Annotated in this window: 36 protein-coding genes, 1 tRNA gene and 3 rRNA genes (2 of these 40 running past the window's edge); 8 read left to right on the forward strand and 32 right to left on the reverse strand. The window is 68.2% G+C overall.

Annotated features, from left to right (window positions below; translation table 11 throughout):
• The 5 genes from rimO to OG714_RS15270 all read right to left on the reverse strand — a co-directional run.
• Window positions 1–408, reverse strand: partial view of a 30S ribosomal protein S12 methylthiotransferase RimO gene (gene rimO, locus OG714_RS15250; protein WP_406121392.1) — the 5' portion only. The gene continues 1,065 nt to the left of window position 1, outside the view; the window shows 408 of its 1,473 coding nt (coding positions 1–408); its start codon is at window positions 406–408; the stop codon falls past the left edge of the window.
• Window positions 409–500: 92 nt separating this feature from the next.
• Entirely contained in the window at window positions 501–1,361 is an 861-nt protein-coding gene (locus tag OG714_RS15255; protein ID WP_406121393.1) for a helix-turn-helix domain-containing protein, read from the reverse strand.
• 252 nt (window positions 1,362–1,613) lie between these two features.
• Window positions 1,614–4,334, reverse strand: coding sequence for a DNA translocase FtsK (locus tag OG714_RS15260; RefSeq protein WP_406121395.1), 2,721 nt, complete (start codon window positions 4,332–4,334; stop codon window positions 1,614–1,616).
• A 123-nt stretch (window positions 4,335–4,457) separates the two neighbouring features.
• Entirely contained in the window at window positions 4,458–5,135 is a 678-nt protein-coding gene (locus tag OG714_RS15265) for a response regulator (RefSeq protein WP_363101542.1), read from the reverse strand.
• A 286-nt stretch (window positions 5,136–5,421) separates the two neighbouring features.
• Window positions 5,422–10,881 carry a HAMP domain-containing protein gene (locus OG714_RS15270; protein WP_406121397.1) on the reverse strand — a complete coding sequence of 1,820 codons (5,460 nt, stop codon included), beginning with the start codon at window positions 10,879–10,881 and terminating at the stop codon, window positions 5,422–5,424.
• A gap of 379 nt (window positions 10,882–11,260) precedes the next feature.
• On the opposite strand from OG714_RS15270, the gene OG714_RS15275 reads away from it, so the two are divergent.
• On the forward strand, window positions 11,261–14,011 hold the full coding sequence (locus tag OG714_RS15275; RefSeq protein WP_406121399.1) for a SpoIIE family protein phosphatase: 2,751 nt from the start codon (window positions 11,261–11,263) through the stop codon (window positions 14,009–14,011).
• Between the two features lie 53 nt (window positions 14,012–14,064).
• Here the strand turns inward: OG714_RS15275 and OG714_RS15280 are convergent.
• The 8 genes from OG714_RS15280 to thyX all read right to left on the reverse strand — a co-directional run bounded on the left by OG714_RS15280 (window position 14,065) and on the right by thyX (window position 24,380).
• Window positions 14,065–14,137: transfer RNA gene (locus OG714_RS15280), tRNA-Thr, on the reverse strand.
• 95 nt (window positions 14,138–14,232) lie between these two features.
• Complete coding sequence (locus tag OG714_RS15285) at window positions 14,233–14,895, reverse strand: DegT/DnrJ/EryC1/StrS family aminotransferase (protein WP_406131829.1); 663 nt, start codon at window positions 14,893–14,895, stop codon at window positions 14,233–14,235.
• A gap of 113 nt (window positions 14,896–15,008) precedes the next feature.
• Window positions 15,009–15,125, reverse strand: a 5S ribosomal RNA gene (rrf, locus tag OG714_RS15290).
• A 91-nt stretch (window positions 15,126–15,216) separates the two neighbouring features.
• Window positions 15,217–18,339 (reverse strand): 23S ribosomal RNA (locus tag OG714_RS15295).
• 315 nt (window positions 18,340–18,654) lie between these two features.
• A 16S ribosomal RNA gene (locus OG714_RS15300) occupies window positions 18,655–20,180 on the reverse strand.
• Together the 16S, 23S and 5S rRNA genes form the textbook arrangement of a ribosomal RNA operon.
• A gap of 513 nt (window positions 20,181–20,693) precedes the next feature.
• Window positions 20,694–22,379, reverse strand: a complete 1,686-nt coding sequence (locus tag OG714_RS15305) for a ribonuclease J (protein ID WP_033284980.1) — start codon at window positions 22,377–22,379, stop codon at window positions 20,694–20,696.
• Between the two features lie 128 nt (window positions 22,380–22,507).
• On the reverse strand, window positions 22,508–23,407 hold the full coding sequence (gene dapA, locus OG714_RS15310) for a 4-hydroxy-tetrahydrodipicolinate synthase (RefSeq protein ID WP_406121401.1): 900 nt from the start codon (window positions 23,405–23,407) through the stop codon (window positions 22,508–22,510).
• Window positions 23,408–23,618: 211 nt separating this feature from the next.
• On the reverse strand, window positions 23,619–24,380 hold the full coding sequence (gene thyX, locus OG714_RS15315; protein WP_406121403.1) for an FAD-dependent thymidylate synthase: 762 nt from the start codon (window positions 24,378–24,380) through the stop codon (window positions 23,619–23,621).
• 156 nt (window positions 24,381–24,536) lie between these two features.
• Between thyX and OG714_RS15320 the strand changes: the two genes are divergently transcribed.
• A complete protein-coding gene (locus OG714_RS15320) occupies window positions 24,537–24,776 on the forward strand; it encodes a hypothetical protein (protein WP_406121404.1) in 240 nt (79 codons plus the stop codon).
• A 122-nt stretch (window positions 24,777–24,898) separates the two neighbouring features.
• The gene (locus tag OG714_RS15325) at window positions 24,899–25,453 is read left to right on the forward strand and encodes a hypothetical protein (protein ID WP_406121405.1); all 555 of its coding nucleotides are present in this window, start codon (window positions 24,899–24,901) and stop codon (window positions 25,451–25,453) included.
• A 107-nt stretch (window positions 25,454–25,560) separates the two neighbouring features.
• On the opposite strand, the gene OG714_RS15330 is transcribed toward OG714_RS15325, so the two are convergent.
• From OG714_RS15330 to rpsO, 5 genes are all read right to left on the reverse strand, one after another.
• Window positions 25,561–26,013, reverse strand: a complete 453-nt coding sequence (locus OG714_RS15330; protein ID WP_406121407.1) for a hypothetical protein — start codon at window positions 26,011–26,013, stop codon at window positions 25,561–25,563.
• Window positions 26,014–26,023: 10 nt separating this feature from the next.
• Entirely contained in the window at window positions 26,024–26,776 is a 753-nt protein-coding gene (gene dapB, locus OG714_RS15335) for a 4-hydroxy-tetrahydrodipicolinate reductase (protein WP_406121409.1), read from the reverse strand.
• A 42-nt stretch (window positions 26,777–26,818) separates the two neighbouring features.
• Complete coding sequence (locus OG714_RS15340) at window positions 26,819–28,198, reverse strand: M16 family metallopeptidase (RefSeq protein WP_406121411.1); 1,380 nt, start codon at window positions 28,196–28,198, stop codon at window positions 26,819–26,821.
• A complete protein-coding gene (locus OG714_RS15345; RefSeq protein ID WP_406121413.1) occupies window positions 28,195–30,417 on the reverse strand; it encodes a polyribonucleotide nucleotidyltransferase in 2,223 nt (740 codons plus the stop codon). Before OG714_RS15345 ends, OG714_RS15340 begins: the two co-directional genes overlap by 4 nt.
• A gap of 359 nt (window positions 30,418–30,776) precedes the next feature.
• On the reverse strand, window positions 30,777–31,064 hold the full coding sequence (rpsO, locus tag OG714_RS15350; RefSeq protein WP_019064787.1) for a 30S ribosomal protein S15: 288 nt from the start codon (window positions 31,062–31,064) through the stop codon (window positions 30,777–30,779).
• 282 nt (window positions 31,065–31,346) lie between these two features.
• On the opposite strand from rpsO, the gene OG714_RS15355 reads away from it, so the two are divergent.
• Window positions 31,347–31,628, forward strand: a complete 282-nt coding sequence (locus OG714_RS15355; protein ID WP_019075417.1) for a DUF397 domain-containing protein — start codon at window positions 31,347–31,349, stop codon at window positions 31,626–31,628.
• Between the two features lie 68 nt (window positions 31,629–31,696).
• Here OG714_RS15355 and OG714_RS15360 read toward each other — a convergent pair whose 3' ends face one another.
• Together OG714_RS15360 and eccD are read right to left on the reverse strand one after the other, a co-directional pair.
• A complete protein-coding gene (locus tag OG714_RS15360) occupies window positions 31,697–33,226 on the reverse strand; it encodes a PQQ-binding-like beta-propeller repeat protein (RefSeq protein WP_406121415.1) in 1,530 nt (509 codons plus the stop codon).
• Window positions 33,227–33,334: 108 nt separating this feature from the next.
• Window positions 33,335–34,840 (reverse strand): type VII secretion integral membrane protein EccD, encoded by a 1,506-nt coding sequence (gene eccD, locus OG714_RS15365; RefSeq protein WP_406121417.1) that lies wholly within the window; start codon window positions 34,838–34,840, stop codon window positions 33,335–33,337.
• A gap of 250 nt (window positions 34,841–35,090) precedes the next feature.
• Between eccD and eccCa the strand changes: the two genes are divergently transcribed.
• Window positions 35,091–39,056 carry a type VII secretion protein EccCa gene (gene eccCa / locus OG714_RS15370; protein WP_406121419.1) on the forward strand — a complete coding sequence of 1,322 codons (3,966 nt, stop codon included), beginning with the start codon at window positions 35,091–35,093 and terminating at the stop codon, window positions 39,054–39,056.
• Between the two features lie 452 nt (window positions 39,057–39,508).
• Here eccCa and OG714_RS15375 read toward each other — a convergent pair whose 3' ends face one another.
• The 12 genes from OG714_RS15375 to eccB form a co-directional block, all read right to left on the reverse strand.
• Window positions 39,509–40,807 (reverse strand): YrhB domain-containing protein, encoded by a 1,299-nt coding sequence (locus tag OG714_RS15375; RefSeq protein WP_406121421.1) that lies wholly within the window; start codon window positions 40,805–40,807, stop codon window positions 39,509–39,511.
• A gap of 1 nt (window position 40,808) precedes the next feature.
• Entirely contained in the window at window positions 40,809–41,123 is a 315-nt protein-coding gene (locus OG714_RS15380) for a serine protease (protein WP_406121423.1), read from the reverse strand.
• Window positions 41,124–42,872 (reverse strand): putative T7SS-secreted protein, encoded by a 1,749-nt coding sequence (locus tag OG714_RS15385; RefSeq protein ID WP_406121425.1) that lies wholly within the window; start codon window positions 42,870–42,872, stop codon window positions 41,124–41,126. It abuts the gene before it with no gap.
• Entirely contained in the window at window positions 42,872–43,534 is a 663-nt protein-coding gene (locus OG714_RS15390) for a hypothetical protein (protein ID WP_406121426.1), read from the reverse strand. The genes OG714_RS15385 and OG714_RS15390 overlap by 1 nt, the downstream gene beginning before the upstream one ends.
• Entirely contained in the window at window positions 43,531–44,088 is a 558-nt protein-coding gene (locus OG714_RS15395) for a hypothetical protein (RefSeq protein ID WP_406121427.1), read from the reverse strand. Before OG714_RS15395 ends, OG714_RS15390 begins: the two co-directional genes overlap by 4 nt.
• 131 nt (window positions 44,089–44,219) lie before the next feature.
• A complete protein-coding gene (locus tag OG714_RS15400) occupies window positions 44,220–44,525 on the reverse strand; it encodes a WXG100 family type VII secretion target (RefSeq protein ID WP_406121429.1) in 306 nt (101 codons plus the stop codon).
• Between the two features lie 64 nt (window positions 44,526–44,589).
• Window positions 44,590–44,928 carry a WXG100 family type VII secretion target gene (locus tag OG714_RS15405; RefSeq protein ID WP_266773112.1) on the reverse strand — a complete coding sequence of 113 codons (339 nt, stop codon included), beginning with the start codon at window positions 44,926–44,928 and terminating at the stop codon, window positions 44,590–44,592.
• A 96-nt stretch (window positions 44,929–45,024) separates the two neighbouring features.
• On the reverse strand, window positions 45,025–46,239 hold the full coding sequence (locus OG714_RS15410) for a S8 family serine peptidase (RefSeq protein WP_406121430.1): 1,215 nt from the start codon (window positions 46,237–46,239) through the stop codon (window positions 45,025–45,027).
• A gap of 93 nt (window positions 46,240–46,332) precedes the next feature.
• Complete coding sequence (locus tag OG714_RS15415; RefSeq protein ID WP_406121432.1) at window positions 46,333–47,868, reverse strand: hypothetical protein; 1,536 nt, start codon at window positions 47,866–47,868, stop codon at window positions 46,333–46,335.
• 182 nt (window positions 47,869–48,050) lie between these two features.
• Entirely contained in the window at window positions 48,051–48,521 is a 471-nt protein-coding gene (locus tag OG714_RS15420) for a hypothetical protein (RefSeq protein WP_406121434.1), read from the reverse strand.
• 422 nt (window positions 48,522–48,943) lie between these two features.
• Window positions 48,944–50,209 carry a type VII secretion-associated serine protease mycosin gene (gene mycP / locus OG714_RS15425; protein WP_406121436.1) on the reverse strand — a complete coding sequence of 422 codons (1,266 nt, stop codon included), beginning with the start codon at window positions 50,207–50,209 and terminating at the stop codon, window positions 48,944–48,946.
• 12 nt (window positions 50,210–50,221) lie between these two features.
• Window positions 50,222–51,742, reverse strand: coding sequence for a type VII secretion protein EccB (eccB, locus tag OG714_RS15430; protein WP_406121438.1), 1,521 nt, complete (start codon window positions 51,740–51,742; stop codon window positions 50,222–50,224).
• Between the two features lie 198 nt (window positions 51,743–51,940).
• Here eccB and eccE point away from each other — a divergent pair, with 198 nt between their 5' ends.
• From eccE to OG714_RS15445, 3 genes are all read left to right on the forward strand, one after another.
• Window positions 51,941–53,275: a type VII secretion protein EccE gene (gene eccE / locus OG714_RS15435; RefSeq protein ID WP_406121440.1), complete on the forward strand. Its 1,335-nt coding sequence runs from the start codon at window positions 51,941–51,943 to the stop codon at window positions 53,273–53,275.
• Window positions 53,272–53,988 (forward strand): hypothetical protein, encoded by a 717-nt coding sequence (locus tag OG714_RS15440; RefSeq protein WP_406121442.1) that lies wholly within the window; start codon window positions 53,272–53,274, stop codon window positions 53,986–53,988. The genes eccE and OG714_RS15440 overlap by 4 nt, the downstream gene beginning before the upstream one ends.
• A 380-nt stretch (window positions 53,989–54,368) precedes the next feature.
• Window positions 54,369–57,671, forward strand: the 5' portion of a protein-coding gene (locus tag OG714_RS15445; protein ID WP_406121443.1) for an SCO5717 family growth-regulating ATPase. 195 nt of this gene lie beyond the right edge of the window; 3,303 of the gene's 3,498 nt are visible here — the first part of the coding sequence; the start codon lies at window positions 54,369–54,371; the stop codon falls past the right edge of the window.

Here is a 57,671-nt window from a genome sequence, read left to right on the forward strand (position 1 = left end):
CAGCTTGCGGCGGTCGCGCGGGGTGTGCGAGGCGTGGATGCCGCCGTTCAGGATGGTCTGGAGGCGGTCGGAGATGTCGGCGTAGTCGTCGAAGCCGAGCACTCCGTCGGCCTCGGGCAGCGCCTCGGCGAGCTCCTTGCCGTACCGCTCGGCCATGCAGCCCACCGCCACGACGGCCTGTGTTCTGCCGTGACCCTTGAGGTCGTTGGCTTCGAGCAGGGCGTCTACGGAGTCCTTCTTGGCGGCTTCGACGAAGCCACAGGTGTTGACGACGGCCACGTCCGCGTCCTCGGCGTCCTGCACGAGTTGCCAGCCGTCCGCCTCCAAGCGGCCTGCGAGCTCCTCCGAGTCCACCTCGTTACGGGCGCAGCCAAGAGTGACGAGTGCGACGGTACGGCGTTCAGGCATGGGCTCAAGACTACTTCGTCCCACTGACACCCCACGTCGAAGGGGTTGGCCGATCTTGGCCAACCCCTTGAACAACCACCCCGTCGGACCGATCAGCCGACCTCGGGGTCGCCCTTCGTGTACGTGAGGCGCTCCACCGCTCCGGGCTGGAAGTCGTCCTCGATCTTCTTGCCGTTGACGTAGAGCTGGATCGCACCGGCGTCGCCGAGGATCAGGTTGACCTTCGAGCTGTCCTGGAAGGTCTTGGACTCGCCCTTCTTGAGGAGTCCGTCGAAGAGCATCCGGCCGTTGTGGTCCTTGGCGGAGATCCAGCTGCGGCCGTCGACCGCACTCACCTGGACCGTCACCTTGTCCTGCGGCGCGGCGGCGATGGCGCTGTCGGAGGGGTCGGACTTGGGCGTGGCCGAGTCCGGGTTCGAGGGCTTGGGCGCGGCGGACTTGCTGGTGCTGGGCGTGGCTCCCTGGGTGACCTGCGACGCGGCGTCGGTGTCGCCGTCGCCGCCCTTGAAGGCCGTGAACCCGACGAAGCCGACCACGGCGACGATCGCGGCGACCATGGCCGCGGTCCAGTTGGGTCCCCGCCGCTCGGGACGGATACGTTCCGCCTCGAAGAGGGGCGCCGCCGGCGTCGGGGCCGGGCGTCCGCCGTGATCGTCGTCGTAGCGCGCGAGGAGCGGTGCGGGATCGATGTGGACGGCCCTGGCGAGGGTCCTGATGTGCCCGCGGGCGTAGACGTCCCCGCCGCAGGGCGTGAAGTCGTCGGCCTCGATGGCGTGCACGATGGCGATGCGGACCCGGGTGGCACTGCTGACGTCGTCGACGGTCAGCCCGGCGGCGATACGTGCCTGCTGCAGGGCTCGGCCGACGGAAGGGCGGGCTTCTTCCTCATGACCGTCTGAGGAACGACCGTCTTCGAACGGACGCTCGTCTTCAGGGGAGTTGCCGATGGACACGGGGGCGCCTTTCGAGCGTGTAGCCGCCTGTGCTGGAAATTCAGTCTAGGGGGGGTACCGAAGGGTGGGGCAACCGGGCGGTGGGACTTTGTACGCCATCGGTATGGCCGGACAGCCCGATGGCGAGCCAGACACGGACCCCATGGTGGGAGCCCCATCTGTCTTCTCGCTCAACTTGACGTACGGCAAAGGGAAACGGTTGCCCGACGATCTCTAACGGGTGGATCACGGTCGCATCCTTTCGGCGGACGCCTACCCTTCAGACTCCCCGCGGATCACCGCGAGCACGCCGTCCAGCTCGTCAGCCTTCACAAGAACGTCACGGGCCTTGGATCCCTCGCTGGGTCCGACGATGCCCCGGGACTCCATGAGGTCCATGAGCCGCCCGGCCTTGGCGAAGCCGACGCGCAGTTTGCGCTGGAGCATCGAGGTGGACCCGAACTGCGTGGACACGACCAGCTCGGCCGCCTGGCACAGCAGGTCGAGGTCGTCGCCGATCTCCTCGTCGATCTCCTTCTTCTGCTTGCTGCCCACGGTGACGTCGTCCCGGAAGACGGGTGCCATCTGGTCCTTGCAGTGCTGGACGATCAGCGCGACCTCGCCCTCGGTGACGAAGGCGCCCTGCATACGGGTCGGCTTGTTCGCCCCCATCGGCAGGAACAGCCCGTCGCCCTTGCCGATCAGTTTCTCGGCGCCGGGCTGGTCGAGGATGACCCGGGAGTCGGCGAGCGAGGAGGTGGCGAACGCGAGCCTGGAGGGCACATTCGCCTTGATCAGACCGGTGACGACGTCCACGGACGGCCGCTGCGTCGCGAGGACGAGGTGGATGCCGGCCGCGCGCGCGAGCTGCGTGATGCGCACGATCGAGTCCTCGACGTCCCGCGGCGCGACCATCATCAGGTCGGCGAGCTCGTCGACGATCACCAGGAGATACGGATAGGTCTTCAGCTCCCGCTCGCTGCCCTCGGGCGTCTTCAGCTTGCCGTCGCGGATGGCCTGGTTGAAGTCGTCGATGTGCCGGTACCCGAAGGCCGCGAGGTCGTCATACCTGAGGTCCATCTCGCGTACGACCCACTGGAGCGCCTCGGCGGCCCTCTTCGGGTTGGTGATGATCGGCGTGATCAGGTGCGGGATGCCTTCGTAGGCGGTCAGTTCGACGCGCTTGGGGTCGACGAGGACCATGCGCACGTCCTCGGGGGTCGCGCGCACCATGACGGAGGTGATCAGGCAGTTGATGCACGACGATTTACCGGAACCGGTGGCTCCGGCGACCAGTACGTGCGGCATCTTCGCCAGGTTGGCCATCACATAGCCGCCCTCGACGTCCTTGCCGAGCGCCACCAGCATCGGGTGGTCGTCCTCGGCCGCGTCCGCGAGACGCAGTACGTCACCGAGGTTGACCATCTCGCGGTCGGTGTTCGGGATCTCGATGCCGACCGCGGACTTGCCGGGGATCGGGCTGATGATCCGCACATCGGGGCTGGCGACGGCGTAGGCGATGTTCTTGGTGAGGGCGGTGATCCGCTCGACCTTGACGGCGGGGCCCAGCTCGACCTCGTAGCGCGTGACCGTCGGCCCGCGCGTGAAGCCGGTGACCGAGGCGTCGACCTTGAACTCCATGAAGACGTTCTGGAGCGAGGCGACGACGATGTCGTTGGCGGCGCTGCGCGTCTTGCCGGGGCCGCCGCGCTCCAGGAGGTCGAGCGACGGCAGCGAGTACGTGATGTCGCCGGCCAGCTGAAGCTGCTCGGCCCGCGGCGGCAGGTCCCGCATCTCCTCCGGGGGCGCCTTGGTCAGATCCGCTACGACGCGCTCGACCGGCTCGGGCTTGAGCTTCTCCTGCCTGGGGCGCGCGGCGGGGGCCGGGACGGGCGTCGGGGTGGTGTCCTCGCGGTCTCCCCCGACCCGTACGCCCTGCGTGAGGTCGGCGACGATCGGCGAGGGCGGCATGCCGTGCAGGACGGCCCCGTCGAGCGCCGCTGCGGCGGCCGCCGCGACGTCCACGGCGTCCATGGGGCGGCGCATGTCGGGCTGGGGCACGGCGGAGCGCCGGGGGCGGCTCCGGCGCTTGGAGAGGGCGTCCTGCTCGGCGCTGTCCGGGTCGTAGGCCTCGGGGGCGCTCCCGCGCGGGCGGGAGCGCGCGGGCAGCGCCTCGCGCCACTGCTCGTCGTAGCGCTCGTCGTCCTCGCCGAACTCGTCCGCGTCGTCGTAGTCGTGGACGATGCCCAGCTTCACCCCGAGCAGCCGCAGGCGCTGCGGGATGGCGTTGACGGGCGTGGCGGTGACGACCAGCAGCCCGAAGACGGTGAGCAGCACGAGCAGGGGTACGGCGAGGACCTCACCCATGGTGTACGTCAGCGGGGTCGCCACACCCCAGCCGATGAGCCCGCCGGCGTCCCTTATGGCCTGCATTCCGTCGCTGCGCGCGGGCGCGCCGCAGGCGATGTGGACCTGGCCGAGCACGCCGATGACGAGCGCGGACAGGCCGATCACGATGCGGCCGTTGGCCTCGGGCTTCTCGGGGTGCCGGATGAAGCGCACGGCGATCACCGCGAGCAGTATCGGCACGAGCAGGTCGAGGCGGCCGAACGCGCCGGTCACCAGGATCTCGACGAGGTCGCCGACCGGGCCGCGCAGATCGGCCCAGGTACCGGCCGCGACGATCAGCGCGAGGCCGAACAGCAGCAGCGCGACACCGTCCTTGCGGTGGGCCGGGTCCAGGTTCTTCGCACCCTGCCCTATGCCGCGGAACACCGCGCCGACGGCGTGCGCCGTGCCGAGCCAGACGGCGCGCACGAGCTTGACGATGCCCCCGGTGGGGCTGGGCGCCGGCTTGGGCGCGGGGCGTGCGGTCTTCTTGGCGACCGCCTTCTTCGCGGGGGCCCTTTTCGCAGCGGCCTTCTTCGCCGGAGCCTTCGCCGGAGCAGCCCTCTTGGCGGGCTGCTTCTTGGCTGCGGAGGGACGTGAGGCCATAGGTGTGAGGTTACCTGTGGAGACGGCGGCGGACACGTGTGCCCACTGCTTCACCCGTTCGTGTCGCCCGTACGAGACCGGGAACTGACGTCCGTTCACGCACAACTGCGCCCGTGGCGGACGTCAGTTCTGCGACGGGACCGAAGGTGCTCCACTGCCCGTACCCGGCTCCAGGGCGTCGAGTGCCCTGCGCAGCCCGGTGAGTTTGCGTTCGAGATGAGCAGCGGTCGCTACGGCCGCCGCGTCCGCCGACTCGTCGTCGAGCTGCTTGGACAGCGCCTCCGCCTGCTCCTCGACGGCCGCGAGCCGCGCCGACAGCTCGGCGAGCAGTCCGGCCGGTTCCTTGGCCGCCCCGACCGCGGGCTTGCCGTCCAACTGGAGCCGCAGCAGGGCCGCCTGCTCCCGAAGCTGGCAGTTCTTCATGTAGAGCTCGACGAAGACCGAGACCTTCGCGCGCAGCACCCATGGGTCGAACGGCTTGGAGATGTAGTCGACCGCGCCCGCCGCGTAACCCCGGAAGGTGTGGTGCGGGCCGTGGTTGATCGCGGTGAGGAAGATGATCGGGATGTCCCGGGTCCGCTCCCGTCGCTTGATGTGCGCGGCGGTTTCGAAACCGTCCATGCCCGGCATCTGGACGTCCAGCAGAATGACCGCGAAGTCGTCCGTCAGCAGTGCTTTGAGCGCTTCCTCCCCGGACGATGCCCGAACCAGTGTCTGATCGAGCGCAGAGAGGATGGCCTCCAGCGCCAGCAGATTCTCCGGCCGGTCATCGACCAGGAGGATCTTGGCCTTCTGCACCATGGCCCGCCCTCCTCGCCCCGGATGTGCACCGGGCGCCGCCCCAGGGGACGACTCTCTTGCGCCGTCCGTCCTTGTGCCGGTCATGGTAGCCGCACCCCGCCCGTCGCCACACCCTGTCACCGTGATGTCACTGTGCACGTAGCAGAAACGCGGCGGGAGACCAGAAGGTTCCCCGAATCCCGCACTTCTACACGGCTCCGGCCACCCTGAGTCAGCAACTCCGTGTGGCCATCGAACGTTCCCCGCACCGTTCCCACGGCTTTTTCGTCAAGTCCGCTCGTTTCCTTCACTCCGCGCGCATCCACTGCTCCATCACCGACAGCAGATGATCGGGATCGACCGGCTTGGTGACGTAGTCCGAGGCACCGGACTCGATCGCCTTCTCCCGGTCGCCCTTCATCGCCTTCGCGGTCAGCGCGATGATCGGGAGCCCGGCGAACTGCGGCATCCTGCGGATCGCCGACGTCGTCGCGTATCCGTCCATCTCGGGCATCATGATGTCCATCAGAACGACCGTCACATCGTCGTGCTGCTCCAGGACCTCGATGCCCTCGCGGCCGTTCTCCGCGTACAGCACGGACAGCCCGTGCTGCTCCAGGACGCTGGTCAGCGCGAAGACGTTGCGGATGTCGTCGTCGACGATCAGCACCTTCTCCCCGCCGAACCGGATGCCCTTGCGTGACGGCGGCGCCACCTCCGGGGCCGCCCACTGGTCCCGTACGGTCGGCCCCAGTTGGGCGGACTCGACGGCCCGGCGACGACGCCTGAAGAGCGCGGCGGCACCGTTCTGCGTCTCGTGGTACGACTTCACCTCGGCCGGCGTCTCGATGCCCACCTCGCTCCGCTCCGTCAGCTCGGCGAGCTCCGCCGCGGACACCACCAGGTCGCCCGCCTCCAGCGCGGGCAGCTGCTGGTAGCCCTGCGGGGGCAGTTCGCTCGGGTGCAGCGGCAAATACAGCGTGAACGTCGAACCGCGCCCCGGTTCGCTCTGCGCGTGGATCTCACCGCCGAGCAGCTGCGCGATCTCCCGGGAGATCGACAACCCGAGGCCCGTACCGCCGTACTTGCGACTGGTCGTACCGTCCGCCTGCTTGAACGCCTCGAAGATCACCCGCATCTTGCTGCCCGCGATCCCGATCCCGGTGTCGGTCACCGAGAACGCGATCAGACCGGCGTCCGCGTCCCGCAGCGAACCGGCCTCCAGGAGCTGCTCCCGGATCGCCACCGGCACATCCGCGCCAGCCGGCCGGATGACCAGCTCGACCGCCCCGGAGTCGGTGAACTTCACAGCGTTGGACAGCAGGTTGCGCAGCACCTGGAGCAGCCGCTGCTCGTCGGTGTGCAGTGTGGCGGGCAGTTCCGGCGACACCCGTACGGAGAGGTCGAGGCCCTTCTCCGCGGTCAGCGGGCGGAAAGTGGCCTCTACGTAGTCGACGAGTTGGACGAGCGCGATCCGCGTCGGGGAGACGTCCATCTTGCCCGCCTCGACCTTCGACAGGTCCAGGATGTCGTTGATCAGCTGGAGCAGGTCGGACCCCGCGCCGTGGATCGTCTCGGCGAACTCGACCTGCTTCGGGGAGAGGTTCCCCTCCGCGTTGTCGGCGAGCAACTTGGCCAGGATCAGCAGCGAGTTGAGCGGTGTGCGCAGCTCGTGCGACATGTTGGCGAGGAACTCGCTCTTGTAGCGCATCGACACCGCGAGCTGCTCGGCGCGCTCCTCCAGGACCTGCCGCGCCTCCTCGATCTCGGTGTTCTTGACCTCGATGTCGCGGTTCTGCTGGGCCAACAGCTCGGCCTTCTCCTCCAGTTCGGCGTTGGACGACTGGAGTGCCTTCTGTCGGTTCTCCAACTCGGCCGACCGCTCCCGGAGTTGCTCGGTCAGCTCCTGCGACTGCTTCAGCAGCACCTCCGTCTTGGTGTTGACGGAGATGGTGTTGACGCTGGTCGCGATCATCTCGGCGATCTGGTTGAGGAAGTCCTTCTGGATGTGCGTGAAGGGCGTGAAGGAGGCCAGCTCGATGATGCCGAGCACCTTCCCCTCGAACAGCACCGGCAGCACGATCACCTGCGCGGGCGGCGCCTCCCCGAGCCCCGAGGAGATCTTCAGGTAGCCGCTGGGCGCGTTCTCCACGAGGATCGTGCGCCGCTCCTGGGCGGCCGTCCCGATCAGCGCCTCACCGGGCCTGAACGAGGTCGGCATGGACCCCATGGAGTAGCCGTACGACCCGAGCATGCGCAGTTCGTACGCCTCCTCGCCCTCGACGTCCGCAAGCGGCAGTGCGAGGAAGAACGCGCCGTGCTGCGCGGAGACCACCGGCGTCAGCTCGCTCATGATCAGCGAGGCGACGTCGTCCAGGTCGCGGCGGCCCTGCATGAGCGCGGAGATGCGGGCGAGGTTGCCCTTGAGCCAGTCCTGCTCCTTGTTGGCGATCGTGGTGTCACGCAGGTTGGCGATCATCTTGTTGATGTAGTCCTGCAGTTCCTGGATCTCGCCGGCCGCGTCGACGTCGATCTTCAGGTTCAGGTCGCCCCGGGTCACCGCGGTCGCCACGCGCGCGATGGCACGCACCTGGCGGGTCAGGTTCCCGGCCATCTCGTTCACCGACTCGGTGAGGTCGCGCCAGGTGCCGTCGACGTCACGCACGCGTGCCTGGCCGCCGAGCTGGCCCTCCGTGCCCACCTCGCGGGCGACCCGGGTGACCTCCTCGGCGAAACTGGACAGCTGGTCGACCATCGTGTTGATCGTCGTCTTCAGTTCGAGGATCTCGCCGCGGGCGTCGATGTCGATCTTCTTGGTCAGGTCACCCTTGGCGATGGCCGTGGTGACCATCGCGATGTTGCGCACCTGACCGGTCAGGTTGGACGCCATCCCGTTCACGGACTCGGTGAGGTCCTTCCACGTGCCGGCCACACCGGGCACGCGCGCCTGACCGCCGAGGATGCCGTCCGTGCCCACCTCGCGGGCCACCTTGGTGACCTGGTCGGCGAACGAACTCAGCGTCTTCACCATGGTGTTGAAGGTGTCCGCGAGCTGCGCGACCTCGCCGCGCGCCTCGATCGTCACCGTCCGCGTCAGGTCGCCGTTGGCGACGGCCGCCGCGACCTGGGAGATGTTCCGCACCTGCATGGTCAGGTTGTTGGCCATCAGGTTGACGTTGCCGCTGAGGTCCTTCCAGATGCCCGTGACACCCGGTACGTGCGCCTGCCCGCCCAGGATGCCCTCGGTGCCCACCTCGCGGGCCACCCGGGTCACCTGCTCGGCGAACGACGACAGCTGGTCGACCATCGTGTTGACCGTCGTGACGAGTTCGAGGATCTCGCCCTTGGCATCGACGGTGATCTTCTTGGAGAGGTCGCCCTTGGCCACTGCGGTCGTGACCTCGGCGATCTGGCGCACCTGGATGGTCAGGTTGTTCGCCATGAAGTTCACCGACTGGGTGAGGTCCTTCCAGGTGCCGGAGACACCCTGCACCTCGGCCTGACCGCCCAACTGCCCCTCGGTGCCAACCTCGCGGGCCACACGCGTGACCTCCTCGGCGAACGAGGACAGCTGGTCGACCATCGTGTTCAGGGTGTTCTTCAGCTCCAGGATCTCCCCGCGCGCGTCCACGGTGATCTTCTGGGACAGGTCACCCCGGGCCACCGCGGTCGCGACCTGCGCGATGTTACGGACCTGGGCGGTGAGGTTGCCGGCCATGCCGTTCACCGAGTCGGTCAGGTCGCGCCACACACCGGCGACGCCGGGCACCTGCGCCTGCCCGCCCAGGCGGCCCTCCGTGCCCACCTCGCGGGCCACCCGGGTCACCTGGTCCGCGAAGGCGGAGAGCTGGTCGACCATCGTGTTGATGGTGTTCTTCAGCTCCAGGATCTCCCCGCGCGCGTCCACGTCGATCTTCTGGGACAGGTCGCCCTGGGCCACCGCCGTGGTCACCTGGGCGATGTTGCGCACCTGGGAGGTCAGGTTCCCGGCCATCGAGTTGACGGAGTCGGTGAGTTCCTTCCAGGTGCCCGAGACGCCGTCCACGCGCGCCTGACCGCCCAGCCGACCCTCGGTGCCCACGTCACGGGCCATCCGGGTCACCTGGTCGGCGAACGACGACAGTTGATCGACCATCGTGTTGACGGTGTTCTTCAACTGAAGCATCTCGCCGGACACGTCGACGGTGACCTTCTGCGACAGATCGCCGTTGGCCACGGCCGTCGTCACCTGCGCGATGTTCCTCACCTGTCCGGTGAGGTTGCGGAACGCCGTGTTGACGGAGTCCGTCAGGTCCTTCCACGTTCCGGCCGCGCCCGGCACCTGTGCCTGGCCGCCCAGTTCACCCTCGACACCGATCTCGCGCGCCACGCGCGTGACCTCGGCACCGAACGAGGACAGCTGGTCGACCATCCCGTTGACGGTGTTCTTCAGTTCCAGCATCTCGCCGGCCACGTTCACGGTGACCTTCTGGGACAGGTCACCGCTCGCCACAGCGGTCGTCACGGCGGCGATGTCCCGCACCTGGATCGTCAGGTTCCGGAAGACCGTGTTCACCGAGTCGGTGAGGTCCTTCCACGTCCCCGCCGCACCCGGCACGTTCGCCTGCCCGCCGAGCTGCCCCTCGGCCCCGACCTCGTTGGCCACGCGCGTGACCTCGTCCGCGAACGTACGCAGCGTCTCGGTCATCTGGTTGATCGTCTCGGCGAGCTGGGCGACCTCGCCCCGCGCGGAGACGGTCACCTTCTGCGACAGGTCACCGTTGGCCACAGCCGTCGTCACCTGGGCGATCCCGCGCACCTGGGCCGTCAGGTTGCCGGCCATGATGTTCACCGAGTCGGTGAGGTCCTTCCAGACCCCGGCCACGCCCGGCACCTGTGCCTGGCCGCCCAGCTCGCCCTCGGTGCCCACCTCACGGGCGACCCGCGTCACCTCGGAGGAGAACGACGACAGCTGGTCCACCATCGTGTTGACGGTGTTCTTGAGCTCCAGCATCTCGCCGGCGACATGGACCGTGACCTTCCGCGACAGGTCACCCTTGGCGACCGCCGTGGTCACCAGCGCGATGTCCCGCACCTGGGCCGTCAGCCGGTACGCCATCGTATTGACCGACTCCGTGAGGTCCTTCCACGAGCCGGACATGCCACGCACGCGTGCCTGCCCGCCCAGCTTGCCCTCGGTGCCCACCTCGCTGGCCACACGCGTGACCTCGTCGGTGAACGTCGACAGCTGGTCGACCAGGTTGTTGACGGTCCGCCCGACCTTCAGGAACTCCCCGCGCAACGGATGCCCGGTCCCGTCCGGCGCCTGCGTCCGCAGCTCCATGCGCGGCGACAGATCACCCTCGGCCACCGCGGACAGCACCCGTCCGACCTCGGAGACGGGCCGTACGAGGTCGTCCACGAGCGCGTTGGAGGCATCGATGGCCGAGGCCCAGGAACCCTCGCAGGCGCCCGTCTCCAGCCTCTCCGTGAGCTTTCCCTCACGGCCCACCATCCGCCGCACCCGGGACAGCTCTCCCGTGAGATGCAGATTGCGGTCGGCCACCTCGTTGAACACGGCGGCGATCTCCGACATCACGCCGTCGCCGGACACCGTGAGCCGCTTGCGGAAGTTCCCGTCCCGCATGGAGACCAGGGCCGTCAGCAGCCGGTCCAAGGAGGCGGCGTCCACCTCCGTGGTCCCATTGCGCGGTTTGCGCTGGTTCTTCGGGGACTGTCCGCCTTTCGCGCGCGTCTTGGTGGCCCGCGTCGCTGCGCCAGACTCCACTGTGTCCCTCCCGCAGGGGTCGACCGTTACTGCTGTGCTCGGCTGCTACTGCTCGGCGTATCAGCTACCGCCGCGTATCTCTGCCCGGTTTACCGGGCTTCAACAGGGCCCGGCGCCCTCCGTACCCAGAAGACACCCAGCCTGCCCGGACCTTCACCAGAATCCTGCCCAGTGTTTCACCCTGCCTGAACCAGGCCATAACAGTTCGGCAGCTTCGCACACGGTCCGCACACCCTGAGGACGGAAACACTGCGGACCGGCATCCGCATGGACGGTGAAGGTAAGTAACCTTGCATGCGGCTGTCCAGCCGCGCCGGTTCCGTCCGGCCTGGGCGGTGGCACGAGCACGAGCGGGCAGGCATCGGAGGGGCACCGCACCATGACCACCGGACTGCATCCTGGGGGAACGCCCCAGGATCCCCCGCCGACCGGAAACCAGCCGGTGCCCCGGCAGGCGCCGATCGGCCATGGTGACCTGCCCGCCGACAACAGGCCGAGGAGTTCTGTGATCACCGCGCGCGCGGCCGCCAGCTTCGACCCCGTCGGACGATCGGTCGCCACCGCGCGGTCCTTCGTCCGCGACACCCTCCAGGGCTGGGGCTTCGCCGACATCGTCGACGACGCCGTGGTCCTCACCAGCGAGCTGGTGACCAACGCCGTCGTCCACGCGGGCACGGCCGCGGATGTGCTCTGTCTACGGAGTGACGACGGCGCGAGGATCGAGGTCGCCGACCACTACCCGGAGCGCGAGATCCCCCTCCAGGGGGCCGCGATCAGCATGAGCAGCCCCGACCGCGAGGGCGGCCGCGGCCTCCAGCTGTGCGCGGCCCTGGCCAGCCGCTGGGGTGTCGACTACACCCCCACGAAGAAGCTGGTCTGGTTCCAACTCGACCTCCCCGCACGCCCGGTGGGCACCCGCGCGGCCGGCCCGTCCCTGCCGGCCGCCCTGCTCCCCCTCGCCGACGGCAGGGTCCGCGTCGCGGTCGTCCAGATCGACCGTACGGGCTCCATCGCGTCCTGGAACGAGGACGCCGAGGAACTCTTCGGCTACGCCGCCGAGCAGGTCACCGGCAAGCCCCTCACCGACCTCGCCGCCTGGCCGCACACCCCGGGCACCAGCACCGGCATCGCCGAGGCCCTCCGCCTCTCCCGCTGGGAGGGCACCTACGGCGTCCGCGGCGCCGACGGCCGCGTGACCCCGGTCTACGCCTCCCACCTCCGCGTCCGCGACACGGACGGCGAGCCGTCAACCGTGTGCCTCCTGGTGAGGGACCACGAACGCGCGGTTCTGCAGACCCCGTTGCGCGGCCCCGCCCCCGACGCGGCGTCCACCCCGGACGGCCAGAACACCGACCCCTTCGAGGTGTTCATCGGCTCCCCCGCGCCGGACGACCTCGACGGTCTCCTCCAGCGCACGGTCGAGCGCGCCCGCGACATGCTCGACGGCGACTCCGCCTTCCTGCTCCTCGCGACCGACGACGAAACGGAGTTGGAGGTCCGCGCCTCCACGGGCCTGCCCTCCGCCCGCCAGCGCTTCGCGCGCGTGCCCGTCGAGGCCGGCCCCGGCCGCTACGGCTCCGCGCGCATGCCGGCCGTCCACGAGGACCTCCAAGCTGTCCCGGGCGCCGTGCCGCTCCTCAGCGGCACCGGAATGCGCTCGGTCGTCACGGTCCCCCTGAAGGTCGAGGGCCGCCTCACCGGCTCCCTCGGAGTGGCAGCCGAAGGCCCCAACAAATACTCGAACGAAGAAGCCCTGCGCCTCCAATTCGCCGCCGACCGCATCGCGTTGGCGGTCGAATCGGCCCGCCTGGGCGAACTGGAACGCCTGCGCCGCGGCTCGCTCAGCTTCCTGGTCGAGGCCTCCGACCTCCTCGCGGGCACCCTCGACCGTGATCAAACCCTGGCCCTGATGGCCCAGATGACCGTCCCGACCCTCGCGACCTGGTGCGCGGTCTACACGATCGCCGACCAGTCCTCGGACCCGTACCTCAGTTACGTCCTGCACGAGGACGAGGAACTCATCGACGGCATCAAGTCGTTGCTCTCGAAGATCGCCCCTCCGGACCCGGTCCCCACCCCCGGCGCCCGCGTCTGGGCCGCCCCCGCCGAGGCGGCCCACCAGGCCGCCCTGCGCACCTCCATGCGCAGCCTCGGCCTCGGCGAACCGACCCGCCGCGTCAGCTCGGGCATCGGCCCAACTCTCGCTACGGCCTCGGCAGTCGGCGGCGAGACAGTCGTCCTCCCCTTGGTCGCCCGCAACCGCGTCATCGGCATGCTGACCCTCGGCAAGCCCACCGACGAACACTTCCGCCAGGAAATCCTGGAACTGGCCGAGGACTTGAGCCGCCGGGCCGCCCTCGCCCTCGACAACGCCCGCCTGTACTCGGAGCGCACGGCCATCAGCCAGTCCCTCCAGCGCAGCCTCCTGCCCCCCGACCTCCCGCACATCGAGGGCGTCGAGGTCGAGGTCATCTACCGCGCGGCCGGCGAGGGCAACGAAGTGGGCGGCGACTTCTACGACCTCTTCCCCATCCGCGACGGTGTCTACGGCTTCGCCATCGGCGACGTCTGCGGCACCGGACCCGAAGCGGCCGCGGTCACCGGCCTGGCCCGCCACGCCCTCCGCCTGCTCGCCAGAGAGGGCTTCGGCGGCCCCGCGGTCCTGGAGCGCCTCAACTCCGCGATCCTCGACGAGGGCGCCCGCAGCCGCTTCCTGACCCTCCTCTACGGCGAGTTGTGGCCCCAGGAGGACGGCAGCGCCAAACTGAAAGTGGTCTGCGCCGGCCACCCGCTCCCGCTCCGCCTCCGCCAGGACGGCACGGTCGAACCGGCCGCCGAACCCCAGCCCCTCCTCGGCGTCATGGACGACCTAGAGCTCTACGAGCAGACGGTCACCCTCGACCCCGGCGACGTCCTCCTGTGCGTCACGGACGGCGTCACGGAACGCCGCGAGGGCACCCGCATGCTCGGCGACGACGGCCTCACCGACGTCCTCACGACCTGCACGGGCCTCACGGCCGGCGCGGTCGCGGCCCGCGTCATGCGCGCGGTCGAACGCTTCGCATCAGACGCCCCGTCCGACGACATGGCCATCCTGGCGATGCGCGTCCCGGGCCTCCAGAAGGACTGACCCCGAACACGCAGAAGGCCCCGCCCAATTGGGCGGGGCCTTCTGATGTCCGGAGCCCTCTAACGGAATCGAACCGTTGACCTTCTCCTTACCATGGAGACGCTCTACCGACTGAGCTAAGAGGGCCTGTCGCTTTCCCGAGGTTTCCCTCGCGGCGACGAAAAGAATCATACCCCGAACAGGCCCGTGCGCCCAACCACCGCTGCCCGACCCCGACTCGATCAGAAAGCGGGCTGCAGCAGTCCCCCGAGCGCGTTGCACGCAGAAACGATCCGCTGCATCTCCCGCTTCGTCAACGAGGCGTCCACCGGCAGCGCGAGCGTCTCGTCCGCGGCCCGCTCGGTCTCCGGCAGAGCCACACACCGCCGGTACTCAGGCAACCGGTGCACAGGCGTCTTCACCGGCACCCGGCACTCAACTCCCCTACCACGCACGGCCCGAGCGAAGGCGTCACGATCTGGCCGCCCGTTCCCCGGCACCCGCACGACGTACTGCTGGTAGGTGTGCCCGTCCCCACCATCGGGCGTCCGCACCCCGCGCAACTTCGCATCAAGATAGGCAGCCCGCTCCCGCCGCTGAGCGACTTCGTCGTACGGCGCCTCGGACTCCCCCTGCTGCAACACCAGCAGCCCATGCCGCTGCCCGACCCCGAGCAACCGCCCGACATCAGCAGACCGACCGAATCGATGTACGACAACTATCGCCGCGGTACGCGGAGTTACGACCGCTTCGACAGCAGACGCGTCGAGACAGTAGGTCACCGGATCTATGTCGGCGAACACCGGCAGCCCACCCGCCAGAGTGACGGCCTCGGCGACTTCCACGTTCCCGAACGCCGACACGACGACCTCGTCACCGAGTCCGACGCCCGCGGCCCTGAGCATTGCAGCAGTACCCATGCTCGGATGGTGATTGCGCAACGTGAACTTCAAGTGACGCACAACAAAAAAGGGTTGGACCCCGAACCGAAGTTCAGGATCCAACCCTTTCAATATTTGTTCGGCGGCGTCCTACTCTCCCACAGGGTCCCCCCTGCAGTACCATCGGCGCTGTAAGGCTTAGCTTCCGGGTTCGGAATGTAACCGGGCGTTTCCCTCACGCTATGACCACCGAAACACTATGAAACAGACAACCGCACCATCACCGTGACCATGGCAATGGGGTTGTTCGTGGTTTCAGAACCAACACAGTGGACGCGAGCAACTGAGGACAAGCCCTCGGCCTATTAGTACCGGTCACCTCCAGCGGTTACCCGCCTTCCAGATCCGGCCTATCAACCCAGTCGTCTACTGGGAGCCTTAACCCCTCAAGGGGGTGGGAACACTCATCTCGAAGCAGGCTTCCCGCTTAGATGCTTTCAGCGGTTATCCCTCCCGAACGTAGCCAACCAGCCATGCCCTTGGCAGAACAACTGGCACACCAGAGGTTCGTCCGTCCCGGTCCTCTCGTACTAGGGACAGCCCTTCTCAATGTTCCTGCGCGCGCAGCGGATAGGGACCGAACTGTCTCACGACGTTCTAAACCCAGCTCGCGTACCGCTTTAATGGGCGAACAGCCCAACCCTTGGGACCGACTCCAGCCCCAGGATGCGACGAGCCGACATCGAGGTGCCAAACCATCCCGTCGATATGGACTCTTGGGGAAGATCAGCCTGTTATCCCCGGGGTACCTTTTATCCGTTGAGCGACGGCGCTTCCACAAGCCACCGCCGGATCACTAGTCCCGACTTTCGTCCCTGCTCGACCCGTCGGTCTCACAGTCAAGCTCCCTTGTGCACTTACACTCAACACCTGATTGCCAACCAGGCTGAGGGAACCTTTGGGCGCCTCCGTTACTCTTTAGGAGGCAACCGCCCCAGTTAAACTACCCATCAGACACTGTCCCTGATCCGGATCACGGACCCAGGTTAGACATCCAGCACGACCAGACTGGTATTTCAACGACGACTCCCCCTGAACTGGCGTCCAGAGTTCACAGTCTCCCAGCTATCCTACACAAGCCGAACCGAACACCAATATCAAACTGTAGTAAAGGTCCCGGGGTCTTTCCGTCCTGCTGCGCGAAACGAGCATCTTTACTCGTAGTGCAATTTCACCGGGCCTATGGTTGAGACAGTCGAGAAGTCGTTACGCCATTCGTGCAGGTCGGAACTTACCCGACAAGGAATTTCGCTACCTTAGGATGGTTATAGTTACCACCGCCGTTTACTGGCGCTTAAGTTCTCAGCTTCGCCACCCCGAAGAGTGACTAACCGGTCCCCTTAACGTTCCAGCACCGGGCAGGCGTCAGTCCGTATACATCGCCTTACGGCTTCGCACGGACCTGTGTTTTTAGTAAACAGTCGCTTCTCGCTGGTCTCTGCGGCCACCCCCAGCTCACGGAGTAAATCCGATCACCAGTGATGGCCCCCCTTCTCCCGAAGTTACGGGGGCATTTTGCCGAGTTCCTTAACCATAGTTCACCCGAACGCCTCGGTATTCTCTACCTGACCACCTGAGTCGGTTTAGGGTACGGGCCGCCATGAAACTCGCTAGAGGCTTTTCTCGACAGCATAGGATCATCCACTTCACCACAATCGGCTCGGCATCAGGTCTCAGACTATGTGTGATCCGGATTTGCCTAGACCACGTCCTACACCCTTACCCCGGGACAACCACCGCCCGGGATGGACTACCTTCCTGCGTCACCCCATCACTCACCTACTAACCGCTTGGGCCGGCGGCTCCACCACTTTCCATTCCCCGAAGGGTCCGGAACGGCTTCACGGCCTTAGCATCACGATGCTCGATGTTTGACGCTTCACAGCGGGTACCGGAATATCAACCGGTTATCCATCGACTACGCCTGTCGGCCTCGCCTTAGGTCCCGACTTACCCTGGGCAGATCAGCTTGACCCAGGAACCCTTAGTCAATCGGCGCACACGTTTCTCACGTGTGTATCGCTACTCATGCCTGCATTCTCACTCGTGAACCGTCCACCACTAGCTTCCGCTGCAGCTTCACCCGGCACACGACGCTCCCCTACCCATCCCAGCAGGCGTTGGCCCTATTACTGGAATGACACGACTTCGGCGGTACGCTTGAGCCCCGCTACATTGTCGGCGCGGAATCACTAGACCAGTGAGCTATTACGCACTCTTTCAAGGGTGGCTGCTTCTAAGCCAACCTCCTGGTTGTCTCTGCGACTCCACATCCTTTCCCACTTAGCGTACGCTTAGGGGCCTTAGTCGATGCTCTGGGCTGTTTCCCTCTCGACCATGGAGCTTATCCCCCACAGTCTCACTGCCGTGCTCTCACTTACCGGCATTCGGAGTTTGGCTAAGGTCAGTAACCCGGTAGGGCCCATCGCCTATCCAGTGCTCTACCTCCGGCAAGAAACACACGACGCTGCACCTAAATGCATTTCGGGGAGAACCAGCTATCACGGAGTTTGATTGGCCTTTCACCCCTAACCACAGGTCATCCCCCAGGTTTTCAACCCTGGTGGGTTCGGTCCTCCACGAAGTCTTACCTCCGCTTCAACCTGCCCATGGCTAGATCACTCCGCTTCGGGTCTTGAGCGCGCTACTAAATCGCCCTATTCGGACTCGCTTTCGCTACGGCTTCCCCACACGGGTTAACCTCGCAACACACCGCAAACTCGCAGGCTCATTCTTCAAAAGGCACGCAGTCACGACGTTGCATGCAAGCATGCAACGCGACGCTCCCACGGCTTGTAGGCACACGGTTTCAGGTACTATTTCACTCCGCTCCCGCGGTACTTTTCACCATTCCCTCACGGTACTATCCGCTATCGGTCACCAGGGAATATTTAGGCTTAGCGGGTGGTCCCGCCAGATTCACACGGGATTTCTCGGGCCCCGTGCTACTTGGGTGTCTCTCAAACGAGCCGTTGACGTTTCGACTACGGGGGTCTTACCCTCTACGCCGGACCTTTCGCATGTCCTTCGCCTACATCAACGGTTTCTGACTCGTCTCACAGCCGGCAGACTGTGAAAGAGAGATCCCACAACCCCGTACACGCAACCCCTGCCGGGTCTCACACGTATACGGTTTGGCCTCATCCGGTTTCGCTCGCCACTACTCCCGGAATCACGGTTGTTTTCTCTTCCTGCGGGTACTGAGATGTTTCACTTCCCCGCGTTCCCTCCACTTGCCCTATGTGTTCAGGCAAGGGTGACAGCCCATGACGACTGCCGGGTTTCCCCATTCGGAAACCCCCGGATCAAAGCCTGGTTGACGACTCCCCGGGGACTATCGTGGCCTCCCACGTCCTTCATCGGTTCCTGGTGCCAAGGCATCCACCGTGCGCCCTTAAAAACTTGGCCACAGATGCTCGCGTCCACTGTGCAGTTCTCAAACAACGACCAACCACCCATCACCCCCGGCTACCACCGGAGTTCACTGGGGTCGGCACTGAAGGCAGCTTGTTACAGCCGTACCTTCAGACACCCAACAGCGTGCCCGGTGTTCCCGTCACTCGTGGTCAGCTTTCCACGCCCCGAAGAGCAGTACTTGCAGCCCGAGATGAGCGGCGACACCGAATAATCAACGTTCCACCCTTGAGCAACCAGCACCGGACATTCGCCGATGTACTGGCCTCTGACCTCACCCCGAAGGGATCGGTAAGAAGTGCTCCTTAGAAAGGAGGTGATCCAGCCGCACCTTCCGGTACGGCTACCTTGTTACGACTTCGTCCCAATCGCCAGTCCCACCTTCGACAGCTCCCTCCCACAAGGGGTTGGGCCACCGGCTTCGGGTGTTACCGACTTTCGTGACGTGACGGGCGGTGTGTACAAGGCCCGGGAACGTATTCACCGCAGCAATGCTGATCTGCGATTACTAGCAACTCCGACTTCATGGGGTCGAGTTGCAGACCCCAATCCGAACTGAGACCGGCTTTTTGAGATTCGCTCCACCTCACGGTATCGCAGCTCATTGTACCGGCCATTGTAGCACGTGTGCAGCCCAAGACATAAGGGGCATGATGACTTGACGTCGTCCCCACCTTCCTCCGAGTTGACCCCGGCGGTCTCCTGTGAGTCCCCGTCACCCCGAAGGGCACGCTGGCAACACAGGACAAGGGTTGCGCTCGTTGCGGGACTTAACCCAACATCTCACGACACGAGCTGACGACAGCCATGCACCACCTGTACACCGACCACAAGGGGGGCACTATCTCTAATGCTTTCCGGTGTATGTCAAGCCTTGGTAAGGTTCTTCGCGTTGCGTCGAATTAAGCCACATGCTCCGCTGCTTGTGCGGGCCCCCGTCAATTCCTTTGAGTTTTAGCCTTGCGGCCGTACTCCCCAGGCGGGGAACTTAATGCGTTAGCTGCGGCACCGACGACGTGGAATGTCGCCAACACCTAGTTCCCACCGTTTACGGCGTGGACTACCAGGGTATCTAATCCTGTTCGCTCCCCACGCTTTCGCTCCTCAGCGTCAGTAATGGCCCAGAGATCCGCCTTCGCCACCGGTGTTCCTCCTGATATCTGCGCATTTCACCGCTACACCAGGAATTCCGATCTCCCCTACCACACTCTAGCTAGCCCGTATCGAATGCAGACCCGGGGTTAAGCCCCGGGCTTTCACACCCGACGTGACAAGCCGCCTACGAGCTCTTTACGCCCAATAATTCCGGACAACGCTTGCGCCCTACGTATTACCGCGGCTGCTGGCACGTAGTTAGCCGGCGCTTCTTCTGCAGGTACCGTCACTTGCGCTTCTTCCCTGCTGAAAGAGGTTTACAACCCGAAGGCCGTCATCCCTCACGCGGCGTCGCTGCATCAGGCTTTCGCCCATTGTGCAATATTCCCCACTGCTGCCTCCCGTAGGAGTCTGGGCCGTGTCTCAGTCCCAGTGTGGCCGGTCGCCCTCTCAGGCCGGCTACCCGTCGTCGCCTTGGTGAGCCATTACCTCACCAACAAGCTGATAGGCCGCGGGCTCATCCTGCACCGCCGGAGCTTTTAACCCCCACACATGAGTGCAGGAGTATTATCCGGTATTAGACCCCGTTTCCAGGGCTTGTCCCAGAGTGCAGGGCAGATTGCCCACGTGTTACTCACCCGTTCGCCACTAATCCCCACCGAAGTGGTTCATCGTTCGACTTGCATGTGTTAAGCACGCCGCCAGCGTTCGTCCTGAGCCAGGATCAAACTCTCCGTGAATGTTTACCGGTAATCCGGTTCGCATACACGAGAGCGGAACAGTCAGGCGGAATAAGCCCGACCGTTCACAGCGTCCTCGCTGTATGTGTTCTTCAAAGGAACCTCGTCCCAGACATCAGAAGATGAGTGGAGACGGGGTATTAACATATCTGGCGTTGATTTTTGGCACACTGTTGAGTTCTCAAGGAACGGACGCTTCCTTTGTACTCACCCTCTCGGGCTTTCCTCCGGGCTTTTCCCTTCGGTCTTGCGTTTCCGACTCTATCAGACCGTTTCCGGTTCCGATTTCCTCGGTGCTTTCCAGGTTTCCGCTTCCGCGTTTCCCTTTCCGGCGGTTCCGACTTTATCAGAAGTTCTGAGTCGGATTTTCCGGTCCTTCGGGAGTGGCTCCCGTACACGCGAAGTGTCCGGGTTCCCCCTCAGGCGGAGCCGTAAACGTACTGGAGCGGGCCGCCTCGATGCAAATCGAGGCGGCCCGCTCCAGGTTCACGCGTACGAGGGGTCGTACGACTGTCAGACCTCCACGACGACCGGGAGGATCATCGGCCTGCGCCGATAGTTGTCCGAGACCCACTTGCCGAGCGTGCGGCGGATCAGTTGCTGCAGCTGGTGGGGTTCCACCACGCCGTCCTGGGCCGAGCGCTCCAGGACCTCCGTGATCCTGGGGACCACGTCCACGAAGGCGGAGTCCTCGATGCCGGAGCCGCGCGCCTGGATGTGCGGACCGCCCGTGATCTTGCCGGTGGACGAGTCCACGACGACGAAGACCGAGATGATGCCCTCGTCACCCAGGATCCTGCGGTCCTTCAGCGCGGGCTCGCCGACATCGCCGACCGAGAGGCCGTCGACGTAGACGTAACCCGCCTGCACCTTGCCCGAGATCTTCGCCTTGCCCTCGATGAGGTCGACGACCACGCCGTCCTCGGCGATGACGATCCGGTCGTGCGGGACGCCGGTCATGGCGCCCAGTTCGGCGTTGGCCCGTAGGTGGCGCCATTCGCCGTGGACCGGCATCAGGTTCTTCGGGCGGCAGATGTTGTAGAAGTACAGCAGCTCGCCGGCCGAGGCGTGTCCGGAGACGTGGACCTTGGCGTTGCCCTTGTGGACGACGTTGGCGCCCCAGCGGGTGAGGCCGTTGATGACCCGGTAGACCGCGTTCTCGTTGCCCGGGATGAGCGACGAGGCCAGGATCACCGTGTCGCCGGCGACGATGCGGATCTGGTGGTCCCGGTTGGCCATGCGGGACAGGGCCGCCATCGGTTCGCCCTGCGAGCCCGTGCAGACCAGGACGACCTGGCTGTCCGGAAGGTCGTCGAGCGTCTTGACGTCCACCACCAGGCCCGGCGGGACCTTGAGATAGCCGAGGTCACGGGCGATGCCCATGTTGCGGACCATTGAGCGGCCGACGAAGGCGACCCTGCGGCCGTACTCGTGGGCCGTGTCCAGGATCTGCTGGATGCGGTGGACGTGGCTGGCGAAGCTGGCCACGATGATCCGCTTGCGGGCGTTGCCGAAGACCTGTCGCAGGACGTTCGAGATGTCGCGCTCGGGCGGGACGAACCCAGGGACCTCGGCGTTCGTCGAGTCGGCGAGGAGCAGGTCGATGCCCTCCTCGCTCAGCCGTGCGAACGCGTGTAGATCTGTGAGACGGCCGTCCAGCGGGAGCTGGTCCATCTTGAAGTCGCCCGTGTGGACGACCATGCCCGCGGGCGTGCGGATGGCGACCGCGAGCGCGTCCGGGATCGAGTGGTTGACCGCGACGAACTCGCAGTCGAAGGGGCCGATGCGCTCGCGGTGCCCCTCGGCGACCTCGAGCGTGTACGGCCGGATGCGGTGTTCCTGGAGCTTCGCCTCGATGAGTGCGAGGGTCAGCTTGGAGCCGATCAGCGGGATGTCCGCCTTCTCGCGAAGGAGGTAGGGGACACCGCCGATGTGGTCCTCATGGCCATGCGTGAGGACGATGCCGTCGATGTCGTCGAGGCGGTCCCTGATGGACGTGAAGTCCGGCAGGATCAGGTCGATTCCGGGCTGCTCCTCCTCGGGGAAGAGCACGCCGCAGTCGACGATCAGTAGGCGGCCGCCGTATTCGAAGACCGTCATGTTTCGGCCGATTTCCCCGAGGCCGCCGAGTGGGGTGACCCTCAGGCCGCCTTCGGGGAGCTTGGGCGGCGGGGCGAGTTCAGGATGCGGATGACTCAAAAGACTCTCCTACCCATGCGCGCCACGTACCTATGGGCACGTGGCGCGCATGACGTTCGTGCAAATGCAGTTGTCGGATGTGGGGTGCAGGCGCCGAAGCCCTGCGTATTGAGTTGTGAAGTCCGTTGTCAGAGCTGTACCCCGCCGGCGGCAAGATCGATCTTGAGCTGGGCGATCTCCTCGGGCGAGCACTCGACCATCGGTGAGCGCAGCGGTCCGGCGGGCAGTCCCTGGAGGGCGAGCGCGGCCTTGGTGGTCATGACGCCCTGGGTGCGGAACATGCCGGTGTAGACGGGGAGCAGCTTCTGGTGGATCTCGGTGGCCTTCTGGACGTCACCGGAGACGTACGCCTCCACCAGGGTGCGCAGCTCGGGTGTGACCACATGGCCGACGACCGAGACGAAGCCGACCGCGCCCACGGAGAGCAGCGGCAGGTTCAGCATGTCGTCGCCGGAGTACCAGGCCAGGCCGGTCCGGGCGATGGCCCAGCTGGCCCGGCCGAGGTCGCCCTTGGCGTCCTTGTTGGCGACGATCCGCGGGTGCTCGGCGAGCCTGACCAGGGTCTCCGTGCCGATCGGGACACCGCTGCGGCCGGGGATGTCGTAGAGCATGACCGGTAGTTCGGCGGCGTCGGCGACGGCCGTGAAGTGCCGGTAGAGGCCCTCCTGCGGGGGCTTGTTGTAGTACGGCGTGACGACGAGCAGGCCGTGTGCGCCGGTTCGTTCGGCCGTGCGGGCGAGTTCGACGCTGTGGTGGGTGTCGTTGGTGCCGACGCCGGCGACGACGTGGGCGCGGTCGCCGACCGCTTCCAGTACGGCTCGTACGAGATCCGTTTTCTCCGCGTCGCTGGTGGTCGGGGACTCACCGGTGGTGCCGTTGATGACCAGGCCGTCGTTGCCTGCGTCCACCAGGTGGGTAGCGAGCCGCTGAGCGCCGTCGAGGTCGAGTGCGCCGTCCGCCGTGAAGGGCGTGACCATGGCGGTGAGGACCCGCCCGAAGGGGGTCTGCGGAGTGGAGGTCGGAGCCATGGGTAACACGCTACTCGCTGCTCAATGCGGGGTCTGCCCTAGGGGCAGGCGACAAGTCGTGACAAATATGGAGCCCGGCACTGCCTGCTCGGGGGTTCAAGCAGTGCCGGGTCCGTTTGATCAGGCTAGATGAACTTCTCCAAATGCCGCAATACGGACACTTCGTGCGGCCCATCCGTACATGTGTGCCCGACCGGCAAACAGAGGTGCGCTACGGGGCGACACGACCGTTGGCATTGAAGGCGGAGTAGGTCAGCGGCATGAGCTTGGCCCACTGCTCCTCCATCTTCTCGCCGACCATCTCGATCTCCCGCTGCGGGAAGGACGGCACCTTCGCCAGCTCGTGCTGCGTGCGGAGCCCGAGGAAGTGCATCAGCGAGCGCGCGTTGCACGTGGCGTACATCGAGGAGAAGAGGCCCACGGGGAGGACGGCGCGAGCTACTTCGCGGGCTACGCCCTGCGCGAGCATCTCCTGGTACGCCCCGTACGCCTGACGGTACGACTCCTCCATGGCCTGCCCCACGAAGTCGTGCTGCTCCGAGGTGCCCTCGACGAACACGTACTTGCCGGGCCGTCCCTGCTGCACCAGCTTGCGCGACGTGTCCGGCACGTAGAACACGGGCTGCAGCTCCCTGTAGCGTCCCGACTCCTCGTTGTAGGACCAGCCCACCCGGTGCCGCATGAACTCGCGGAAGACGAAGATCGGAGCGCTGATGAAGAAGGTCATCGAGTTGTGCTCGAACGGGCTGCCGTGCCGATCCCGCATCAGGTAATTGATCAGCCCTTTGGAGCTCTCAGGGTCCTTGCCCATCTCGTCCAGGGACTGCTCGCCGACGGTCGACACACGGGCCGCGAACAGCACGTCGGAATCCGCCGCGCTGTGTTTGACCAGCTCAACGGTGACTTCACTGCGGAGGTCGATCTTGAAATCGTCGTCGGATGTGGGCGTCACGGTTCGGAAGGTCCTTCCCATCTTGGCTCTTGGCGAGCGCCACTCTACGGCCCGCCAAACCGGACTTTCACTGTCTTGGCTGAGTGAAATCGGAGAAACAGGGCACCTTTCACCCCGTTCGCTCGTCTGTACCGGTGAGAACCATCCGTTCGATCCCCGAAGGGAGAAGCACCACCGATGTTCCGTCGGCGCGAACCCGTTCCGTTCGCCTTCATCGCCGAGACCGACCGCTTCCGCAGCAATGTCACACCGCCGCCCCACGAGCGTGCGTCCGCCGGTCAGATAGCCGGGCGTTGGCTCCTGGGTCTCACCATCATCGCCGGAATCGTGGGCTCCCTGGTCCTCGGGATGCCGGCACTGTCGCAGAACAACCTCTCGACCCAGAACCAGCAGTCCCAGGCCGCCGACAATCGCTGACCTGGCGCGCAGCCGTACAGCTGACCATGACTCATCCGGACCCCCAACGGTGGTGAGCGGGTACACGGCCGGATAGCCTCACCGAGCACAGCCCACGCATGGATTCAGTGAGGACACCAGCCGTGCCCCTGCCCTTCCTTACGGCCGACCGCGCATTCGAGGCCGCGGACGAGCTCGCGCTGCCGTTCGACGACCGCGACCACTGGCGGCGCCCCTACCGGCCCGGACCGTGGCGGGTGGCGGTGGCGGCGCTCGTGCTGCTGCTCGCGTCGTACGTGCTGTTCGCCGCGGTCATCATCGCGTTGACCGGCTCGCGGTCCGAGGCCGGAGTGATCCTCGGCATCGCGGTGGTCGTCATCCTCTGCGCCCTGCGGCTGTTGCGCATGGGCGTGTGGGTGAGCGCGCGCGGGCTGCGCCGGGTGCGGTTCCTCTTCACCCTCACGGTGCGGTGGGACCGGGTCGTCGCCGTACGGACGGTGCAGCAGCCGGTGCGCTGGCTCGGACTGCCGCGCACGGTGCAGGGACAGGCCCTGCTCCTCGTACGGAAGGACCGTGCTCCGGAGGACGTGACCGCGCTGCTGACCACGCACGACATCGACTTCGTGGCGCGTGCCTCCGCCTTCGACCGGGCCGCGGACTCGGTCGAGGTGTGGTCCGACGAGTGCCGGCGGAGCTGACCGCCCGACAACAGCCGTAAGCCGAGCAGCCGTATGACGAAGGGGCTGGTCCGCACTCTGTGTGCGGGTCGGCCCCTTCGGCGTGCGCGTGGGTGTCGTCCTGCGGGTCAGGCCTGGATGGGGCGGCCGGCGTGCAAGGCGATGGCGCGTTGCATCGCCTTGCGGGCGCGCGGGGTGTCGCGGGCGTCGTGGTAGGCGACGGCGAGACGGAACCAGTTGCGCCAGTCGTCGGGGGCGTCCTCCGTCTCGGCCTTGCGCTTGGCGAAGACCTCGTCGGCGGAGTCGCGGTCGATGCGGCCGCCCTCGGTGCGCCTCAACTCGTCGACGGGCAGGCCGCCTTCGGCGTCGAGTTCGGCGGCGAGCTTGTTGGCGTTGCGGACGAACTGGGTGTTCTTCCAGAGGAACCAGATGCCGATCACCGGCAGGATCAGGACCGCGATCCCGAAGGTGACCGTGATGAGCGTGCCCGCCTGTATGAGCATGACGCCGCGGCTGCCGACCAGGACGAAGTAGAAGACCAGGACGGCGGCCGTGACGGCGTAGGTGAGTTTGGCGCGCATGTCGTGAGCCTCAGCCCAGGTCCAGGAAGTGTTCCAGGCCGAAGGTGAGGCCCGGGGTCGTCACCACGCGGCGGGCGCCGAGCAGGATGCCCGGCATGAAGCTGCTGTGGTGGAGCGAATCGTGGCGGACGGTCAACGTCTCGCCCTCGCCACCCAGCAGGACCTCCTGGTGGGCCAGCAGGCCGCGCAGCCGGACGGCGTGCACCGGGATGCCGTCGACGTTCGCGCCGCGCGCCCCGTCCAGGGCCGTGGTCGTGGCGTCCGGCGCCGGGGCCGAGCCGGCCTTCGCGCGGGCCTCGGCGATGAGCTGGGCGGTGCGGGTGGCGGTGCCGCTGGGGGCGTCCACCTTGTTCGGGTGGTGCAGTTCGATGACCTCGACGGACTCGAAGTAGGGCGCGGCGATCTGCGCGAACTTCATGGTGAGTACGGCGCCGATGGAGAAGTTGGGCGCGATGAGCACGCCCGTCTCCGGCGACTTGGCGAGCCAGGCGTTCAGCTGCGCGAGGCGTTCGTCGGTCCAGCCCGTCGTGCCGACGACCGCGTGGATGCCGTGGCCCACGCAGTAGTCGAGGTTGTCCATCACCGAGACGGGGGTGGTCAGTTCGACGGCGACCTGGGCGCCGGACTCCGTGAGCGTCTCCAGTGAGTCGCCCCGGCCCAGGGCGGCCACCAGTTCCATGTCCTCGGCGGCCTCGACGGCTCGTACCGCCTCGGCGCCGATCCGGCCCTTGGCACCGAGGACCGCCACGCGCAGCTTGCTCATCGTTCTTGCTTCCTTACCGGATACGGGTTCCGAAGGCGGGTGTTAGGCGACGGCTTCGTGCAGTCGGGCCGCCTGCTTGTCCTTGAGCGGGCCGATGACCGACAGCGAGGGCCGCTGTCCCAGGATCTCGCGGGCGACCTCGCGGACCTCGTCCGGGGTGACCGACGCGATCCGGGCCAGCATGTCGTCGACCGACATCTGCACGCCCCAGCACAGCTCGCTCTTGCCGATACGGTTCATCAGCGCACCCGTGTCCTCCAGGCCGAGGACGGTGGAGCCCTGCAACTGGCCGACGGCGCGGCCGATCTCGTCGTCGGACAGGCCGTTCGCGGCGACCTGGTCGAGTTCGTCGCGGCAGATCTTCAGCACGTCGTGGACCTGCGAGGGCCGGCAGCCGGCGTAGACGCCGAAGAGGCCGCAGTCTGCGAAGCCGGACGTGTACGAGTACACGCTGTAGGCCAGGCCGCGCTTCTCCCGGACCTCCTGGAAGAGGCGGGACGACATGCCGCCGCCGAGGGCCGTGTTGAGGACCCCCAGCGCCCAGCGGCGCTCGTCGGTGCGGGCCAGGCCGGGCATGCCGAGGACGACGTGCGCCTGCTCGGTCTTGCGGCCGATCAGCTCGACCTTGCCGGTGGAGCGCAGCACGCGGCGGCCGTCGCGCGGGGCGATGGGCGCCGCCTCGGGGGTGCGGAAGGCGCCCGCCTTCTCGAAGGCCGCGCGGACCTGTCGTACGACCTTGTCGTGGTCGATGTTGCCGGCCGCGGCGACCACGAGGTGGGTCGGGTCGTAGTGCTTCTTGTAGAAGCGGCGGATGCGGTCCGCGGTGAGGGCGTTGACGGTGTCGACCGTGCCGAGGACCGGGCGGCCGAGGGGGTTGTCGCCGAACATCGTGCGCGCGAACAGGTCGTGCACGCAGTCGCCCGGGTCGTCCTCCGTCATGGCGATCTCTTCGAGGATGGCGCCGCGCTCGACGTTGACGTCGTCCTCACGGATGAGGGAGCCGGTCAGCATGTCGCAGACCACGTCGATGGCGAGCGGCAGGTCGGTGTCGAGCACGCGCGCGTAGTAGCACGTGTACTCCTTCGCCGTGAACGCGTTCATCTCGCCGCCGACCGCGTCGATCGCGGAGGAGATGTCCAGCGCGCTGCGCTTGTGCGTGCCCTTGAAGAGGAGGTGCTCCAGGTAGTGCGTGGCGCCGTTCAGTGACGGTGTCTCGTCGCGGGAGCCCACGTGTGCCCAGATGCCGAAGGTCGCGGAGCGGACCGAGGGCAGCGTCTCGGTGACGATGCGCAGGCCGCCCGGGAGGGTGGTCTTACGGACCGTGCCGATGCCGTTGGTGCCCTGGATGAGGGTTTGGGTACGGGCGACGGCCCGCGCCTCCGGGGAGGTGCGGGCCGTCGTCGTGGTGCTGGTCGACGTCACTTGTCGTCGTCGTCCTTCTTGTCGTCCTCGGCGTTCTCTTCACCCTCGATGACGGGGATCAGGGAGAGCTTGCCGCGGGAGTCGATCTCGGCGATCTCGACCTGGACCTTCTGGCCCACGCCGACGACGTCCTCGACGTTCTCCACGCGCTTGCCGCCGGCGAGCTTGCGGATCTGCGAGATGTGCAGCAGACCGTCCTTGCCCGGGAGCAGCGACACGAACGCACCGAAGGTGGTGGTCTTGACGACCGTACCCAGGTAGCGCTCGCCGACCTCCGGCATGGTCGGGTTGGCGATGCCGTTGATCACTGCGCGAGCGGCCTCGGCCTGCGAGCCCTGCGCGGCACCGATGTAGATGGTGCCGTCGTCCTCGATCGTGATGTCGGCGCCGGTGTCCTCCTGGATCTGGTTGATCATCTTGCCCTTCGGGCCGATGACCTCGCCGATCTTGTCCACGGGGATCTTGACGGTGATGATCCGCGGGGCGTTCGGGGACATCTCGTCCGGCGTGTCGATCGCTTCCATCATCACGTCGAGGATGTGGAGGCGGGCGTCACGGGCCTGCTTGAGAGCGGCGGCCAGGACGGAGGCGGGGATGCCGTCCAGCTTGGTGTCGAGCTGGAGGGCGGTGACGAACTCCTTGGTGCCGGCGACCTTGAAGTCCATGTCGCCGAAGGCGTCCTCCGCACCGAGGATGTCGGTGAGGGCGACGTAGTGCGTCTCGCCGTTGATCTCCTGGGAGATCAGGCCCATGGCGATACCGGCGACGGGGGCCTTGAGGGGCACACCGGCGTTCAGCAGCGACATGGTGGAGGCGCAGACCGAGCCCATGGACGTCGAGCCGTTCGAGCCGAGGGCCTCGGAGACCTGACGGATCGCGTAGGGGAACTCCTCGCGCGTCGGGAGGACCGGCACGATCGCGCGCTCGGCGAGCGCACCGTGACCGATCTCGCGGCGCTTCGGGGAGCCGACGCGGCCGGTCTCGCCGACCGAGTACGGCGGGAAGTTGTAGTTGTGCATGTAGCGCTTGCGGGTCACCGGGGAGAGGGTGTCCAGCTGCTGCTCCATGCGGAGCATGTTGAGGGTGGTGACGCCCAGGATCTGGGTCTCGCCACGCTCGAACAGCGCGGAACCGTGCACGCGCGGGATGGCCTCGACCTCGGCGGCGAGCGTACGGATGTCCGTGACGCCACGGCCGTCGATGCGGACCTTGTCCTTGATGACGCGCTCGCGCACCAGGGACTTGGTCAGCGAGCGGTAAGCACCGGAGATCTCCTTCTCGCGACCCTCGAACTGCGGGAGCAGCTTCTCGGCGGCGATCTCCTTGATGCGGTCCAGCTCGGCCTCGCGCTCCTGCTTGCCGGCGATGGTGAGCGCCTGGGAGAGCTCGCTCTTGACCGCGGCGGTCAGGGCCTCCAGGACGTCGTCCTGGTAGTCGAGGAAGACCGGGAACTCGCCGGTCGGCTTGGCGGCCTTCGCGGCGAGGTCGGCCTGGGCCTTGCAGAGCACCTTGATGAAGGGCTTCGCGGCGTCCAGACCGGAGGCGACGACCTCCTCGGTGGGCGCCTCGGCGCCGCCCGCGACCAGCTGGATGGTCTTCTCGGTGGCCTCGGCCTCGACCATCATGATCGCGACGTCGCCGTCGTCCAGGACGCGACCGGCGACGACCATGTCGAAGACGGCGTCCTCGAGCTCGGTGTGCGTCGGGAACGCGACCCACTGGCCGTTGATCAGCGCGACGCGGACGCCGCCGATCGGGCCGGAGAAGGGCAGACCGGCCAGCTGCGTGGACGCGGAGGCGGCGTTGATCGCCACGACGTCGTACAGGTGGTCGGGGTTGAGGGCCATGATCGTGGCGACGACCTGGATCTCGTTGCGCAGGCCCTTCTTGAAGGACGGGCGCAGCGGGCGGTCGATCAGCCGGCAGGTGAGGATCGCGTCCTCGGAGGGGCGGCCCTCACGGCGGAAGAAGCTGCCGGGGATCTTGCCGGCGGCGTACATCCGCTCCTCGACGTCCACCGTGAGGGGGAAGAAGTCGAGATTGTCCTTGGGCTTCTTGGAGGCGGTGGTGGCCGACAGCACCATGGTGTCGTCGTCCAGGTACGCCACGGCGGAGCCGGCGGCCTGCCTGGCCAGCCTGCCCGTCTCGAAGCGGATGGTGCGGGTGCCGAAAGTACCGTTGTCAATGACGGCCTCGGCGTAGTGGGTCTCGTTCTCCACTAGCGTTTTCTCCGTTACTTGTCGTCTTTCGTCCCTCCCCGCCCGTGTGGCGGGGGGACGGTGGCGGAGAAGCGCTGTCTGGTGCGGGCCGGTCTTCGATCGAAGCACCCGGGGTTTCCTGCCCGGGGGCCACTACCGAGGACCGGCGGCTGCGAGGCGCGCTTCTCCTCTTCGTGGTCGTGCTCTGTCGCAGGTGGTCGTGCTGGGTCGTACGTCCTGCGTCTCACATCGTGCGTTGTGCTACCACACTACAAAGCGTGAGTGACACTCCGCACGTTTCCGTACGTACGGGCAATCCGCACGTACGGCAAAGGGAGCGGCTCCCGATCGTTTCGGGAACCGCTCCCCTTCACGGCGTCTTACTTGGCGCCCGCCGCACCGCGGCGGATGCCCAGGCGGTCGACCAGCGCACGGAAGCGCTGGATGTCCTTCTTGGCCAGGTACTGGAGCAGCCGACGGCGCTGACCGACCAGGATCAGCAGACCACGACGGGAGTGGTGGTCGTGCTTGTGGGTCTTGAGGTGCTCGGTCAGGTCCGAGATACGGCGCGAGAGCATGGCGACCTGGACCTCGGGGGAGCCGGTGTCGCCCTCCTTCTGACCGAACTCACTGATGAGCTGCTTCTTCGTAGCGGCGTCGAGCGACACGCGTACTCCTCGTAGTCTGAGATGTGCCACCGAGTGCCCCTGGTCCACTTCTCAGGGGAGCTTCCGTAACTCGGGAGGCGGGATCCGTAGGGCGCGGCCTCCGGAGCGGTGAGCTCCAGGGGTGCGTACACAAACGGCCGCTACACAGCGTACCAGCCCGGGGGGATGCCTCGGTCCAGCTCCCTGAAGGGCCCTGACCGGGGCGGATACGGCCACTAGGGTGATCTGCATCTGCACGTAGACGCAGATCACGTCGGTTCGTCCGGAAGGGGTCGCTTCGCCATGGCGGAGACGGAGCAGGAGATCAAGGCACGCAAGGAGCGGGAGCGGGACGAGCTGTACGCCCTCGACATCTCGGGTGTCGAGTGGCGCAGCGCGCCGGGCACGGAGGAGCACGAGGAGCGCGTCGAGATCGCCGACCTGCCCGACGGCGCGGTCGCCATGCGCTCGTCGCTCGACCCGGAGACCGTGCTGCGGTACACGGAGGCGGAGTGGACGGCCTTCGTGCTGGGCGCCCGGGACGGCGAGTTCGATCTGGAGCCGGCTCCGGAGGAGCAGCAGTAGTCGTAGGCAGGGAAGAGGGGCGGCACGCGCACGCGTGCCGCCCCTCTTCCCGTCTCCGCACCGTGCTGTCACTGCTTCGTGGCGCTGCTCCCGATGCCCAGGACCAGCCAGATCCACGCCTTGCCGCTGCTGGGACCGTCCGCCGCGTGGGCCGCGAAGTACAGCCGGCCGTCCTGGACGACGATGTCGTTCGCGTCGAGGGCCGTGAGGGTGTCGGCGTCCTGCGGCACCCCGAAATAGAGGTACGGGGTCTCCTTGCCGGTCTTCGGGTCGAGGCTGACGAGTGCCGAGGGCGAGATGCGGTCGTCGCTCATCCGCAGCGCGAGGAGCCGGCTGCCGCTCACGCGCAGCGGGTACAGCAGGGAGCCCGGCCCCGACTCGAACTTCTCCGTCGTCTTCCCGGTCGCCAGGTCGAAGCCGATGATCCAGTTCGCGTTGTGCGGAGCGCCCGCCTCCTTGCTCCGGACGAAGACCTGGCCGAGGCCGACGGCGATCGTCTGGCAGTCGTCGACGACGAGGTAGTCGATCTCGTCGGAGCAGTCGCCGACGTAGTTGCCGCTGGTCAGGCCCATCGTGGCGCGCACCTTGCCCCGGTCGTCGAGGGAGAGCAGCTCGGTGAAGCCCGTCTCCCCCGCCGAGATGGCCAGGACCGGGGGATCGCTCGACGGCAGTTCGAGATCCCGCAGGCCCTTGGTCCCGGCGTACGTCCACTTCTCCTTGCCGGTGCCGGGATCGACCTTGCGCACCTTGTAGGTGATCGTCTGCCAGGAGGCGGCGGTCGTGCTGTCGTCCCAGCACTCCAACCGGACGAGCAGGGCGCGTCCGCCCGCGGCCCCCATGTCCTGGCACGAGCCGGACTCCGTCGTACGCCAGGTCCGCTCGCCGGTGTCCATGTCGTACGCGTCCGTGCCGCCGCCCCAGGTGACGGCCACGGTGGCGTGGGTGAGGGTGACGCTCGGGGTGTCCTGGGTGGCGCCGTCCGTCGGGGAGCCCGGTTCGTCGCCGACCGTGGAGACGGGGAACTCGTGCTCCCAGATCTGCTTGCCGTCGTCGAGGTCGAAGAAGGCGACGTGGTCGCAGGGGGACGCCTTGTCCTTGCCGTCCCTGAAGACCACGGCCGTACGGTTCTCGCCGGTCACACGGCGGGTGTAGCCGCAGATCGGGCCGGCCAGGCGGAGTTGCCACACCTCGTCGCCCGGTACGGCGTCGGTGCCCGTCCTGAAGCCGGCCAGCGTCTGGTTGATGCCCTTGGCGAGGATCTTGTCGGTGGCCCAGGTGCCCGGCATCTCGGTGTGCTCGCCGGCGACCGCGTCGTCGATCGAGAGGCGGAACGCCATGTCGCCGGTGGTGGTGGCGGGCTTCTTCTCGACCGTGTCCCGGACCTCGAGGCGTCCCTGGCTCGCCGCGGGGGCGTTGTCGCTCGCCGCCGCCTTCTTCTTGTCGTCGCCCCTGGCGGCCAGCAGGCCGGCGGTGCCGACGGCCGCCACGAGGACGACCGCGAGCAGCCCGAGCAGCCTGTTCCGGCGGCGCTTCTTGTGCTGGTCGTTCCGCGTGAGGACGGAGTGGGTGTACGGGGAGGGGGGTGGGCCGAAGCTCACGCGGGCGAATCCTTTCGGCGCCTTCCGGCGATCTACGTCATCTGCGTCGGTCCGCGTCGTCGTACATCTGCCTCTCGTCGGCTGTCACCGACGAGAGGCACCAGCAGGTCAATCGCTCGTCAGCGAGCGGACCGTCGCGTACACGTCGAAGACGGCGAGCGCCAGCGGCACCAGCGTCAGCAGGACGAAGCCCTCGGCGATCTCCAGGAAACGCCCCCAGAACGGGGTGAGACCGCTGCGCGGGACGATCAGGCCGATCGCGGTCACCAGCGCGGTGGCCGCCGCGATCGCCGCGACGAGCCAGACCGTACGGATGTCGAGGCCGCCGCGGTCGCCGCGGAGCGCCTCGTGGATCAGGGAGTTCGGCGGGTTGAGCGCGAGGCCCAGGCCGAGCAGCACGAGGGAGCCGAGTCCGGCGGCCAGGACGGGGGCGACCTGGGCGGTGTAGCGGAAGAGGTGGGCGCGCATCAGCAGCGCGACACCGGTCGCGAGGGCGAGCAGCTGGGCCCAGACGTCGTCGGAGAAGCCGAGGACGGCCGTGGCCCCGAGGGCGGTGACCGCGCAGCCGCCGACGAGGCCGACGAGGAGTTCGTGGCCGCGGCGCGCCTGAGCGGCGACGCGTTCGGTGTCGACCGCTTCCTGGGTGGCGGGTTCGGCGCCGTACGCGCTGCGCGGGGTGGTGTTCGGGGGGTCGAAGCCGATCGGCAGGCGTGCGAAGCGCATCGAGAGGCCCGGCAGGAAGGCCAGCGCGCCGACCGCGACCGGGGCGCACAGGGCGGCGATCTCGGACGGCGTCCAGTGGGCCCGGATCGCGATGAACGCGACGATCAGGCCGACCGCGGACGCGAAGACGAGGGCGACGAACGGCGCGTCCCCGCCGGGTGAGCACAGGGTGAGGACGACGGCGGCCACCAGCACGGCCGCGCAGGCGAGGAGGAACTGCAGTTTGCCGATCCCCTGGCCGTCGGTGAGCGGCAGCAGGCCCGAGCCGGCCACCCCGATGTTGGGCAGGGCGCCGAGGCCCAGCGCGATGGCCGAGGACCGGTCGTCGTAGACCCGGGCGCGGACGCAGGCCAGGACGACCAGCAGGATGCCGACGACCGCGGCGAGGATGCCGGGCAGGCTGTTCATGTCGTGGCGCGGGTCGGCGGTCCAGGCGACGAAGGCGAGCAGGGCCGGCAGGACACCGCCGCCGACGAGGCCGGCGGCACGGGTCAACTCGCCGTCCCACAGCGTGTGTTCGCGGGTCACCGCGGCCGAGACCGCCTCGGACACGTCGTCGAACACGGCCGGCGGGAGCGACTCGGAGAAGGGGCGCAGCGTGAGCAGTTCGCCGTCGAGAATGCGCTGGGCGGCGAACGTGCGGGAGCTGTCGAGGACGGTGCCGTCCCGGCGCACCAGGTGGTAGCCGACCGGGGCGCCCTCGGCGGGGCTCTGCCGGGAGAGCCTGAGGATCTCCGGGTAGATGTCGGCGACCGGGATGTCGTCGGGCAGTGCCACGTCGATCCGGCTGTCGGGCGCGACGATCGTGACCCGGCAGAAACCGAGCCCCGGGCCGGTGGCGACCGGGGCTCCGGTACCGGGCCCGCCCGCCGCGGAGGCCGTGATGCTCACCTGTTGCTCCCCCTCAATGATGATTCTGCGTCTACGTTGTGAAGGTGTCGCGCGACGCGTTCCGCGCACCTTCACATCGCGTGGAATGCCCTGTTTTCCCAGCCTGGTTCGCGTGTGCTCGCGCGAACATCCGGCACCCTACCGCTCACCCGTCTCCCGCGAAGTCAGTAGGATCACGCGGCGGCCTGCGTCCGCCTGACACGGGGTGGCGGACGGTAGTCCCGGGGCCGCGCAAGGGAATTGGTGAGCAGTGAGCCACATCGTCGTCAAGCGCCCGCCGCGGGCGCTGCCGTCCGAGGTGCCCACGGACGAGATCGTCCTGCAACCTCCGCCCGAGTTGCCTCGGGGGCATCAGGAGAGCGTCCTGATGCAGTTGCTGCCGACGCTCGGCATGGGCGGCTCGGTGGTGTTCTTCTTCACCAACGGACAGCCGTTCATGAAGATCATGGGCATGGTGATGATCGTCTCGACGGTGGCCATGTCCATCGCGATGGTGGTCCGCTTCCGCCGCGGCAACCAGGGTCAGCTGGCGGACCTGCGCACCGACTATCTCCGCTACCTGGCGCAGACCCGGCGGACCGCCCTGGACACCGCGCGGGCGCAGCGCGACGCGCAGTACTACCTCCACCCCTCCCCCGAGCAGCTCTGGGCGCTGGTCGCCGAGGGCAGCCGGGTGTGGGAACGGCGGCCGGGCGACGAGGACTTCGGCCAGGTGCGCATCGGCCTCGGCCGGCAGTCGCTCGCCACTCCGCTCATCGCCCCCGAGACCGGCGGTGTCGAGCAGTTGGAGCCGCTGACGGCGGGCGCGATGCAGCGCTTCCTGTCCGTCCACGGCACCCTCGACGACCTGCCGATGGCGGTCTCCCTGCGCGCCTTCTCCTACCTCACGATCAGCGGCGAAGCGCAGTCCGTACGGTCCTCCGCGCGGGCTCTGGCCGGCTCGCTGGCCGCGCTGCACTCGCCCGAGGACCTGGTGATCGTCGTCGCGGCGGCCAGGGAGGCCCTGCCGCACTGGGAGTGGGCCAAGTGGCTGCCGCACGCGCAGGCGCCCGGCGCCACGGACGGCGCGGGCAGCCGACGGCTGATCGACAGCGACCTGCGCGAGCTGGAGAACCTGATCTCCGCCCGGCTGACCGGCCGTCCGCGCTTCCACCCCGCCGCGGCACCGCTGCCGGACGAGCCGCACATCGTCGTCGTCCTCGACGGGGTCTCCCTGCCCCCCGACTCGGTCCTCGCCAACCCCGAGGGTCTCCAGGGTGTGACGCTCGTCGACGTCGTCCCCGGCGAACCGACCGCGGCCCGCGGCGAGCTCTCCATCGTCGTACAGCCGACGTCGCTGCATCTGGAGTCCGGTCACGGAGACGTCTACGAAGGGACTCCCGACGCCCTCTCGTACGAGTCCGCCGAGGCGCTCGCGCGGCAGTTGGCACCGCTGCGGATGGCGTCCGGCGGGGACGACGACCAACCGCTGCTCGCCAACCTGGAGTTCACCGATCTGCTGAACCTCGGTGACGCGGCCTCCGTCGACACCAAGCGCACCTGGCGGACCCGTTCGCTGGCGGAGCGGCTGCGGGTGCCGATCGGGCTCGGTGAGGACGGCCGGCCCGTGATGCTCGACCTGAAGGAGGCCGCGCAGGAGGGCATGGGCCCGCACGGACTGTGCGTGGGCGCCACCGGTTCCGGCAAGTCCGAGCTGCTGCGCACCCTGGTGCTCGGTCTCGCGGTCACCCACTCCTCGGAGACCCTGAACTTCGTCCTCGCGGACTTCAAGGGCGGCGCCACCTTCGCCGGCATGGCGCAGATGCCGCACGTGGCGGCCGTGATCACCAACCTCGCGGACGATCTGACACTGGTCGACCGCATGGGCGACTCCATCCGCGGCGAACTCAACCGCCGCCAGGAACTCCTGCGCGACGCGGGCAACTACGCCAACATCCACGACTACGAGAAGGCGCGCGCCGCCGGCGCCCCGCTACAGCCGATCCCCTCCCTGGTGCTGGTGATCGACGAGTTCAGCGAACTGCTCACCGCCAAGCCGGACTTCATCGAGATGTTCGTGCAGATCGGCCGGATCGGCCGCTCGCTCGGCGTGCATCTGCTGCTGGCCTCGCAGCGCCTGGAGGAGGGCCGACTGCGCGGTCTGGAGACCTATCTGTCGTACCGCATCGGTCTGCGCACCTTCTCGGCGGCCGAGTCGCGGGCGGCGCTGGGCGTGCCGGACGCGTACGAACTCCCGAACGTTCCCGGGTCCGGCTTCCTGAAGTACGGCACGGACGAGATGGTGCGGTTCAAGGCCGCCTATGTGTCCGGTACCTACCGCTCGGGCTCCCCGCAGGCGTCGTTCGGTGCCGGTCAACTGCCGGTCGACCGGCGGCCGGTGCTGTTCACGGCGGCCGAGGTGCCGGTGCACTACACGGCGGTGCCGCAGCAGCGCGCCGAGTCCCCGGACATCGACGACGCGCTCGCCGACACGGTGCTCGACGTCATCGTGCGCCGGCTGGAGGCGCAGGGTCCCGCGGCCCACCAGGTGTGGCTGCCGCCGCTCGACAGCCCGCCCTCGCTGGACGGACTCCTGCCCGGCCTCACGGCGGTGCCGGGCCGCGGACTCACGCAGCCCGGCTACGAAGGCGCGGGCCGGCTGGTGGTCCCGGTCGGCCTGGTCGACAAGCCGTACGAGCAGCGCCGCGACCACCTGTGGGTCGACTTCTCGGGCGCGGCCGGCCATATGCAGATCGTCGGCGGCCCGCAGTCCGGCAAGTCCACCCTCCTGCGCTCCCTGATCTGCGCCTTCGCCCTGACCCACACCCCGTACGAGGTCCAGTTCTACGGCCTCGACTTCGGCGGCGGCGGTCTGTCCTCGGTGGCCGGCCTGCCGCACGTGGGCGGCATCGGCTCCCGCCTGGACCCCGAGAAGGTCCGGCGCACGGTCTCCGAGGTGTACGGCGTGATGACGCGCCGTGAGGAGTACTTCCGCGCTGCGGGCATCCCGTCGATCGCGGAGTTCCGGTCCCGCCGGGCGCGCGGCCAGATCCCGGTCACGGACCAGCCCTGGGGCGATGTCTTCCTCGTCATCGACGGGTGGGGCAACTTCCGCGCGGATTACGAGGGGTTGGAGGCGGCGGTGCTGGACATCGCCGCGCGCGGCCTGGGCTTCGGCATCCACCTGGTGCTCACCGCGTCCCGGTCGATGGAGGTCCGCGCGAATCTCAAGGACCACCTGATGAACCGCCTCGAACTGCGGCTCGGCGACACGATGGACTCCGAGATCGACCGCAAGGTGGCGGTGAACGTCCCGACGGGCGTCCCCGGACGCGGTGTGTCACCGCAGCGGCTGCACTTCATGGCGGCGGTTCCGCGTATCGACGGCCTGGTCTCGGACTCGGACCTGGCCGACGCCACCCAGGCGCTGGCGACCGAGGTGTCCCGGCACTGGGAGGGGCCGGGCGCGCCCGAAGTACGGCTGTTGCCGCGCGAGTTGGCCGCCGCGCAGCTACCGCCTGGCGACCGTTTCCCGCAGCGCGGTGTCGCGTTCGCCATCGACGAGAACAACCTGGAGCCGGTCTTCGTCGACTTCGAGCAGGACCCGTTCTTCCTCGTCTTCGGCGAGAGCGAGTCCGGCAAGTCGAACCTCCTGCGGCTGCTGATCAAGCAGTTGACGGAGCGGTACTCCGGCGACGAGGCGAAGCTCTTCGTCATCGACAACCGGCGCTCCCTGCTGGACGCGACCCCGGCCTCGCACCTCGCCGAGTACATCCCCATGTCCAACGCCATGGACCACCACATGGTCGCCCTGGCGGACCTGATGCGGCGCCGCACCCCGACGGCCGACGTGACGGCCCGCCAACTCCGCGAGCGGAGCTGGTGGCAGGGCCCGACGGTGTACGTCGTCGTGGACGACTACGACCTCGTCTCCACGTCCAGCGGCAACCCGCTGGGCAACCTCACGGAGATGCTGCCGTTCGCCCGTGACGTCGGCGTCCGCTTCATCATCGCCCGCTCCACGGCGGGCGCGGGCCGGGCCGCGTACGAGTCGTTCATGCAACGGATGCAGGAACTGGGCGCCCAGGGCGTCGTCCTGGCGGGCGACCCCGGCGAGGGCGACGTCCTGGGCGGGGTGCGACCCCGGCCGATGCCCGCGGGGCGTGGCGTGTTCGTGTCCCGGAAGCGGGGGAAGCCGTTGGTGCAGACGGGGTTGGTGGACGACGTCGAGTACTGAGCGCAGCGGCGGGTGCCCACGACCGGGCACCCGCCGAGATCCGGTCCGGGACGGGGTCACCATCCGCACGTCTGCGCGGCCGCGCCGCTTCGTCTCCCCGCCGGTGAACACCTTCAGCGGGGACGCGGCGGACGACGCGGAGCAGTGACCGGCCGGGTAGGTGTCCGTGTCCCGGTCGTGCCGTCGGTGGGGTCGCAGTCGACGACCACGGCCGCGAAGGCGATCCGGCTCAGCTTTTCGCACGAACTGGGCGTGTGCGTCCGGCAGTTGCGAGGCAACCGCCTCGGCCTCGGCGTACTGGAACTCCTTGAGCGTGACGTCGAAACGACCGCTCGCGGCATCCACGCTCAGCCGTCCTCGGCACTGACCCGTCGCGCAGCGCCGTCTTCTCCGCCGCCAGCCGGTTCATCAGGTTCCGCGCCTGCTCGCCCCATCGCCCAGGCCGACGATCGTCAGCGATAACGGATGACATGCAGGGAACGGATCCCGGGTTCTTCCAGTGCCACGGCGGCGTCCGAGGCGCCGTCGATGAGCATCACTCCCCGATCCGAGTGAACCGCGTTCAGCAACCGGCCGACGGACTCGCGTCCTCGGGTGTCGACGCGGCGGACCCAGACCACGGCCCGGGCATCGACCGGGAAGCCCGAGAGCTCGTCCATCACTGCGGCCCAGTCGGCGTGTTCGGTCGCGGAGAGGACCGGGCCCAGGCCGGACAGGGTGGGTTCGAACCATGCCGCGCGGCCGGGGGACGGTGGCAACGGGAAGTCCGCGGATCCCGGCGTCCCCCCGGCGTCCCAGCGCCGCAACCAGGCCCACGGGTCGCTGTTGGGGAGGCCGAACGGAGCGCTCGCCTCCTTGGGGACGACGAGCGCGGCGTCGACCATTCCGTCCTGCCAGCGTCCGTCGCGCAGATGGCCCTTGGTGTTGCAGGCGAAGACCCAGCCGCGCCGGATCTCGTCCCCCGGCTCGGGGCCGACCAGTTCGACCTGACCGTGATACGCCTGCTCCAGCCACAGTCGGGCTTTGCGGAGGGCCGACGGGAAGTCCTGGGCCTCGGCTTCCCAGGGGTACTTCGGCACCGGGCTCGCGTCGGGCAGCTCACGGATGAGGATCAGCTCGCGGAGCAGCGACGTGTCGAGCTTCGCCAGGCCTCCCGCCTGGCCGTCCAACAGCACGACCTGGCCCTTGTGGTTGTGCGCGTAGATCAGGTTGCCGGTCGCCTCGGCACCGCCCAGTTCACGGCGTACCCACACCACGCCCCGGGTGTCCGGGCCCAGGGCGGCCACCGCGCTGATCACCGAGTCCCAGTCGGTTGCCGGTACCTGCTCGAAGCCCGGGAAATAACGTCGTGTCAGCCGGGCCCACCAGCCGGGGGCCTCGTCCGACGGATTCCACGGCAGCGGAACCGACGGGGCACTGTTCATCGCGGAGTGCACGGCCACCACGCAACCACGGGCGTTGATCCTGCGGGCCTGCTGGGCGACCCGGTCGGCCGTCTCCCGCTCCCCGGCCGGCTCCATGTCCGCGAGCGGTGCGCTGACCGAGGGATGGAACGGCGTACTCCCGTCCTTCGGGACGACCACCGAAGCCGACAGCATGGGCGTCGGAGGATAACCCTGCTGGTTGAGGGTTCGACAGGAGTAGATCCAGGCTACGGCCGTCTCGTGCACCGGACGAGGCGTGGCCGGCTCGACGAGGCCGCGGTACGTGCTGCTGAGCCAGGCTGCGGCCCGCTGGTCGGGACTGTGCATCTCACGAACTCCTGGGGCGCCCGTCGTCGGTCGGCCAATCGCCCGACGCGCGCCGGTTCATGTAGTCAGCCACCGGAAACGCGGTGGGCGGGAAATGGGCTGCTTCGCCGTTGTGCGGAACGATCACCACCGACGTGAAGGGCGCATCGGCGAGGTTCCCCGTCTCAAGGTGTTCTTTCCAGTCGAATCGAATGCCCCACCCGAAAGGATATTCCACGCACTTCTCCGGAAGGAGGACCAGGGAATCGACCTTGTCGGGATATGCCTTCTTGATGAACTCGGCACCCAATTCGAGCGCTTCGGACCTGACCAACATCTACTTCACTCCGTCACGATAGGGGATATGCCCGACAGAACTCACGTTGTGCGGGTCCGCCCCCATCTTCTCAAGGACCCCCAACGTACCGGACTGCCCATCGAGGAAAACGACTCCGCGCTCGGTGTTCACCGCGTTGAATACATGCGCCGAACCATCGTTCCGGCCGATGTACACAACGCTCCTCGAACCTTCCCCCCGGGCTTGCAGATCGCGGATAATGTCATCGTAGCTGTTGACCATGTTGTAGTGCCCCTTGGGCACCCCCTTGAGGCCGAGGGCCTCCGGGGGAACGTGATCGGGATGCTCCTTCGGTGCCGCGCCGACCCTTTCACCGTCCAGGTTCTTATTCACGGCGTCCACGTTGTGACTGCAGTTTTGGGTGTACCCGGAATGCCCGGTGTTGTTGACGTCCTTGAGCCAGGGGAACTGATCGTCGAGGAATTCCTGAGCCAGCTTCGGGTCCACGGAGTCCGCGTGAATGGCTTTCTCGGACACCTGGTCCGTGCTGCGTGCGAGGTCGCTCCAGTCCTTGGGGGCGGCTCCTGCGGCGGCCTTTTCCGCACCGGCGATTTCGTCGCCGTATTTCAGGCCGTTGGAGGCCAGACTCGCCGCGCTGGTTTCCAGCCCCTCCTTGGCGGCGACCCGCAGTCCGCCCTCGACCAGCCCCAGACCGTCGGTTCCGACCAGTTGGGGAATCAGCCTGCCGACGAATTCCGACGGATCTTTCTTGAAACTGTCGATAAGGGCCGAGGGGATCCGCTCAGGATGCGCGGCGGTCGATACCAGACCCGCGAGCGTCATATTGACGTTCTGCACGTAGGCGGCGGGATGGGTGATGTTGTACGGGTCCTCGGGATTCAGGCCCCGGACGAAGTTGACCAGATCGGCCGAGCCCTTGATCACGCCCCCGCCGACATGCAGGATCTCGGTGTTGAGCGCCGTGTACCCGTCGAGGCCGTCGGCCATGAGCCGGTTCAGCGGGGGCGGCTCGGCGGGCGCGTACCGCAGGGCCGCGGTGACCTTCTCCGCCGCGGCCCCGCCGGCCTCGTTCCGCTGACGGCGCGCCTCGGCCAGGATCTCGCGGGCCCGCGCGATGTCACTGCGCCCCGGATCCGTGAACTGCTCCAGCGGCGGCCCGGGATCCTTGTCCGCCTTGATCGCCGCGTTGTAGGCGTCGACCTTCTTGTTGTACGACTCGATCGCCTGCTCGGAGGCCTTCTTGCCCTTCTTGTACAGGTCGATCGCCTGCTGGGCCTGACCCTGCGCCCACTTGACCGTGTCCGCGTACGACTCCAGCACCTTGCCCGCGGCGTCGCACGCGTCCGCCGCATGCAGCCACTTCGGGGGGTGCATGGCGAACTTCTCGCGGAAGGTGTCGGCGGCCTCGCCCTTCCACTGCGCGGAGTCCAGCCCCCGCATGCCTCCGCCGACCTTGTCGAACGCCGTGCGGAAGTCCGTCAGATGCTTGGCGGTCGCCCGGATGCTGCTCTCGTTGCCGTGGATCAGCTCGTTGGCCTGGTCGGTCTGGCCTAGTTGCTGCTCACCCGGCGTCGCGCCCAGGTCGGAGGCGAGGCTGTCGCCCAGGTCCTCGACCCCGTCGGCCCAGTCGTGGGCTCCGACGTAGTCCAGACCGTCGCCGATGAGGTCTGTGCCCTTGTCGATGCCCTCGCCGAGGAGCTTCTTTCCGGCGTCGACACCGTCCTCGAGCTTGCCCAGCCCCGAGTTGACCAGATCACCGAACCCCATCAGCCCTCACCTCCGCCCTGCTGCCGGGCCGCGGCCTGGGCACGTTCCTCGGGCGAGGGGCCGAAGGTGGAGTCCAACGACTGCTCGTACTCGCTGTCGCTCACCCCGAACGCGCTGTGCAGGTTCTCCGGGTTGAGACCCATCGGCCCCAGCGTCCGTGAGGTCATCACGTCCCGGCCCGCGTCCTTCCAGGCCTGTTCACTGTTGGCCGTCGCCTGCTCCATGGACTTGGCACTGAAGTCCGGGTCGGCGAACGAGTTGTGCCGGGCCAGGTCGCCCCAGCTCATCTTGGTGATCTCGTCCTCGGTGGCATACGGGTTGCCCATCAGCGAGTTCGCACCGACCTTCAGCGCGCCGTCGACGTACTGGTCCGTCTCGTACAGCGTGCCCGCCGAAAGACCCACGCCCGCCGCGAAGTTGTTGCCCTCCGCGACCAGCGCGCGCACGCCCCACTCCCAGCGCTCACAGAACGACTTGAAGGCCGACACCAGTCCGTCGTGCCCCAACTCCAGCCCCGACAGCGCCAGATCCGAGAAGCCCCGGCCCGACCCCGCGAGGCTGTCGACGCCGATCTCCTTGAGCTCGTTCAGGGTCAGCGTGATGCCCTGCGCGATCTCGTCCAGCCCCGTGGCCTTGATGTCCTTGCCACCGCCGTCACTCACCACGGCTGTCCACCACTTCCGTACGCTCCCGAGTCCACCGCCGCCGCGTCCGGCACGATCCCCGCCACCGGCGGCAGCAGCACACCGTCGTCGTCGCTCCCCACGTCCAGAGCCACACCGCACGGCCCGGCCATGGCCGGGATCACCACATCGAGCAGCCGCCATCCCCGTACGACCATGAAGTCACGCCTGCCGTGCGCGGCGCCCCGCGCCGCGTCGAAGGCGGCCGCGGCCAACTCGTCGGTGAAGGCATGGATCCAGCGCACACCGCCGAAGTCCGCCGTGAGGAATCCGCGGCCACCGCCGTCGAGCGGTACGAGGGGGACCAGGACCGTGGTGTCCCGGAAGCCGTGGATCGCGTTCCTGATCCGGTCCATCCGCTGAGCGGCGGTCTCGGTCTCGGTCTCGGTCTCGGGAGCATCGTCCGGGGAACGTGCCTCCAGGACCTCGTCCACCGGGCGTGCTCGGGGCACGGTGTCGTTCGTACGGTCCGGGCCGGGCCCGCCCCGCTCGGCGGCCTGCTTCTTCAGTTGCTCCCACTCGTCCCAGGACACGTGTGGATCCCCATGCGTTTCGAAGATGACGGTTCGAAGATGACGGTCTGTCGGGACGTCGTGCGGCCGACGCGACAACGGGGTGGGCACCTCCCGTGCGTGCCCACCCCGTTGTCTCCGGCCGACCCGTCCTACTCGAAGAAGCTGGCGGCCTTCTTGTCGCCGCCGCGGTAGTCGCCGCCGGCCTGGTGGACCTTCTGCGTGATGGACAGCAGGGCCTGGTGGATGGCACTGGTGTGGCCGTCCCACTCCTTCGACTTCCGCTGGAAGGAGTCGTAGGCGTCACCGGCCCAGCCCTCGGACGCGTCGTGGACGCCCTTCTTCAGCGCCGTGAGGTCGCTCTCCAACTGCTTGGCCAGGTTGCCGAGTTCAGTGGCGAGCGCGTCCAGGGTGCCGTACTTGACGGCGAGATCCTGCATGTGCGGCGTGCCGGTCATGTTTCCTCATCTCCTTGACGATGTGAGAGGGACCTCGCGGTCCGGGGTGCGACGCTCGGGGCGGTCAGTAGAGGTTGAGCGCCGAGGTCTTCGCACCGGCGTCCACTTCGATGCTGGAGATCGTGGAGTGGAGTTCGTCCTCGAGCTTGTCCTTGTCCTGCTTGGTGAGGTGAATTCCGTTCAGGAAGTCGTCGAGCATGCGGCCGATCCCGGCCATGTGCTCGTTGATCTCGTGCTGCTTGGTCTTGAACGCGTTGGCGCCGAAGCCCGTCCAGTTCGCCTCGATCATGTCGATGCAGCCCTGGAGCTTCTGCAGGTGCTTCTTGACGTTGTCGTACCTGTCGATGACGTTCGTCTGGAGCTTTTGTACATGTGCGTCATCAAGCTTGCGGCCGTCAGCCATCTCGGCACTCCCTTTCGCGAGAGAGGTTGGTGTTCCTGGGGCGCAACACCGAGTGGTGAGGCGCTGGTTGGTCGGGTGAGCCCTGTGTACGAGCTCTCATGCGCCTCGCCGCGAACGAGCCACCGCGAAGGCTCCACCGCCGAGCACCACTACGACCGCGGCGGCGCCGAGAGCGACCCACAGTGTGGTGTTGCCGGACGAGTCGGAAGTCGATGCTGCGGCTGAAGTCTGGCCGCCTGACGTGGAGTTGGGGGCTTGGGACGAGGTTGACGCGGAGGCGGAGGGCGAGGCGGTGGTGCCGGTGGTCAGCCCGGGCGTCTTCTTGTTGCTGACGGGGTCGATGTCGGCGGCTCCGGGATCTCCCTTGCCCTTCAGGAGAACCTGCGCGGGCCGGATCGTGCCGTAACCGAGGTACCGACTCGGGGTGTCCTTCGGCCAGTCCCGTCCCGCGGTGTCGATCATGACGCGGAGGACCTGGTTGGCGGTCCACTTGGGGTGAGCGGACCAGATGAGGGCGGCGGCGCCGGAGGTGATGGCGGTGGCTTGGCTGGTGCCGTTGCGCTGGGGGCAGTAGGCCTTGAATGTCTTGTCGCACCAGGTGGGCACATCTACGCCGGGCGAGGCCAGGTCGACGTAAGCACCGCTCTCCGAGAACTTGGCCACCTCGCCGTTCTCGTTGATGGCCGAGACGCCGACCACGCCGGGATACTTGGCGGGATAGCCGATGTAGTTTTCGCCACTGTCAGCGCCATTACCCACACCGGCGATGAGAAGCTTTCCCTTACTCTGTGCGTACTGCACGGCTTCAAGCCCGCCGTCAACCGGGAAATCGCCACTGAGCGACATGCTAATAATCTTCGCATTGGAATCGGCTGCGGCCCGGATGGCCTTCACCAAAGTGTCGCCCTGCTTCTCAGCCTTCTTGCCAATTCCGGTAAGTGCAGTGCGGATCGGAATAATTTCGGCCCCCGGCGCAACACCTCTCAGGCCGCCCCCTCTGCCCGTCCCCGCGATCAGTTCGGCCATTGAAGTGCCGTGGCCCAGATAGTCATCCGTTTCATCGCCAGCGGCCTTCGTGACATCGACTCCAGGGAGCACCTGCCCCTTCAACGAACTCGTGTCCGGGTTGACGCCAGTGTCGACAACTGCGACCGAGATGCCCTTACCTGTGCTGACTTTCCACAGCCCCTGGGCGTTCATCGCGTCCAAGTACCACTGCTGCGACTGGATGTTGTCGTCGGCAGCCGCCGAAGGGGCGAGCCCAACAGACATGACGGCCAAAGCACCGAGCGTCGCGCCCACGGTGGTCACATGCCTCCGGGCACTCCTCGCCCACAGCGCGGCCCGGATGCGGCGTACGCCTGTCCCTGACTTCATGCTTCTGTACGTCCTCGGTCGTTTCGGTCAGTCGGTCGCCGACGGCGCATCGCCGCGCCGCGCGTCGTCACGTGAGCGCTTCTTGTCCTCGGCGGAGTGCTGTTGACGCCGCTCTGTCCTGCCAGTGGCACGACTCGCGGGCGCGCCGACAACGCCGTCCGCGTTACCCGGAGGCCGACGCTGGGTCTGTCCCTGCTCCGTGCCCGGCGCCGGCTTGTTCGCGCCGATCACTCCGCGCTGGCCCGGCTTTTCACCGTTCGGACGAGCACCGGATGCTCCCTCGCCGCCGACGACCGTGCCGCGTGGAACCCTGGCACCTGTCGCATTGGGGCCGGGTTGAGAAGTGGGCCTACCACCGACCACACCACCCGTTCGCGCAGCGCCCGTGGCTCCAGGGCCGGTCCGAGGCGAAGGCTGACCGGCCACGCCGCCCACGCGCCCACCCGGCGCACCGCCTGTGCGTGAACCGGTCGTACCCGCGCTTCTGGGCACACCGCCGGTGACACCTCGTCCCATGGGCGATCTGCCCGTCGCAGATGCAGGCCCACGGGCGCCCTGTTGGCCAACCGCGGATGCACGGCCCACCGGTCCCGCGGCGCCACGTGCTGTGCGGCCTCCAGCAGTGGTTCCCTCAGAGGTGGAAACCCGCCCTTGAGCCGATCCAGGGGTCCTGCCGCCAAGTCCGGCAGCGCGCCCGACCGGTCCCCCGAAGGCGGGAGGTACCGCACCTGTCCCCATGGGAGGCAGCATTCCCGCCGAAGGACCACTGGGCCCTGTCACGGACGGCGTGGGAGTCACTGGCGTCGGCTTCACGGTTTCCGGTGGCAGCGTGCCGACGCTGTTGATCTCAGTACCGACAGTGGGCCGATGCACGTCGAGATTCGTGTTCGCGGGATGATGCTCAGTTGGCAGCTTGTCTCCGGAGACGTCGCTCGGCACACTGACGTGGCCGTCTCCACTCTCACGGACAACTGCTCGGTGGACTGATCCTGAGTTGGAGTTGTCTGTGGAACCCGAGCCACCCGGACCCGGGCTATCGACCGGCCCCTGCACCCCCACATCGGGCATCGCCCGATACGGCTCCGGCGCCGCCTTCTCCAACTTCGCCAGCTCCGACCCCGACACCGAGTAGAACGACGCCAGCCGGTTCATCTGGTTGATCGCCTCTTGGCGGTCCTTCTCGACCTGGACCGCCTCGGTGTACTGCTTGTTGCCCTCGAACTGCTGGAGTACCGGGAGCTGTCCCGGCTTCTTCTGGTCGAGGACGGGACGCGTGTCCCGCGGCGGCAAGGAGCTGCGCACGGAAGCGAGCCCCGTCGCCGCGGCCGTGACCTGCACCCCGGCGCCGTCGGCGTACGTCGCCAGGCTCTCGGTGTGCGTGGCGAGGCCTTCGCCCCACTTCTGGAACGCCGTACCGGCGTCGCCCTGCCAGTCCTCACCCGCGTGCTTGAGATGACCCCTGAGCTCCACGGCGGCTTCGTTGATCGCCTTGCTCGCCTTCGCCAACGCCTCGCCGGCATGTTCCAGGTCGGCGGGGTTCGACTGATGCACCAGGTCGATCATGGGGTTGAGTCTGTGGTCCTCGAAGTCCGTGACCCTGCCGTTCGTCAGGAGTCGGACACGCTTCGCTCCGAACGCGTCGTGCATCACCTCCGACACCCCGGCAAGTGCGTCGACCTGGCCGACCTGAAGGTCGACCCGCTGCTGGTCGGTGAGTTCCTTAGGCGCCTTGTCGTCCCCGCTCACTACTGGAGTCCCTTCGTGGACTTCTTGGCGTCACTCAGCTTCCGCTCGCCCTCGCCGGACTTCTTCTCCTGGGCTTCGGTGTACAAGCGGTCCGTCTCGACCTGGATCTCCCAGAACCGGCGTCGCTGATCGTCGTCGAGGCTGTCGAAGCCGTTCTGCGCGCCCTGTGTCGCGATGCCCATGGCCTCGATCTGCAGCCCCAGCGTCTTGGACAGCTGTGTGATGTGCTCGTGGACCGACTGGTACTGGGCGAACAGTGCGTCCGCCTCATGGAAGTCGAGGCCGTGCCCGCTGAGGGATGCCCTCGAGACACGCTGCGCACCCAACTTGGAAGCGCTGCCCGCCGAGTCCTCGAACTCGGACAGCAGTTTGTCGATGCGCTGCTTGAACGTCGCCAGCACGTCGGCGCCGACCTTGAGGTCGGCAGCCGTCTCCGGCGATGGCCCGCCTGTCATGTCCGCAGGAAGCATGATGCCTTCCCTCCCCGTTTTTCGTCGCTCGCCCCTGAGCGACTGCACTCCTTGAGCGTTCCTCTCCGCAACGCAATCACTCTAGTCGCTTCCTGTGACAGTCCCAACTGCCTTATGCGACAGCTGTGCTACCACCCGGCGAAGCTTCACCGCTCCTTCACCGCGCGCTCTCGCGTCCATCTGGGCCGCTGCCGCCTCCTGACGCTATGTGACCCACGGGCCAACGCGCCTGAGTACGCCTACTCAATCGCCGTAGCCGCACACACGCGTGTGAGAGACATGGCGTGCCGAGGGGTGACGCGGACCCGTCGTTGCTGCGTGGCCATTGCGAACGACGTCGTCCGGTGCCGTCAACTCGGGCCGTCGGCCTGCTCCTTCCCGAGTCACCGCTCCTTGACATCGCCGCGTCCCTTGTCAGGACGTCACTCCAGCCCCGCGATCCTCCGCGCCCGCCTGCGCGCGTCCCGCGTCGCCACCGCCGTACCGCCGAGTCCCGCCACCAGCACGGCCGCGCCCAGGGCGACGTAGGTCGCGAGGCGGGCGTCGTGTTCGTCGGGGGTCTCGCCGAGTTGGAGCTTCGCGGGGGACGGGGCCTGGGCCTTGGTGAGGCCGTCCTGGGGGGCGGGGGACTCGATCGGGTGGTCGTCCTCCGTGAGCGCGCGGACCGGGTCGACGACGCCCCAGCCGACGAGGCGGTCGTGGCCGGCGATGGTGCGCTCGGCGGTCTGCTCGATCTGGGCGACGACCTCGCGGGCGGTCCAGTCCGGGTGCTTCGCCTTGATCAACGCGGCGACGCCGGCGACGTAGGGCGCCGAGAAACTCGTACCGTTGTCGGAGCAGTGACCGCCCTTGGGGACGGTGGAGATCATGTCGACGCCGGGTGCCGCGACGCCGACGAAGTCGCCGGACTGGGAGAAGGACGCGCGTTCGTTGTTGCGGTCGGAGGCCGCGACGGCGAGGACGCCCGGGAAGGACGCCGGGTACGTCTTCTTGACGTTGCCGCCCTGGCCGCCGTTGCCCGCCGACGCCACCACCACGATCTTCTTCGACAGGGCCGAGTCGATCGCCGACTCCAGGGAGGGATCGGGCTTCACCGCGTTCGACGTGTCCTGCGAGATGTTGATGACGTCGGCCTTGGCCTGGATCGCGTAGGTGACCGCCGCGGCGAGCGTCTGCGCCGTGCCGTGGCCGTCCGCGTCGTTCTGCTCGATCGGGATGATGGTCGCCTCGGGGGCCAGGCCCACGAAACCGGTGCCGCTGATCGGGCGGGCGGCGATGATGCCGGCGACCTTGGTGCCGTGTCCCACGGTGTCGGTCGTGCCGTTCTCGCTGCCCCGCGCGATCTTGTCGCCGTTGCTGTCCTTGAGGTTCCTGGGCATGAGGTTACGGCCGCTCTTCACGTCCACCGCATGGGTGAGCTGGGGGTTCTTCACGTCCACGCCGGTGTCGATCACCGCCACCCGTACGCCCTTGCCCTTGGACTGGCTCCACAGCTCGTCGAGAAGGACGCGTTGCAGGGCCCAAGGGCGGCCCGGATACACCTTGTTGGGGAACGTGCACTGGTCCGAGAAGCTGTCCTCCGCCGCCGCGGGAGGCGCGAGCACCACGGTGGACACGGCCAGCGTCGCGGCTACGGCGGCCATCGCCGCCGTGGCACGGAGGGAACGGGGGGAAGTCGTGTACGGCATGCCCAACTCTCCCTACGAGCCCTGCGGTTGACGTGCCGCCGCCGTCGACAGGCGGGGGCCCGTGGGCAGGAACTCGGACCAGGAGGCGGGGATCGGCGCCGGGTCGACGTCGGCGTAGCCGAGGCGGATCTGGGCCTGCTCGGCCTCCTGCTGCTCCTGCTGGCGTTCCTTGGCCGTCGTACCGATGCCCGCGTCGTTCGTGGCGCTGTCGGCGTTGGACTGAAGGACGTACCGCAGCCCCGTGTCGGTGACCAGGAAGACGGGACCGGCCTTGGTCTCCTCGCCCTGGAACTGGCGGAAGAGCTGCCCGGAGCCGGGAGTGACGTAGGCGCTGGTGGAGTCGGTGGGGAGCGGGGCGGGGAAGTCGGTGCCCGCCCAGGTCGTCAGGGTGGTGGCGCCGTTGTCGCCGACCTTCTCCAGGACGTTGCAGATCGTGCTGCGGCTGCCGGACGCGTCCGAGGCCTCGTTGACGGCCGTGGGTTCGTTGGTGGGCCAGCGGTTCTCGGCGCCGAAGGTCCCCTCCGGGGTGATCTCGCCCGCACTCACCCCGGTGGCGTGACCGGCCTGGCCGAGCGGGGCCAGATCCTTGCTGGACAGCAGGAGTTGGGCGACGAACGCGGAGACCTGCGCGACCTTGTTGGGAAGCACTACGTAGTAGTGCTCACCGCTGGCGTCGGACGCCTTGAGCACCATGCCCACCTTGTTGGTCGACGCGTCCAGCTCGCCCGGGGCGCCGGCGGCCGTACCGGGTGTGGCGCCGATGCTCGGGAAGGCGATCGGGTCGCCCTGGTGCAGGGTGGCCAGCCACTCCTGGGAGACACGCTCGGGCACGCGGCCGGTGCCGACGACGGCGCGCAGCAGCAACTCGTCGCTCCTGTCCACGCGGTACGCCGTGCCGCTCGCGTCCACCACGTAGCGGTTCTTGTCCGGGTCGACGACGTAGAGCAGTTCTCCGCCCCGCAGCCGCTGCTTGCCCTCGGTCTTCTTCATGTCGCGCTTGGCGAGGACCAGCGCGGCCTTCTGGATGGAACCGCCGCCCGCGCTCGGGCGCTCGCAGACCGCCCAGCGCTTGTCGGCGCCCGCCTCGCTCGCCGAGGGGAGACGGTCGGGGGCGTACGGGATGCCGACGGTGACACCGTGCGGGATCTTGCCGCCGTCGAGGACCGACTCGTCGACGGTGACGACCTCGCCCTGGCCGGGGTTGAGGAGCAGCTTCGCGGACGCCATGTTGAGGACGGGGTGCAGCTGGACCGTCTTGCCGGTCTTCAGGACGACGTAGCGGGTGGTCGACTTGCTGGCGATGATCACCTTCGACTTGGGGGTGTCCCAGCCCTGGGGCGCCGTCGGTTTGAACATGCCCCAGGCGCCGAAGACCGCCATGACGACCACGCCCACGATGACGCCGGGCACCACTCCGCGCAGCGGTCGCGGTGCCCCCTCCTCCGAACCGTCCGGGGAGGACTGCACGAAGGACGCCAGCATGCGGCGCTTCGCGAAGGTGTAGGCGTTGAGCTGGTCCCGCCGAGATGCCATCTGTGTCTGTCTCTCCCCGTGTTCCGCCTGGGCAGCGCTCGGGGGTTCACCGTCCCCCGCCCATCGATGTCAGACCGGGCACCTACTATGCCTGGTATCCGCGGGGACGTGGGGAGCGGGTAGGGTACCTGGACCTTCAGGGGCCCTATGTGGTGCTGAAACAGCAGTGAGTTGTGAGTAAAACGGGGGGATGGAGTGATGGCTTCCGGAACGCGGACGCGGTCTCGTGACCGGTCGCGGACGAGGGGCTCCGGGACGCCCGGGCCGGGGTCCGCGCAGCCGCCGTCCGCGGCGGCCACACCGCCCCAGGGAGCGGGCGGACTCCATCTCAGGACGCGCCGCGGACAGGGCGGGGCATTCCGGTTGCAACGGCTCGTCCTGCTGGAGATCGCGGCGGCCGTCCTTCTCGTCGGCTGGGCGATCGCGCCCATGGCGCTGGTGCCGGCGGGCGTCGTCGCCGTGGCGCTCGTGCTGCTCGCCTTCGTCCGGCGGCGCGGCCGCTCCCTGCCCGAATGGCTGGGCACCGCGCGGGCGTTGCGGGCACGTCAGAAGAGCGCCGCGAACACGGAGACCCCGCCGGGCACGGAGCCCGGTCTCGCTCCGGCCGTCGAGTGCGACCCGACCCTGCGGACGTATGCGTACGGCGGCCGGGACCGGCGTCCGATCGGGCTGATCGGGGACGGCACCTTCGTGACCGCCGTCGTGCAGGTCGAAGCCGACGTCACCGCGCTGCGGGCCGACCGGAACCGGCATCCGCTGCCGCTCTCGCTGGTGCGGGACGCGCTCGAAGTGGACGGCATCCGGCTGGAGTCGGCGCAGCTCGTGCTGCACACCCAGCCCGCACCCGCGCTGCACCTGCCCCAGCACTCCGTGGCCGTCACCAACTACGCGCCGCTGCAGGAGCAGACCGGCGCCCCGGCGGTGCGCATCACCTGGATCGCGCTGAAGCTCGACCCCGAGCAGTGCCTGGAGGCCGTGGCCGCCCGGGGCGGCGGGCTCACCGGTGCGCAGAAGTGCGTCGTGCGCGTCGCCGACCATCTCGCGAGCCGCCTCACCGGCGCCGGATTCCGCACGACGATCCTGAACGAGGAGGAGCTGACGGCGGCCCTCGCCACCTCCGCCTGCGCGAACCCCCTGGTGACGGCGGAGGCCGGCCGGACCGAGACGCGGGAGCGCCGGACCGAGGAGTCCAGCCGGAGCTGGCGCTGCGACAACCGCAGACATACGACGTACTGGATCCGCCGCTGGCCCCAACTGGGCGGTCGCGGCCCGTCGTTGCCGCAGCTGATCGCTCTGCTCACGGCCACCCCGGCGCTCGCCACCACGTTCAGCCTCACGCTCGCGCGCGGGGAGCGCCAGGAGGTGTCGATGTGCGGGCACCTGCGAGTGACGGGCCGCAGCGACGACGAACTGGTCGCGGCGCGGCGCGCGTTGGAGGGCGCGGCACGGCACACGGGCCTGGCACTGGCCCGGCTCGACCGCGAGCAGCTCCCGGGTGTGCTCGCCACGCTGCCCCTCGGAGGTGCCCGATGACCGCGCTGACGGTGCTGCGCAGCGGCTTCGGCCTGATCGGTCCGCGGCACGGACGGCATGTGCTCTCCCCCGAGCAGGTGGACGCGCTGGCGCTGCCCATCGGGGACGACGGCGTCGTGATCGGCGTCGACACCGAGGGACAGCCCGCGGTGCTCGGCCTCAACCGGCCCACTCCGTACGACGTCGTCCTCATCGGCGGTCTGTGGACCGCACAGGTCATCGCCCTCAGAGCGGCGGCGACCGGTGCGCGCGTCGCCGTGGAGACCGGCCGGCCGCAGGCCTGGATGCAGATGGTCCACGCCATGGGCGGCGGACAGAACGGCCTGGCGGTGTACGACGTGGGCCGCGTCCAGCCACAGGGCGCCTCGGCGGGCACACCCGTGCTCGTGGTGCGGGACTGCGGCATGCGTCCGCCGCGCGGGCGCGTCGTGTCCGGTCCCTGGCAGTCCGTGCTGACCCTCCTGCCGTACCTCAGCCCCGTCGCCCCTCGGCTCATACGGCAGGCGCGGCTCGTCGGTGTGCAGCGGATCTCGCCGGACGAGGCGACGGAGCTGGGCCGTGCCATGGCGCTCCCCCGGGCCGACGTCGACTCCCTGCCCACGCTCCCCGACGGCGTCACGATCTGGTGCGGCGACCGCGACCAGCAGTATGTGATGACACAGCCCACGGACGCCGAGATCGGATTGTTGGGTACACCGCGCCGGATGGACTGAACCGGCGGACCACTGACCGACATTGACCGACTAGAACACTTTCGCCCCTTCTCTCGTAGGGGATGTGTGCCACTACCACCCGTTTTGCGCGAGTAGTCGGTGGTCACGTGTGCCGGTTCAGGGCGTCGTGTGGCGCGTTGGACGGGCGCGGAGAGGTGGGCGGGCCTGCCGTGAGGTTGCTTGTGGTGATTAGGCTGGGACCGGGCGCCGCGTTTGGGCCCGCGGCCGGGCCGACATCGCTTCGGGGGACGGGCCGGGCGGATCCGATCGATTCGGGCCGCCGACCGACCGTTCCCGACGCTGTCGACGGACCGGGCCCGTACGACACGAGCGGTCGCCCCAGCACGACATGAGGGTGCTCGACCACACCAGGAGGAATTGTGAGCAGCGATCGGGACGGGATCCGCGGGGGCTGGGCCACGCCCGGCGATGACCAGCCCGACGACGAGTCCGCCATCGAGATGACGGGCGAGTTCACGATCGACTACGCGCCGCCGGCCTGGTACACGCAGAACTCGTCCGGCGCGTCGGGCGCGTCCGCGCAGGCCTCGCCGCCGCCGACTCCGGCGAGCGGCACGGCGATGCCGCCTCCGCCGTCGGCGCCCCCGGTCGGCCCCCCGTTCCCGGTGCCCGCACCGCCGGACAACTCCGGCTTCCAGGCCGGCTGGGCACCTGCGGCCGCGGCTCCGCCGCCTGCGGTCCCCGCCGAGGAGGACCCTGAGAACGGCGACCTCGAAAGTGGCGCGACCATGCGGATCTCTTCCGCTGCGTTGAAGCGGGAGATCGCGGAGCAGGGTGCGGGGGCGGAGGTCGCGTCGGCGCAGGGCGACACGGAGACCCCGGCGGCTCCGGCTGAGGCTCCGGCTGAGGCTCCGGCTGAGGCTCCGGCCGAGGTTTCCGCGGGTGACGAGGGCTCCGTCGAAGGCACGGAAGCGGCCGAAGGTTCGGTTGCCGACGACGCTGAATCGGGTCCCGAGGAGCCGGAGTTCGAGGGCGAGGTGCCGGAGAACGGTGCCTCCGAGGGCGCCGACGCCGCCGAGGTGAGCAGCACGCAGGACGAGGACGGCACGGTCACCGAAACGGACACCGGGGACTCCACGGAATCCGCGGAATCCACGAACTCCGCCGACGACGAGAGCACCGACGACGCCTCCGCGTCCACGGCAGCCCCCGACACCGACCCCGCCGCCGACTCGACCGACGCCCCGGTGGATGAGCCGGCCGATGAGCTGGCCACCGACCCGGAGCACGAGCCGGACAGGGCCGACACCACCGCGCCTACGCCCACTCCCGAGGCCGACTCCCCCCAGTCCGCCGACCCGGCCACGGACGCCACCGGTGACGTGCAAGGTGACGTACAGGCTGATGTCCAGGAAGCCCCGCCCGCCTGGACTCCCCCGCCGGCCCCGCAGAGTGGCGTCCCACCGCTGCCGCCCTCCTACCAGCCCGCCGCCCCGGCCCCGGCCGACCAGTGGCCGGCACAGCCCCACCCCCAGGTCCAGCCCCAAGTGGAGCCACAGCCCGCGCCGTTGGACGCCGCGGCACCTCCGCCGCCCGTACCGCAGCAGCCCGTCGCGCCCCCGGCGCAGCCGCCGTCGCCGCCCCAGCAGCAACCCCAGTTCCACCCGCAGGCACCGCAACCCGCCCCGGCCGCCTGGAACGCACCGCCTGCCCCGAACCAGCAGAGCGGCTACGGCTTCCCGCCGCCACCGGCACAGCAGGCCCAGCCCGCCCCCAATACGCCGGACCAGCAGGGCAGTTACGGCTTCCCCCCGGCACCCGCACAACAAGGCCAGCCCACTCCCGCCGCGCCGAACCAGCAAGGCGGCGGCTACGGCTTCCCGCTCCCGCCCGCGCAGCAGGCCCAGCCCACCACCGCACCCCCGAACCAACAGGGCGGCTACGGCTTCCCGCAGTCACCTGCGCACCAGGCCCCGCCCACCCCCGCCGCACCCAACGAGCAAGGCGGCGGCTACGGCTTCCCGCCGCCACCCGCGCCGGTGCAGCAAACCCCGCCCGGCCCCAACGCGCCGAACCAGCAGGGCAGTTACGGCTTCCCCCCGGCACCCGCACAACAGGACCCGCCCGCCCCCGCCGCACCGCCCAACCAGCAAAGCGGCGGCTACGGCTTTCCACAGCCGCCTGCGCAACAGGGTCCGCCCGCCCCCAACACACCGAACCAGCAAGGCAGTTACGCCTTCCCCCCGGCACCCGCACAACAAGGCCAGCCCACCCCCGCCGCACCGCCGAACCAGCAAGACGGCGGCTACGGCTACCCCCGGGTATCCGGTCTCGAAGCAGGCCACGCGGGCAATCCGCCCCTGCCCCCGCAAGACGGCCCCGTCGACGCGCCGTTCGCGCAGCCCGGTGGCCCCCAAGGCAACCCCGTCCCGCCGCCGCAGGCACCCCAGCCGCAGCCGCAGGCGCAGGCGCAACCGCATGCCCAACCCCCGGTCGACCCCCGCACCGGTGCCGCCTGGCCGCAGCCCATGCGGCACGACCAGCGGCAGCCGACCAACCCCGCTGCCGCGCCGCTGGGTTACACCGCTGCCGTGGAGCTGTCGTCGGACCGGCTGCTCAGCAACAAGAAGCAGAAGGCGAAGAGCGGCCGGCCCGGTGCCGCGCCCTCGCGGTTCAAGCTCGGCGGCAAGAAGGAAGAGGCCGAGCGGCAGCGGAAGTTGGAGCTGATCCGTACGCCGGTGCTGTCGTGCTACCGGATCGCGGTGATCAGCCTCAAGGGCGGTGTCGGCAAGACCACGACCACCACCGCACTCGGCTCCACCCTCGCCACCGAGCGCCAGGACAAGATCCTCGCGATCGACGCCAACCCGGACGCCGGCACGCTCGGCCGCCGGGTTCGGCGGGAGACCGGCGCCACCATCCGCGACCTCGTCCAGGCGATCCCGTACCTCAACTCCTATATGGACATCCGGCGGTTCACGTCCCAGGCGTCGTCCGGGCTGGAGATCATCGCCAACGACGTCGACCCGGCCGTGTCGACCACGTTCAACGACGAGGACTACCGGCGCGCGATCGACGTGCTGGGCAAGCAGTACCCGGTCATCCTCACCGACTCGGGTACCGGTCTGCTCTACAGCGCGATGCGCGGTGTGCTCGACCTCGCCGACCAGCTCATCATCATCTCGACGCCGTCCGTGGACGGTGCGAGCAGCGCGAGTACGACGCTGGACTGGCTGTCGGCGCACGGGTACGCCGACCTGGTCTCACGCTCGCTCACCGTCATCTCGGGGGTCCGCGAGACCGGTAAGACGATCAAGGTGGAGGACATCGTCAGCCACTTCGAGACGCGCTGCCGGGGTGTCGTGGTCGTGCCGTTCGACGAGCATCTCGCCGCCGGCGCGGAGGTCGACCTCGACATGATGCGGCCGAAGGTACGCGAGTCGTACTTCAACCTCGCCGCCCTGGTCGCCGAGGACTTCGTCCGCCACCAGCAGATGCACGGCCTGTGGACGAGCGACGGCAACCCGCCCCCGGTCCTGGCCCCGCCGATGCCGGGCCAGCAGGGATACCCCGGGTACCCGGGACAACAAGGCCAGCCGGGGCAACAGGGGCAGCCCGGCTATCCGGCCCAGCAGCCGTACCCGGGCCAGCAGTCTCCCGGTCAGCCGGGTCCCTACCCCCAGCAGCAGCCACAGCACCAACCGCAGCCGCAACCACCGCAC

The organism is Streptomyces sp. NBC_00989 (assembly GCF_045162655.1).
Lineage (GTDB): Bacteria > Actinomycetota > Actinomycetes > Streptomycetales > Streptomycetaceae > Streptomyces.

What these genes read in the sequence shown, in the direction of transcription:
- OG714_RS15260 (WP_406121395.1), bottom strand. Translation starts at nt 4,334, where the DNA reads ATGGCCTCACGTCCCTCCGCAGCCAAGAAGCAGCCCGCCAAGAGGGCT.
- OG714_RS15265 (WP_363101542.1), bottom strand. Translation starts at nt 5,135, where the DNA reads ATGGTGCAGAAGGCCAAGATCCTCCTGGTCGATGACCGGCCGGAGAAT.
- OG714_RS15275 (WP_406121399.1), top strand. Translation starts at nt 11,261, where the DNA reads ATGACCACCGGACTGCATCCTGGGGGAACGCCCCAGGATCCCCCGCCG.
- OG714_RS15285 (WP_406131829.1), bottom strand. Translation starts at nt 14,895, where the DNA reads ATGCTCAGGGCCGCGGGCGTCGGACTCGGTGACGAGGTCGTCGTGTCG.
- dapA (WP_406121401.1), bottom strand. Translation starts at nt 23,407, where the DNA reads ATGGCTCCGACCTCCACTCCGCAGACCCCCTTCGGGCGGGTCCTCACC.
- thyX (WP_406121403.1), bottom strand. Translation starts at nt 24,380, where the DNA reads ATGGGAAGGACCTTCCGAACCGTGACGCCCACATCCGACGACGATTTC.
- OG714_RS15320 (WP_406121404.1), top strand. Translation starts at nt 24,537, where the DNA reads ATGTTCCGTCGGCGCGAACCCGTTCCGTTCGCCTTCATCGCCGAGACC.
- OG714_RS15330 (WP_406121407.1), bottom strand. Translation starts at nt 26,013, where the DNA reads ATGCGCGCCAAACTCACCTACGCCGTCACGGCCGCCGTCCTGGTCTTC.
- dapB (WP_406121409.1), bottom strand. Translation starts at nt 26,776, where the DNA reads ATGAGCAAGCTGCGCGTGGCGGTCCTCGGTGCCAAGGGCCGGATCGGC.
- OG714_RS15355 (WP_019075417.1), top strand. Translation starts at nt 31,347, where the DNA reads ATGGCGGAGACGGAGCAGGAGATCAAGGCACGCAAGGAGCGGGAGCGG.
- OG714_RS15375 (WP_406121421.1), bottom strand. Translation starts at nt 40,807, where the DNA reads ATGCACAGTCCCGACCAGCGGGCCGCAGCCTGGCTCAGCAGCACGTAC.
- OG714_RS15380 (WP_406121423.1), bottom strand. Translation starts at nt 41,123, where the DNA reads ATGTTGGTCAGGTCCGAAGCGCTCGAATTGGGTGCCGAGTTCATCAAG.
- OG714_RS15385 (WP_406121425.1), bottom strand. Translation starts at nt 42,872, where the DNA reads ATGGGGTTCGGTGATCTGGTCAACTCGGGGCTGGGCAAGCTCGAGGAC.
- OG714_RS15400 (WP_406121429.1), bottom strand. Translation starts at nt 44,525, where the DNA reads ATGACCGGCACGCCGCACATGCAGGATCTCGCCGTCAAGTACGGCACC.
- OG714_RS15405 (WP_266773112.1), bottom strand. Translation starts at nt 44,928, where the DNA reads ATGGCTGACGGCCGCAAGCTTGATGACGCACATGTACAAAAGCTCCAG.
- OG714_RS15415 (WP_406121432.1), bottom strand. Translation starts at nt 47,868, where the DNA reads ATGATCGACCTGGTGCATCAGTCGAACCCCGCCGACCTGGAACATGCC.
- OG714_RS15420 (WP_406121434.1), bottom strand. Translation starts at nt 48,521, where the DNA reads ATGCTTCCTGCGGACATGACAGGCGGGCCATCGCCGGAGACGGCTGCC.
- mycP (WP_406121436.1), bottom strand. Translation starts at nt 50,209, where the DNA reads ATGCCGTACACGACTTCCCCCCGTTCCCTCCGTGCCACGGCGGCGATG.
- eccB (WP_406121438.1), bottom strand. Translation starts at nt 51,742, where the DNA reads ATGGCATCTCGGCGGGACCAGCTCAACGCCTACACCTTCGCGAAGCGC.
- eccE (WP_406121440.1), top strand. Translation starts at nt 51,941, where the DNA reads ATGGCTTCCGGAACGCGGACGCGGTCTCGTGACCGGTCGCGGACGAGG.
- OG714_RS15440 (WP_406121442.1), top strand. Translation starts at nt 53,272, where the DNA reads ATGACCGCGCTGACGGTGCTGCGCAGCGGCTTCGGCCTGATCGGTCCG.